This is a genomic window from Streptacidiphilus sp. MAP12-20, assembly GCF_041262525.1.
GTDB lineage: Bacteria > Actinomycetota > Actinomycetes > Streptomycetales > Streptomycetaceae > Streptacidiphilus.
Map to the genome: position 1 here is coordinate 114,470 of NZ_JBGCCK010000017.1, position 41,152 is coordinate 155,621.

Below are 41,152 nucleotides of genomic sequence, written 5' to 3' on the forward strand. Positions count from 1 at the left end.
CCCGACAAGCTCTGGCGGTCGGAGGGGGCCCCGTCCACGCCGCCCCCTCCGGGCAAGCCGTCCCGGCGCAGCTGGCTGAGCATGGTGCTCACCGCCCTGATCGTGTTCCTGCTCGTGGACATGCTGCTGAACCTCCTCGGCGGCGGGAAGCAGATCAAGGTCCCCTACACCGAGTTCACCAAGCAGCTGAGCGCGGGTCAGGTCTCCGAGATCTACGCCAAGGGCGACACGATCCAGGGCAAGCTCAAGGCCGCCCAGCCGCAGCCGGACGACGGCAGCAAGACCTACACGCAGTTCACCACCCAGCGCCCGGTCTTCGCCGAGGACCCTCTCTGGACCACGCTGACCCAGCAGAACGTGAAGGTCGACGCCGAGCCGGTGGTCAAGGAGCGCAGCTTCCTCGCCAACCTGCTGATCTCGCTGGCGCCGATGCTGCTGCTGGTCGTGCTCTGGGTAGTGATCGCCAAGCGGATGAGCGGGGGCGGCATGGGCGGGCTGGCCAAGAAGGCCCCGCCCAAGCCGATCGAGACGCCGCCGGGCGGCAAGCGCACCACCTTCGAGGACGTCGCGGGTATCGACGAGGTCAAGGCGGAGCTGGCCGAGGTCGTGGACTTCCTGCGGCGACCTGACGACTACCGGAAGCTGGGCGCGAAGATGCCGCGTGGCGTCCTGCTCGCGGGCCCGCCCGGCACCGGCAAGACGCTGCTCGCGCGGGCCGTCGCGGGTGAGGCGAATGTGCCGTTCTTCTCCGCGTCGGCGTCCGAGTTCATCGAGATGATCGTCGGCGTGGGGGCCTCGCGGGTGCGTGAGCTCTTCGCGGAGGCACGCAAGGTCGCGCCCGCGATCATCTTCATCGACGAGATCGACACCATCGGCCGCGCCCGTGGCGGCGGTAACGCGATGGGCGGACACGACGAGCGCGAGCAGACCCTCAACCAGATCCTCACCGAGATGGACGGCTTCTCCGGCTCCGAGGGCGTGGTCGTCCTCGCCGCGACGAACAGGTCCGACGTCCTGGACCCGGCGCTGCTGCGGCCGGGCCGCTTCGACCGCACGGTCATGGTCAGCCCGCCGGACCGGACCGGCCGTGAGGCGATCCTCAAGATCCACACGCGGGACAAGCCGCTGGCGGCCGACGTCGACCTGGAGCAGGTGGCGAAGACGACGCCGGGTATGACCGGCGCGGAACTGGCCAACCTCGCCAACGAGGCCGCGCTGCTCGCGGTCAAGCGCAAGGACGACGAGGTCTCCGGCCGCGACTTCTCCGACGCCCTGGAGAAGGTCCAGCTGGGCGCGGTCCGCGCACTGGTCATGCCGGACGCGGACCGGCTCAGGACGGCGTACCACGAATCCGGCCACGCGCTGCTGGGCATGCTGCAGCCGGGCGCGGACCCGGTGCGCAAGATCACCATTGTCCCGCGCGGCCGCGCGCTGGGCGTGACGCTCTCCACGCCGGAGGCGGACCGCTACTCCTACACCGAGGAGTACCTGCGCGGACGCATCATCGGCGCACTCGGCGGGATGGCGGCGGAGCAGGTGGTCTACGGCGTGATCACGACGGGCGCGGAGAGCGACCTCGAGCAGGTGACGAACATCGCCCGCGGCATGGCGGGCCGCTGGGGCATGAGCGAGAAGGTCGGCCGCCTGACGGCGATCCCGAACGACTCCCAGGGTGCGTACGGCCTGTCGGCTGCGCCGAGCACGCTCGACGCGGTGGACGGCGAGGCGCGGCGGATCGTCGCCGAGTGCTACGAGGAAGCCTGCCGCAAGCTCACCGACCACCGCGACCAGCTGAACGCCTTGGCCGAGGCCCTGATGGAACACGAAACCCTGGACGAGCCCCACGCCTACCGCGTCGCGGGCATCCCACGGACTCTCAAAGACGGCGAGTGACCCGGCAGGACGCCAGGGGCGCGGGGAACTGCGCGAGAAACCACTGACGAGCGGATGGCCCTGCGCGTTCGGTGCTCTACCTGCGCGGGTGGCTTGTCGCGCAGTTCCCCGCGCCCCTGGCGGAGTGCAACTGAGCCCGTTGCCTATCGAACCCTCTCGGCCAGCACGTAGCGGAAGACGTTCTCCATCCGGACCGAGCCGTCCGTCCGGACCCACGGGTACAGCGTCTCGGTGATCTCCTTCGCGACCTGCCGTTCGCCGGAGAACTCCACCGCCGGGTCGAACACGCCCGTCGACATCACGCCGCGCAGCGCCGTGTCCAGGTCCGGGTAGGCGTAAGGGCAGCAGACGCGGCCGCCGCCCGCCGGTCGGAGGCCCGCGCTGTCGATCAGGGATTCCAGCGCGCCCGGCGCGCTCAGCGCGAACGGCGCGTACGGGGCCGACCGTCGCGGATCCGCCAGTCGCCGTGCGACATCCAGCACCGCCGCGCTCTCGCAGCGTTCCTCCGGGCCCCAGGTCGCGAGAGCGACATGCCCGCCCCGCGTGGTGAGCCGCGCCGCGTCACGGACCAAGGCCGGGGGGTCCGCCGTGCAGGAGAGGTGCTCGAACGCCGTCACCAGCGTGTGCGCCGCCCCTCGCGGGGGAGCGATCTCGCGGTAGACGTCCGACAGGACGCGGAGGGAGCGGTCCTGGGCCAGCTCCCGCAGCTCCGCCTCCGGCTCCAGGCCGGCCACCTCCGCGCCGCGCGCCGCCGCGAGCAGGAGGGCAAGGCCCGACCTGCAACCGAGGCCCAGCACCGATGTGGCGGGCCCCACCTCCAGCCGGTCGTAGACCGCCTCGTACAGAGGGACCAGCATCCGTTCCTGGATCTCCGCCCAGTCGCGTGCCCGCTGCCGCGCCCGTGTGCGCTCCCCGCGCTCCCCCCGCTGAGTCAACTGCGCAGAAACCATGATGACGGCTCCTCACCTCGGCCGGGTCCGGGATCCTGCCTCCAGCCAAGCGCGCGAGCCGCCCCGCGTCCATAGTCGAGGCGGACCCTTCGGGGCGGACGTTCCCGCGCGCCCCCCGCAGGCCCCGCGAGAACGGATTGGAGCCGAGCCCGGCCTGCCCCGTACCATTCGCCCCATGGCAAAGGCTCCCGTTCTCACCCCCCAGGCGGATGATTTCCCGCGCTGGTACCAGGATCTGATCAACAAGGCCGAGCTGGCCGACAACGGTCCGGTGCGCGGCACCATGGTCATCCGACCGTACGGCTACGGCCTGTGGGAGCGGATGCAGCAGGAGATGGACGCGCGGATCAAGAAGGCAGGCGCGCAGAACGCCTACTTCCCGATGTTCATCCCGCAGTCCTACCTCACCCGTGAGGCCGAGCACGTCGAGGGCTTCGCGCCCGAGCTCGCGGTGGTCACCCACGGCGGCGGCAAGGAGCTCGAAGAGCCGATCGTCGTCCGGCCGACCTCCGAGACGATCATCAACGAGTACTTCTCGAAGTGGGTCCAGAGCCACCGCGACCTGCCCCTGCTGATCAACCAGTGGGCCAACGTCGTCCGCTGGGAGCTGCGTCCCCGCGTCTTCCTGCGCACCACCGAGTTCCTCTGGCAGGAGGGCCACACGGCCCACGCCACCTACGAGGACGCGCACGCCTACGCGTCGATGATCCACACCGACGTCTACGGCGACTTCATGACCAACGTCCTCGCCATCGACACCGTCCTCGGCCGCAAGACGGCCAAGGAGCGCTTCGCCGGCGCGATCAACACGCTCACGCTCGAAAGCATGATGGTCGACGGTAAGGCGCTGCAGATGGGCACCAGCCACGAGCTGGGCCAGAACTTCGCCAAGGCGTTCAACACCACCTACCTCAAGGGCGAGGGCGAGCGCGAGCACGTCTGGCAGACCTCCTGGGGTACCTCCACCCGCATGGTCGGCGGCCTGATCATGTCGCACGGCGACGACAACGGCCTGCGTGTCCCGCCGCGCCTCGCCGCGGTCCAGGCCGTCGTGCTGGCGATCAAGGGCGACGACGCCGTGCTGGCCAAGGTCCGCGAGATCGGCGCCGCGCTGGAGGCCGCCGGGGTCCGCGTCGTCGTCGACGACAAGACGGACACCCCCTTCGGTCGCCGCGCGGTGGACTGGGAGCTCAAGGGCGTTCCGGTCCGCATCGAGGTCGGCCCGCGCGACCTCGAGAACGGCACGGCCATGCTGGTCCGCCGCATCGCGGGGGGCAAGGAGCCGGTGGCGGTCGACGCGCTGGCGCAGCTGGTGCCCGCCGTGCTGGAGGAGGACCAGGCGCTGCTGCTGCGTCAGTCCCGCGAGCGCCGCGAGTCCCGCACGGTCGATGTCAGCACGATCGACGAGGCCGCCGAGGCCGCCGCGACCGGCTGGGGCCGGATCTCCTGGGCCGAGCTCGGCCCGGAGGGCGAGGCCAAGCTGGCCGAGCAGGGCGTCTCGGTCCGCTGCATCGTGGCCGAGGACGGCTCGGTGCCGGAGACGGACGACCAGGCGGGCAACATCGCGATCGTGGCCCGCGCCTACTGAGCCTCGTCTCAGTGGTTGAGACCATGCTCAGCCGATTGTCGTAGGACGGCCGGTCCTGCCCCCTCGCACGGGGGGCCGGGGCCGGCCGTCTCGTTCTGGTCAACTGCCCTGTCCAGAACGGCAGATGAATATCGCAGGCGGTGCCGCCCGGGGTGAACGGGGCAATGTGGCGCAGGTCACGGAAAAATAAAGCCTTCAACAATTCTCGAATCTGCGGAACATCGTGGAACCCTGCCTCGTTGGCGTTGCGTGAGCACGACACAACCTCTGGTCCTCGCCGCCGAGCTGGCCGTCGCCTGGGGCGACATCCAGCGCTTCCACTCCGACCTGCCGAACCTCGCGGCCCCGGAATCGCTGATCGGGGAGTCCTCCTCGGCCTGCGGTACCGAGCTGGGCTTCGAGCGGCTGCTGCACGAGGCCGCCCACGGCCTCGCCGCCGCGCGCGGCATCCGGGACACGTCCCGGGCCGGGCGCTACCACAACCGGCGCTTCCTGACCCTGGCCGACGAGCTCGGCCTCGATCACAACGCCGACCCTCACCCCAGCTCCGGCTTCTCCCTGGTCACCATGCGACCGGAAACCCGTGAGCGCTTTGCTGAAACGATTGACCGCCTGCAGCGCGCGCTGGGCGACCACGCTGCCGCGACCAGCAGCACGGGCGACCGGTCGCGCACCTTCCGCGGTCCGGCCACCCGGCACGGCTCCTCGGGTGGCGGCGTCCGTGTCAAGGCGGTCTGCGGCTGCGGGCGCAACGTCCGCGTCGTGCCCTCGGTGCTGGCCCAGGCGCCCATCGTCTGCGGCAACTGCGGCGAGGTCTTCCAGATCGCCGAGCCGCGCACCCGCCGCTGAACGACCGACCGCCGTCGGGCCTGCCAGGGCTTGTCCAGAGCCTGTCCAGGGCCCGGCGGTCAAGCGTCACGCGCCGATATGGCAGAATGGACAGCTGAGTACTCGGCAGCCGAGCAGGGCCCTCTCTCCTTCCGGCTGACGTGTCCGTAGAGCAGCCAGCAGCCGCAACCCCACGTGGAACGCGCGGCTGCTCACCCACGTCAAAACCAGGAGAACCACTCCCGTGGCAGTCAAGATCAAGCTGAAGCGTCTCGGCAAGATTCGCTCCCCGCACTACCGCATCGTCGTCGCCGACGCCCGCACCAAGCGTGACGGTCGCGCGATCGAGGAGATCGGCATCTACCAGCCGACCTACGACCCCTCGATCATCAAGGTCGACAGCGACCGCGCCCAGTACTGGCTCGGTGTCGGCGCCCAGCCGACCGAGGCCGTGCTCGCCATCCTGAAGCTCACCGGTGACTGGCAGAAGTTCAAGGGCCTCGAGGCCCCGGCGCCGCTCAAGGTCGCCGAGCCCAAGGTCACGGACTTCTCGCACCTGTTCGCGAAGGCCGTCGCCGGCTTCGAGAGCGAGACCACCGGTGTGGCCATCACTCCGAAGGCCAAGAAGACGGAGAAGAAGGACGAGGCCGCGGCCGAGTCCGACGCTTCCGCCGAGGCGTGATCATGCTGGAGGAAGCCCTCGAGCACCTGGTGAAGGGCATCGTCGAGAACCCGGACGAGGTCCAGGTCAGCTCGCGTGAGCTCCGCCGGGGCCGGATCCTCGAGGTGCGCGTGCACCCGGAGGATCTCGGTAAGGTCATCGGCCGCGGCGGGCGCACTGCGCGTGCGCTGCGCACCGTGGTCACCGCGCTCGGTGGTCGCAGCGTCCGGGTCGACCTCGTCGACGTGGACAGCGTGCGCTGACCAGGCCACGCCGCCAAAGGCTTGGCTGAGAGGCACCTCTCGGGGCTGACTGGGATCCTGGATCCCAGTCAGCCCTTTTTGACTTAAGGAGACGCGGAACAGTGCAGCTCATCGTCGGCCGGATCGGCCGCGCCCACGGGATCAAGGGTGACGTCACCGTGGAGGTGCGCACCGACGAGCCAGAGCTGCGGCTCGGCCCCGGCGCGGTGCTGATGACCGACCCCGCCACGGCCGGCCCGCTCACCATCGCCACCGGCAAGGTGCACAGCGGTCGGCTGCTGCTGCGCTTCGAGGGCGTCAACGACCGCAACGCCGCCGAGGCGCTGCGCGGCACGCTGCTGATCGCCGAGATCGACCCCGAGGACCGTCCGGAGGACCCGGAGGAGTTCTACGACCACCAGCTGATCGGGATCGACGTCTTCCTGGCCGACGGCACCTTGGTCGGTGAGCTGACCGAGGTCGTCCACCTGCCCTACCAGGACCTGCTCACCGTGCTCCGCGCGGACGGCAGTGAGGTGCTGATCCCGTTCGTCACCGAGATGGTGCCGGAGATCGACCTGGAGGAGCAGCGGGCCGTGATCACCCCGCCGCCGGGCCTGCTCGACCCGGAGGAGGCCGTGGTGGTCAGCACCCGCGACGACGAGAAGCACGAGCCCCGGCCGGTCGCCAAGGGCGAGGACGCTGCCCCGACCGACGAGAGCGGTGCCGACGCCTGATGCGGATCGACGTCGTCACGATCTTTCCCGAGTACCTCGCCCCGCTGGACCTCTCCCTGGTCGGCAAGGCTCGCGCCCGCGGTCAGCTGGACGTCCGGCTGCACGAGCTGCGCGAGTTCACCCACGACGTGCACCGCACCGTGGACGACTCGCCGTACGGGGGCGGTCCCGGCATGGTGATGAAGCCCGAGCCCTGGGCGGAGGCACTGGACGCCGTCGTCGCTTCCGGCTCCGCCGAGGGGGTTGGCGAGGGTGCCGTGCCCACGCTGGTCGTGCCGACCCCCAGTGGACGTCCGTTCACCCAGGAGCTGGCCCAGCAGCTCGCCGCCGAGCCCTGGCTCGCCTTCGCGCCCGCCCGCTACGAGGGCATCGACCGCCGCGTCATCGAGGACGCGGCCGCGCGCATGCCCGTCGTCGAGGTCTCCATCGGGGACTACGTGCTGGCCGGTGGCGAGGTCGCGGTGCTGGTGATCGTCGAGGCGGTGGCCCGGCTGCTGCCCGGCGTGCTCGGCAACGCCGAGTCGCACCAGGACGACTCCTTCGCGCCGGGCCGGATGGCCGACCTGCTGGAAGGTCCCGTCTACACCAAGCCCGCCGAGTGGCGCGGCCGGGCCGTGCCCGAGGTGTTGCTCAGCGGCAACCACGCCAAGATCGCCCGCTGGCGTCGCGACGAGGCCTTCGCACGGACCCTCGCCAACCGCCCCGACCTGGTCGCCCGCTGGGAGCGCGGCGCGATGGACAAGCACGACCTCAAGGCGCTGGCCGGCATGGGCGTCTGGTGGGACGAGGCGAGCGGCCGATTTCTTCAGGGCGCAGAAGACGTGCAAGAATAGCTCCTTGCTGCCTGTCCACGGCCGACGCCGCTGCGAAAGCACGGTGCAGGACCGCCGCCTCTGCCACAGGGGAGACGACGGAAACCGGCGGACACACAGCGAATCATCAATCACGAATTCCGCGGGTGGCCTGTGGCGCCTGTGATGGAGAAATCATGAGCAACCTGCTCAGCGAGATCGACAGCGCGTCGGTCCGCGCCGACATTCCGGCCTTCCGCCCCGGCGACACCGTGAACGTCCACGTTCGCGTCATCGAGGGCAACCGCTCCCGTATCCAGCAGTTCAAGGGCGTCGTCATCCGTCGCCAGGGTGCGGGCGTGCGCGAGACCTTCACGGTCCGCAAGGTCAGCTTCAACGTCGGCGTCGAGCGCACCTTCCCGGTGCACACCCCGATCGTCGAGAAGATCGAGGTCGTGACCCGCGGTGCGGTCCGTCGCGCCAAGCTGTACTACCTCCGTGACCTGCGCGGCAAGGCCGCGAAGATCAAGGAGAAGCGCGACAGCTGAGCTGTCACGTCTGCCTCCTGCCGCAGCGGCTCAGCCTGATGGCTTAGGCTGCTGCGGCAATGGAAACGCAGCAGCTTCCCGGGGACCGCGACAGCGCCCAGCCACCCGTCGACGACGAGGTGGCGGCGGCGCCGTCGCGGTCCTCCGGCGTTTCGTGGCTTGCCTCCCGGTCGGGCGGCGCTCGACTCAAGGAGATCGCGCTCCTCGTCGTGGTCTGCGCCGTCGCGATCGTGCTGCTGAACCGTTTCGTCGCTCAGCCGTTCACGATCCCGTCCGGCTCCATGGAGAACACGCTCGCCGTCGGGGACCGGGTGCTGGTCAACAAGGTCTCCTACGCCTTCGGCGGCGCCCCGCACCGCGGCGATGTCGTCGTCTTCGACGGCCGCGGGTCCTTCATCGACACCGAGACCCAGGACGCCGGCGACGGTTCCGGCAACGACTTCGTGAAGCGCGTCATCGGCGTCGCCGGCGACACGGTCAAGTGCTGCGACGCTCAGGGCCGCATCACCGTGGACGGCGTCCCGCTCGACGAGAGCTCCTACCTTTTTCCCGGCGCCAAGCCGTCCGCCTACCCCTTCGTCGTGGTGGTTCCGGCGGGCAAGCTCTTCGTGCTCGGCGACAACCGCGCCGTCTCCGCGGATTCAAGAGACCACCTGGGCGACCCCGGCGGCGGCTTCGTGCCGGTCGGCCGGGTCATCGGACGCGCGGAGTGGGTGATCCTGCCCGTCGGCCACTGGCGTTCCCTGGACCGCCCGCAGGTGTTCGCGGAGCTGGACCGCGCGATCGCGGCCGCCGGAGCGGGAGGCGGGGCCCGTGGGCACCAGGGGTAGATCGCGTTCCGTGCCGTCGCGATCCCGGTTCGAGTCCGACGCCGCCGAGTCCGCCGAGTCCGCCGAGGTGGGGGACGAGGAGCTGTCGGGCGGCAGCGGGCGGGCCGAACGAGGCCGTGCTGAGAGGCGGCGCAGTGCCAAGCGGGCCAAGCGGCGCAGGCAGCGTTCGCTGGCCAGGGAGATCCCGCTGGTGATCGGCGTCGCCCTGGTCATCACCCTGCTGCTGCAGACCTTTCTGGTGCAGGTCTTCTCGATCCCTTCCGGCTCGATGCAGAACACCATCGCCATCGGCGACCGGGTCGCGGTCGACAAGCTGTCGCCCTGGCTCGGCTGGCAGCCCGAGCGGGGCGACGTCGTGGTCTTCAACGACCCGAGCGACTGGCTCAGGAACGATCCGGTGCCCAAGTCGGGTCCGCTGCTCGGTGCGATCAAGAGCACCTTCAACTTCCTCGGACTGCTGCCCTCGGACCGCGATCTGATCAAGCGTGTGATCGGCCTGCCCGGCGACACCGTGGCGTGCTGCGACAGCCACGGCCGGATCCTCGTCAACGGCAAGCCGATCGAGGAGCCCTATCTCTTCGCCGGCAACCCGCCGTCCCGGATCCCCTTCAAGGTCACTGTCCCGGCCGGCGAGTTGTGGGTGATGGGTGATCATCGCGACATCTCGGCGGACTCCCGCTACCACATGACCGAGCCGGGGGGCGGCTTCGTGCCGGAGAAGGACGTGGTCGGCCGCGCTGTCGCGGTGGTCTGGCCGATGTCGCGCTGGCAGACTCTGCCGGGCGGCCAGCAAAGTGTTCGTCAAGTTTCTTCGTCCGCGCCCCTGGGACCGGTTCCCGGGGAACTCCCGCTCGTTATGGGTGTGGTCGCGGCTGTGCCCGGGGCGGGACGCGCAAGGCGTCGCCGTCGCGGGTGACACGTCGCGGGTGGGCCTGGTGGTACGTGTGTGCGCGGACGGACGCCGTCCGCGGTTCAGCTGAGGAGGCGACGTGGGGGACTTGGTGGTCGGTGCACGCTCTGGTGTCGGCGAGCCCGAGGACTCCAGCGGTCGTACCGTAGGGTCCGTGGACGACAAGGGACGCGGGGAAGCCGCCCAGGAGAAGAGCGAGGCATCGGAGATGGGCGAGCAGACGGAGAGCCCGGTGGAGGATCTCACCGAGGGCTCCGACGTCGTCGTGGGCAACGGTGGCGACACCGACGGCTCCGAGTCCACCAAGTCGAAGGGGAAGAAGCAGCGTTCCTTCTGGAAGGAGCTGCCGATCCTGATCGGCGTCGCGCTGGTGCTGGCGCTGCTGATCAAGACCTTCCTGGTGCAGGCATTCTCGATCCCCTCCGGATCGATGGAGAACACGCTGCGGATCGGGGACCGGGTCCTGGTCGACAAGTTGACGCCGAGCTTCGGCTCGAAGCCGTCGCGCGGCGAGGTCGTCGTCTTCCACGACCCGAGCAACTGGCTGGCCGGCGAGCCCGGGCAGCAGCCCAGCAGCAACGGCTTCGTTCGCGGCGTCCAGGACGTGCTCTCGTGGATCGGCCTGATGCCGTCCGCCAACGAGAAGGACCTGATCAAGCGGGTCATCGCGGTCGGCGGCGACACCATCAGCTGCTCGGGCACCGGCCCGGTCTACGTCAATGGCAAGGCGCTGAACGAGCCCTACCTCTACCCGGGCAACACGCCGTGCGGCGACAAGAACATCACCAAGTTCAAGGTCCCGGCCAACTCGATCTTCGTCATGGGCGACCACCGCCAGGACTCGGCGGACTCCCGGTACCACGTCGACGAGCCCGGTGGCGGCTCGGTGCCGGACAGCGACGTGATCGGCCGCGCGATCGTGGTGGCCTGGCCGCCGTCGAACTGGAAGACGCTGCCGATCCCGGACACCTTCTCGCAGCCGGGCATCAGCAACCAGGCCGCCGCCTTCGTCGACGGCAACCCGGCCGTGGTGGCCCTGGTCGGCGCCGTGCCGATCACGCTGCTCAACCGGCGCAGGAAGCTCCGGCGGAAGTAGCGGGGAAGTAGCCCGGAAGAAGTCGCTCTGCTCTTGCGAGGGCCGTGGTACCGACGAGTAATCTGCTCGGACGTACCACGGCCCTCTGCTGTGGCACGCGGACTGGCGCCCGACGGGCGCGGACGAGTGCGGGGAGCGACGGGCATGGCGGGACGTAAGCCCACGGCGGGCGGAGTGCTCCAGGCACTGGGAATCGGGATCGGGCTGCTGGCCATGGTCGGCGGCTTCGTGCTGCTCGCCGTCCAGTACCGCCCCTACACGGTGCCCACCGGCTCCATGGAGCCGACCGTGAAGTCCGGAGAGACGGTGCTCGCCGAGCAGGTTTCCGGTTCCGCGATCGGCCGCGGCGACATCGTCGTCTTCAAGGACGCGGACTGGGGCAACAGCGCGATGGTCAAGCGGGTCGTCGGCGTCGGCGGCGACGTCGTGAAGTGCTGCGACGCCCAGGGTCGGGTGACCGTCAACGGTGTCCCGCTCAGCGAGAGCTACCTGGACACCTCCCCACGCTCCCCGGGAAGCGGTGGCAGTGCCGGTGCGGCGCTGGGCGCGGGCCCGGCCACGCAGCAGTTCAGCACCACCGTCCCGGCCGGCCGGCTCTGGCTGATGGGCGACAGCCGGGCTGTCTCCGAGGACTCCCGGGTCCACATCGACCAGCTGGGCGGCAGCGTTCCGGCCTCCGCGGTGATAGGCCGGGTGGAGGGTGTGGCCTGGCCGCTGGGGGCCGCCCGCACGATCGACCGCACGAGCGTCTTCGACGCCCTGCCGGGCGCGCGGGCGACGGACCACGGGCCGCTGGGCCTGGCCACCCTCGCCACGCTCGGTGGAGCCGCGCTGGTGTTGATCACCGCTGCGGCGGGTACGGTCGCAGGCATGGCAGGTCGGAAGCGCTCGCGTCCGGCACCCGCGCAGGAACGTACGAGGAGCACCACCGGATGACACCGAAGCGGCGCCGCGCGGCGCGCGTGCTGCTGCTCGACCCGGAGGACCGGATCCTGCTGCTGCACGGCTTCGATCCGCAGCAGCAGGGCCGGGAGTGGTGGTTCACCCCCGGCGGCGGCGTCGAGGAGGGTGAGGGCCTCGCGGAGGCGGCGCACCGCGAGATCGCCGAGGAGACCGGCATCCGCGACGCCCGGCTGGGCCCGTTGCTGGCGACGCGGGCGACGGAGTTCGAGTTCGACGGCCGCAGCTACGCCCAGGACGAGTGGTACTACCTGGCCCGTACGGAGACCGTCGAGACGGACACCTCCGGGCAGACCGAGCTGGAGCTGCGCACCACCGACGCGCTGCGCTGGTGGACCCTTCAGGAGCTGAGGGAGACCGAGGAGACCATCTATCCGAACGCGCTGGCGAAGCTGCTGGCGCAGGTTCTGCGGGAAGGCCCACCTGCCCGCCCGGTCAGGCTCTCCGGGCCGCGCCTGTGGTCCACAATGGTTGGACGTACGCACAGCTGAGGGGAACGTGGGGATGAGTGCCGAGGACCTCGAAAAGTACGAGACCGAGATGGAGCTCAAGCTCTACCGGGAGTATCGAGACGTCGTCGGGCTGTTCAAGTTCGTGATCGAGACCGAGCGGCGCTTTTACCTGACGAACGACTACGAGCTCAAGGTGCAGTCACTGCAGGGCGAGGTGTTCTTCGAGGTCACGATGGCCGACGCGTGGGTCTGGGACATGTACCGTCCGGCCCGCTTCGTGCGTCAGGTCCGGGTGCTGACCTTCAAGGACGTGAACGTGGAGGAGCTCGCCAAGAGCGATCTGGAGCTGCCGCAGGACGAGCCTGGCTTCGGACGCTGAGGGCGCCGCTGGGGTACCGCAGCGGCGCCGCCGGGCGCGACGTGGGGCGGCACCGCCCCGCGCGTGCCCGGCGAATGCTTTCGCGCGTGCCCGGCGTGCAGCGGGTGCGTGCGTGCTTCGGGTTCACCCTGGCGGGTGGCCCGGTTTTCCACACCCCTGAGTTGTCCACAGGCCGGCGCAAGCCGCTGGCCCCACACCTCCGCCACCGGGAGATTTCTCGGCGGAGGTGATTCCGATGACCGCACGCACCCAGGCCCTCGGCCGTTACGGGGAGCAGGCCGCCGCACGCCATCTCGAGGCGGCCGGGCTGCGCGTCCTCGCCAGGAACTGGCGCTGCCGCGCCGGCGAGCTCGACATCGTCGCACTCGATCCGCTGCTGCCCGGTGGCCCGGCCCTCGCGGTCTGCGAAGTCAAGACGCGCACCGAACACGGCCTGCAGAGCCCGGCCGAGGCGGTCGGCGAGGTCAAGGCGGAACGGCTGCTCGGCCTGGCCGAACGCTGGCTGGCCGAGTGCTGGTCAGGGCCTCCGCCGCCGGGTGGCGTCCGTGTCGATCTGATCTGCGTGGTCCACGGCCGCCGGGGCGCGGCCCGGATCACCCACCTTCGCGGGGCGGTGGGCTGAGATGGTCTTCGCCCGCACCGGTTCGGTCGCGCTGATCGGGGTGGACGGAGTGGTGGTCGAGGTTCAGGCCGATCTGGAGCCCGGCCTCGCCGCCTTCACGATCGTGGGGCTGCCTGACAAGGCGATCAACGAATCGCGCGACCGCGTTCGCGCGGCGGTGGTGAACAGCGGCGAGCGGTGGCCGTTGAAGAAGCTGACCGTGGGCCTCTCTCCGGCCTCGGTGCCCAAGAGCGGTTCCGGCTTCGACCTGGCCATCGCCTGCGCGGTCCTCGCGGCGGCGGAGCGGCTGCGGCCGGAGTCGATCGAGCGGCTGCTGCTGGTCGGCGAGCTCAGCCTGGACGGCCGCGCCCGGCCGGTGCGCGGCGTGCTGCCCGCCGTCCTCGCCGCGGCCGATGCCGGCTACGCGAAGGTCGCCGTCCCGCAGGCGACGGCGGCGGAGGCCGCGCTGGTGCCGGGCGTCGAGGTGCTGGCGGTGCGCTCGCTGCGGCAGCTGATCGCTCTGCTGGGCGGCGAGCCGGAGCCGGAGGAGCCCCCGGATCCACTGTTCGGGTCGGGGCCCGATCCGGCCCTCGCCGGTCTATCCCTGCCGGGCATCGGCGTGCGGCACAGCGGCGAGGACGGCGACTGGAAGAAGGATCTCGCCGACGTGGCCGGCCAGTTCGAAGCCCGCCGCGCACTGGAACTGGCGGCAGCCGGCGGGCACCACCTCTTCCTGAAGGGGCCGCCAGGAGCCGGCAAAACCATGCTGGCCGAGCGACTCCCCGGCATCCTGCCCCCGCTGCTCCCGCGCGAGGCGCTGGAGGTCACCGCGATCCACTCGATCGCGGGCCTGCTCCCGGCCGGCCGGCCGCTCGTCCGCAACGCGCCGTACTGTGCCCCGCACCATTCGACGACGATGCCCGCCATCGTCGGCGGCGGCAGCGGTCTGCCCCGCCCGGGCGCGGCCTCGCTGGCCCATCGCGGGGTGCTGTTCCTGGACGAGGCTCCGGAGTTCTCGGTGCGGGTTCTCGACGCCCTGCGCCAGCCGCTGGAGTCGGGCGAGGTGCTCGTCGCCCGCTCGGCGGGCTCGATGCGACTGCCGGCCCGCTTCCTGCTGCTGCTCGCAGCGAACCCCTGCCCGTGCGGCCGGTGGTCGCGGCGCGGGGAGTCCTGCGAGTGCACGCCGACGATGGTCAGCCGCTACCAGGCTCGCCTGAGCGGACCGCTGCTCGACCGGGTGGATCTCCGCGTCCAGGTCGACGCGGTCAGCCGGGCCCAGCTGCTCCAGCGCGAGTCCCCGGCGGAGTCCACGGCGGTGGTCGCGGCCCGGGTCCTCACCGCCCGCGAACGCGCGGCGGCCCGCTACGCGGGCACACCATGGCGTGTGAACGGCGAGGTCCCCGGCCACGAACTGCGCACCCGCTATCCGCTCGGCCCCGAGGCGCTGCGCGACGCGGAGCGCGAGATGGAACGCGGCTTCCTCACCGCCCGCGGCCTCGACCGCGTCCTCCGCGTCTCCTGGACCGTCGCCGACCTCTCCGGCTCCGACCGCCCCAACCGCACCCACGTCCGCACCGCCCTCGCCCTCCGCGGCGCCCATATCCGCGACGCCCCACCCCCGGAACCCTGCTTCTAGCCCGCCTCATTGCGGGCCCAGAGCGGTCCCGTGCCAGGTCTCGTCCAGAAGCGAGCCCCTGGCACGGGGCCAGGTCCCTTCATGCATCTGCACCCCCGTACGTCAGGAGCGGCCATGACCACCCCCGCCGAGGACCTCGTCACCTCCGAGCGTGTCGCGTGCGCCGCGTTGACGCGGATCGTTGAGCCGGGGGACGAGCGGGCCGGGGCGGTGATCGAGGAGTACGGGCCCGAGCGGGCGCTCGAGCGGCTTGTACGCGCCCTGCCGGCAGGCGTCGCCGCGCCGGACGGGGAGCGGGAGTTGGCACACGGCGCGCTGATCGGGGCGCGGCTCATCTGTCCCGGGGAGCCGGGATGGCCGACGCAGTTGGACGATCTGGGCGTCGCGCGCCCTGTCGCGCTGTGGGCGCGTGGCGCTGGCGGGCTGCGCGTGCTCGCCGTGCGGTCCGTCGCCGTGGTCGGGGCCCGCGCGTGTACGGGGTACGGCCAGCGGATGGCCGCGGACTTCGCCGCCGGCCTCACCGAGCGCGGCTGGACGGTCTTCTCCGGAGCTGCCTTCGGCGTCGACGCCGCCGCGCACCGTGGCGCCCTCGCCGTCGGCGGGCCGACGGTCGGCGTCCTCGCCTGCGGGGTCGACCAGGTCTATCCGCGCTCCAACGACCAACTGCTGCGGCGCATCGCCGAACGCGGCCTGCTGCTCAGCGAGCTGCCGCTCGGCGCGCACCCCAACCGCCCGCGATTCCTCCAGCGCAACCGCGTGATCGCCGCGCTCACCCGTGGCACCGTCGTGGTCGAGGCCGCCCGCCGCAGCGGTTCGCTCAACACCGCCCGGTGGGCCGGGGACCTCGGCCGTCACGTCATGGCCGTGCCAGGACCGGTTACCAGCTCGCTCTCGGCCGGGACGCACGAGCTGATCCGCCGGGGCGCCCTGCTGGTCGGGGACGCGCCCGAGGTCATCGAGCAGGTCGGCGCGATCGGCGCCGACCTCGCCGCCACCCCGGAGGGGCGCGAACGCCTGCGGGACGCGCTCGCCCCCGAGACTCTGCGCGTGCTCGAATCGCTCCCCGCCGCGGCGCGCGGAACCACCGTGGAATCCCTGGTCCAGCGCTCACTGCTGGGCCCCGACGTGGTGCTGTCCCGCCTCTACGAGCTCGCCTCGCTCGGCCTGGTCGAACGGCTGGGGGCGCACTGGAGGCTGAATCCGGCGTGCAAGGCCTCGTGATAGCGCTCGGAAACCACTTCGTCACGCTACGCTCACAACCGTTCCGTTGAATGGCCCAATGGATCGGTAGAACGGCTCAAGCGACGCATGTCCAGGTACGCCAGCTCCCCGGCAGGGGAGCCCCGAAGTATCCCCGGCCCCCGCAGCGCGCGGGTGCGCACGGTGGACGAGCTCTGGCGCGCCTACAAGCAGACCGGCGACCCCCGCCTGCGAGAGCAGCTGATCCTGCACTACTCGCCGCTGGTGAAGTACGTGGCCGGTCGCGTGGGCGTCGGCCTGCCCGCCAACGTCGAGCAGGCGGACTTCGTCTCCTCGGGCGTCTTCGGGCTGATCGACGCCATCGAGAAGTTCGACCCGGACCGGGCGATCAAGTTCGAGACGTACGCCATCAGCAGGATCCGCGGCGCGATCATCGACGAGCTCCGCGCACTGGACTGGATCCCACGCTCGATCCGGCAGAAGGCACGCGCCGTGGAACGCGCCTACGCCACGCTCGAAGTCAGCCTGCGCCGCACGCCGGGGGACTCCGAGGTTGCCGCCGAGATGGGCATCCAGATCGAGGAACTGCACGGCATCTTCAGCCAGCTCTCCCTCGCGAACGTGGTCGCCCTCGACGAGCTCCTGCACGCCTCGGGCGACAGCGGGGAGCACCGCGGCAGCCTCGTCGACACGCTGGTCGACCAGGCGGCGGACGACCCCGAGGAGGTCGCCGAGAGCCGCGAGGTGCGACGCCTGCTGGCGCGGGCGATCAACACGCTCCCGGACCGGGAGAAGACGGTGGTCAGCCTCTACTACTACGAGGGCCTGACCCTGGCGGAGATCGGCCAGGTGCTCGGGGTCACGGAGAGCCGGGTCAGCCAGATCCACACCAAGGCCGTGCTGCAGCTGCGCGCGAAGCTCTCCGACGCGCGCTGACGGGCTCGCCGGAGTCGCCGCTAACCTGGAGGGGTGCCGAAGATCCGAGCTGCCACTCTCGTCGAACACCGTCGGCTGCAGCGCGACGCCCTCCTCGCCGCAGCGCGGGAGCTTCTCGCCGCCGGGGGCATGGAGGCGCTGACCTTCCCCCAGCTGGCCGCGCGCACCGGCTTGGCCCGGTCGTCGGTCTACGAGTACTTCAAGTCCCGCGCCGCGGTCGTCGAGGAGCTCTGCGCCGTCGACTTCCCGGCCTGGGCCGCCGAGGTGGCCGACGCCGTGGCCGCGGAGCCGACGCCCGCCGCGCGCGTCGAGGCCTACGTCCGGGCGCAGCTCGCCCTGGCGGGCGACCCCCGCCACCGGGCCGTCGCCGCGATCTCCGCGATGGAGCTCGACGACGCCGCGCGCGGCCGTATCCGCGCGGCGCACGGACAGCTGGTCGGGCCGATCGTCGACGCGCTCGCGGAGCTCGGGCACCCGCAGCCGGCGCTCGCCGCCGTGCTGCTCCAGGGAACCGTCGAGGCCGCCGCCAAGCGGTTGGAGTTCGGGGACGCCGCCGAGCGGCCCGAGGTGATCACCGACGCCGCCGTGGCTCTCGTGCTGGAGGGCGTCAGCGGGAGCAGCCGCGCCTGACCGGGGCCCACCAGGGCCAGCGGATCGAGGTAATGGTGACCCCGGAGCAGTCCCCAGTGCAGGCAGCTGACCGGGCAGTGGCCGCCCCGCGCCGCGATCGTGCCGATGACCTGCCCGGCCGCCACCGCCTGGCCGACCGCCACCTTCGCCTCCACCGGCTCGAAGGTCGTCCGCAGCGGAGGCGAGCCGGAACCCGCAAGCTCCACCGAGACCACCGGCTTGCCCGCGATCTCGCCGACGTAGGAGACCACACCGGGTCGCACCGACCGCACCGCCGCCCCCACCGGCGCGGCCAGATCCACCCCGCGGTGCCCGGCGGCCCATCGCACCGGCGGCGGATCGAAGCGCCGCAGCACATCCGCGAGCGTGCCGCCCGTCGGCAGCGGCCGCACCAGCTGCGCGCCCCAACCCGCTGCGCCCAGGCCAGGGCTCACCCCCGCGTGCGCCCTCCCCGGCGGGCCGAGCAGAGCCATGGCCAGCCAGATCAGCAGCCCGAGCGCCAGCAGCACCCGCCGCCCGCCCGGCAGGGGAGGCAGCGGTGGAACAGGGGAAGCAGGGGCAAAAGCTGAATCGGTGCGCGTCATGGCCCGCACTCTGCTCCTCCCGGCCGGTAACCCCCGCCCACCGCAGCCCACTTGTGGACAACCAGGCCCTGTGGAAAACTCCGCCACTCGGACGAGTGAGCCCCGGCGCCCGCCGCGAGTCGCTAGCCGTCCGTTGCTTCCCGTACACTTCTTTCGCGACCCGGCGTGCCGGGTCGACTTCGCACGCCCGGCGTCGGCCTCCGACGCAGTGCCGCTCGGTCCTTCGGCCCCCGATCTGATTTCGATCCGATCGGAGCGCCCGCAGGAGCCGGCACACAACAAGGGCGTCAGGCGCCACGGCCACCGGCCGCGGCGGACAACCGAGCAATCTCAAGGAGTACGGCCATGGCCGTCGTCACGATGCGGGAGCTGCTGGAAAGCGGCGTCCACTTCGGTCACCAGACCCGTCGTTGGAACCCGAAGATGAAGCGCTTCATCTTCACGGAGCGCAACGGCATCTACATCATCGACCTGCTGCAGTCGCTGAACTACATCGACCGCGCCTACGAGTTCGTCAAGGAGACGGTCGCCCACGGCGGCTCCGTCCTCTTCGTCGGCACCAAGAAGCAGGCCCAGGAGGCCATCGCCGAGCAGGCCACCCGCGTGGGCATGCCCTACGTGAACCAGCGCTGGCTCGGCGGCATGCTGACCAACTTCTCCACCGTCTACAAGCGTCTGCAGCGCCTCAAGGAGCTCGGCGAGATCGACTTCACGGATGTGCCCGGTTCCGGGCTCACCAAGAAGGAGCTCCTCGTGCTCCAGCGTGAGTACGAGAAGCTGGAGAAGACCCTCGGCGGTATCCGCGACATGCAGCGCGTGCCGTCCGCCGTGTGGATCGTCGACACCAAGAAGGAGCACATCGCCGTCGGCGAGGCTCGCAAGCTGAACATCCCGGTCGTCGCGATCCTGGACACCAACTGCGACCCCGACGAGGTCGACTACAAGATCCCGGGCAACGACGACGCCATCCGCTCGGTCACCCTGCTGACCCGCGTGGTCGCCGACGCCGTCGCCGAGGGCCTGATGGCCCGCTCCGGCGCTGCCAAGGGCGACGTCAAGCCGGCCGACGCCGCTGCGGCCGAGCCGCTGGCCGAGTGGGAGCTCGAGCAGCTCGCCGGTGCCGAGAAGAAGGCCGACGAGGCTGAGGTCCAGACCTCCGCCGAGACCGAGAAGGTCGCCGACGCCGAGGCCGCCGAGGCCCCCGCCGCCGAGGCCGAGGCCGCTGCTGAGGTCACCGCCGAGGTCACCGAGGCCGAGCAGGCCTGAACCGCTTGACCTGGGAGGGGTACGGCGGCAAGCGCCGGCGTACCCCTCCCGTGTGTCGAACGGTCGCGAATTTTCGCTTCCTTCCAAAGACAACGCGAGAAGAGATTCAGGAACCATGGCGAACTTCACCGCCGCGGACGTCAAGAAGCTCCGTGAGCTCACCGGCGCCGGGATGATGGACTGCAAGAAGGCGATCGAGGAGGCCGAGGGCGACGTCGAGAAGGCCGTCGAGCTGCTCCGCATCAAGGGCCAGAAGGGTGTGGCCAAGCGTGAGGGCCGCGACGCCTCCAACGGCGCCGTCGTCTCCCTGATCGAGGGCACCTCCGGCGTCCTGGTCGAGCTGAACTGCGAGACCGACTTCGTCGCCAAGGGTGACAAGTTCGTGGCCGTCGCCAACGAGCTGGCCGCCTTCGTCGCCCGCACCTCCCCGGCCGACATCGACGCCGCCCTGGCCGCCGAGATCCAGCCCGGCAAGACCGTCCAGCAGTTCGTGGACGAGGCCAACGCCAGCCTGGGCGAGAAGATCGTCTTCCGTCGCTTCGCCCAGTTCACCGGCGGCGCGTACGTGAACGTCTACATGCACCGCACCGACCCGGACCTCCCCCCGGCCATCGGCGTCCTGGTCGAGCTGGACGGCGAGAACGAGGAGGTGGCCAAGGGCGTCGCGCAGCACATCGCCGCCTTCGGCCCGACCTACCTGTCCCGCGAGGACATCCCGGCCGAGGTGCTCGACAACGAGCGCCGCATCGCCGAGGCCACCGCGCGTGAGGAGGGCAAGCCCGAGGCTGCCCTGGCGAAGATCGTCGAGGGTCGCGTGACCGGCTTCGTCAAGGAGAACGCGGTCCTGGACCAGGCCTACGCCAAGGACAACAAGAAGACCGTCCAGAAGGTCCTGGACGAGGCCGGCGTCAAGCTGGTCCGCTTCGCCCGCTTCCGCGTCGGCGCCTGATCCTTCGGATCGAGCGACGGGGCCGGCCCCGGCCAGCCCCTACGATGTGAGTCGTGAGAACGACAAGGAGGCCACTGCCGTGCAGGTAACCGAACCGGTGCCGACGGCAGTGGCCTCTTCTTGTGTACCCGAGCTTCACAAGCTTCACAGTGCTTCAAGGAGGAGCCGATGCAGATGACCGCTGACGAGGGCACCACGCGTCGCCGCGTACTGCTCAAGCTTTCCGGCGAGGCATTCGCCGGCGGCGGCGGCCTCGGGGTCGACCCCGACGTCGTCCACGCGATCGCGCGCGAGATCGCGACGGTGGTGCGCGGCGGCACCGAGGTCGCGGTGGTCATCGGCGGAGGCAACTTCTTCCGCGGTGCCGAGCTGCAGCAGCGCGGCATGGACCGGGCCCGCTCGGACTACATGGGCATGCTCGGCACCGTGATGAACAGCCTGGCGCTGCAGGACTTCCTCAACAAGGAGGGCATCGAGACGCGGGTCCAGACTGCGATCACGATGGGCCAGGTCGCCGAGCCGTACCTGCCGCTGCGCGCCGTGCGACACCTGGAGAAGGGCCGCGTCGTGATCTTCGGCGCCGGTATGGGCATGCCCTACTTCTCCACCGACACGACGGCCGTCCAGCGTGCGCTGGAGATCCACGCCGAGGTCCTGCTCATGGGCAAGAACGGCGTCGACGGGGTCTACGACTCCGACCCGCGCAGCAACCCGGACGCAGTCAAGTTCGACTCCCTGGAATACTCCGAGGTGATCGCCAGGGACCTCAAGGTCGCCGACCTGACCGCGATCACGCTCTGCAAGGACAACAACCTGCCGATCCGCGTCTTCGAGCTGCTCAAGGAGGGCAATATCGCCCGGGCCGTGCGCAGTGAGAAGATCGGTACGTTGATCAGCGCGGACGCGCCCTCCGCCTGACGCGCGTGGCGCGCGTCAGCGCGGGGGATGGACAACCGGGCGGTCCTCGGCAAACGTGCCCGGTAGTAGCGAAGCAGTTCCAGCAGTTCGAGACCGGGTCGCCCCGGACAGGAGCAGATTGTGATCGAAGAGACCCTCCTCGAGGCCGAGGAGAAGATGGAGAAGGCCGTCAGCGTGGCCAAGGACGACTTCGCCGCGATCCGCACCGGCCGTGCGCACCCCGCGATGTTCGCCAAGATCGTGGCCGAGTACTACGGCGCGATGACCCCGATCAACCAGCTGGCCTCGTTCTCGGTGCCGGAGCCGCGGATGGCGGTCGTCTCGCCGTTCGACAAGACCTCGCTCCGGGTGATCGAGGAGGCGATCCGCAACTCCGACCTCGGCGTCAACCCGAGCAACGACGGTTCCATCATCCGCGTGAACTTCCCGCAGCTGACGGAGGAGCGCCGCAAGGAGTACATCAAGGTCGCGCGCAACAAGGCCGAGGACGCGAAGATCTCGATCCGCAACGTCCGCCGCAAGGCCAAGGACACGCTCGACAAGATGGTCAAGGACGGTGAGGCGGGCGAGGACGAGGTGCGCCGCGCCGAGAAGGAGCTCGACGACGTCACCGGCCGCTACGTCGCCCAGGTGGACGAGCTGCTCAAGCACAAGGAAGCCGAGCTGCTCGAGGTCTGATGAACGACGATTCCTTCTGGGGGCCCACTCTTGGAGACAAGGGTGCCGGGGCCCGCGCACAGGGCCACGGAACGCCGCCGGAGGGATCGGCGCCGCTCGGCGACGATCAGGCCACCACGCTGATGCCGCCGGTGGTCGACCACCCGCACCAGGTCGGCCACCCGCAGCCGTATCAGCAGGCTTACGGGCAGCCCTACGAGCAGCACCCGCAGCAGCACCCGCAGCCGTACGGGCAGCAGCACGAGCAGCAGTTCGATCTGCGGGGCGGCGAGGCCATGGCGCACACTCAGTACATGCCTCCCGCCCCCGAGCCGCAGCCCGCGCAGCAGCCTGACCAGCAGCCCGGCGCAGCTCCCGCTCCGGCGGCAGCCGCCAAGGCGACGCCCAAGGCCGGTCGCGATCTCCGTGCTGCGGTCGGGGTGGGCCTCGGCCTCGGCGTGGTCATCGTGGCGTCGCTCTTCGTGGTCAAGTGGCTGTTCGTCGGCGTCGTCGTCGCGGCCATCTGCGTCGGTATGTGGGAGCTCACCAGCAGGCTGACGGAGGCCAAGGGCATCCGCGTTCCGCTGATCCCGTTGCTGGTCGGCGGTGCGGCGATGGAGGTGGCCGCCTATCTCGGCGGCCCGCAGGCCGCTGTGGTGGCGCTGGCGCTGACCTCGCTGGCGGTGCTGGTCTGGCGGATGACCGAGCCGCCGGAGAACTACCTGCGGGACGTCACGGCGGGCATCTTCACCGCCTTCTATGTGCCGTTCCTGGCCACCTTCGTGATGCTGATGCTGGCCGCGCACGACGGCCCGCAGCGGGTCGCCATGTTCCTCGTGCTGACCGTCTGCAGCGACACCGGCGCCTACGCGGCGGGCTCGCGCTTCGGCAAGCACAAGCTGGCCCCGCGCATCAGCCCCGGCAAGACCCGCGAGGGCCTGGTCGGCGGCGTGCTGCTCTGCATGGCCGCAGGCGCGGTCGGGATGCAGCTGTTCATCACGAACGGCTCCTGGTGGCAGGGCCTGGTGCTGGGCGCGTGCGTCGCGATCAGCGCCACTCTCGGTGACCTGGGCGAGTCGATGATCAAGCGCGACCTCGGCATCAAGGACATGGGCACGCTGCTGCCGGGCCACGGCGGAATCATGGACCGGCTGGACTCGCTGCTGCCGACGGCACCAGTGGTCTGGCTCGTTCTGGTGGGATTTGTCGGGGCGGGTTGAGGAACAGCGCGCAAACTGTCTTGACCTGACTCTTCACGGACCCATACCTTCTGCGCTGCTCGAACAAAAGTGCGCAGCGGCTCCCGAGGGAGCCCATGAAGGGAAGTCCCGTGAACTGGTACCTGGCGGTCATCAAGAACTACGTCGGATTCAGCGGTAGAGCACGCCGCCAGGAATTCTGGATGTACGCCCTGATCAACTTTGTCATCGCGGCCGTGCTCTACGGCATCGGCGCGGCGATCGGCACGCAGATCATCTACGGGATCTACGGTCTGGCGGTGCTCCTTCCGGGGCTCGCGGTCGCCATCCGCCGTCTGCACGACACTGGCCGCTCCGGCTGGTGGCTGCTCATCGCCCTCACCTGTGTCGGCGTCATCGCGCTGATTGTCTTCTATGCCACCGAGGGTGAGGCCGCCGAGAACAAGTACGGCCCGAACCCCAAGCTCGAGCCGGCCCCGGCGGTCTGATCGTCGGTCCGCAGGCCCCGCCGCACCGCGGCGGGGCCTGCGGCATTCTCGCGCTACGAACCCTTGCCCTGGACCACGCCGAGGATGTTCCCCTCGCTGTCCTTGAACCAGGCACCGCGCATGCCACCGGTGTCCGCCACGCCGTCGACCGTCTTGAGGCCGGGCAGGTCGTACTCCTCGAACGTGACACCGCGACCGCGAAGGTCGGTCATTTCCGCGTCGAGGTCCGCCACCTGCCAGCCGGCCACCGTATGTCCGGCCTTGCCGCCGCTGGGCGTCGGGTAGACCGTGAACATGGCATCGCCGCTCTGGAAGTAGAGCGCTCCCTCCAGCTCCTCGACCAGCTTGAGGCCGAGGGTGTCGCGGTAGAACCGCTTGGCACGCTCCAGATCGGTCGCCGGAATGACGGCCCTCAGTGCTGTCTGTGCCAACATCTCCACCACCTCCACCTTCCAGCCTAGGCAGCAGCTTCGAGCGTGTCGCAGCAGCCGGAGAACGGTGCCCTCCGGGCGGTCCGTTCCGATCTGCGACACTGGAGGAACTATGCCTAAGCCCGGTGAACTCACCTTCGTCGCTCCTCGTGGTGCCAAGCCGCCGCGTCACCTTGCCGACCTCAGCGCCGCCGAGCGGCGCGAGGCGATCGCCGAGCTCGGCGAGAAGCCGTTCCGTGCGGACCAGCTCTCGCGTCAGTACTTCGGCCGCCTCGCCGCGCGCGCGGACGAGTGGACGGACATCCCGGCCGCGTCGCGCGAGAAGCTTGCCGAGGCGCTGCTGCCCGAGCTGATGACCGAGGTGCGGCACGTCTCCTGCGACGACGACTCCACTCGCAAGACGCTCTGGAAGCTCTTCGACGGCGTGCTCGTCGAGTCCGTGCTGATGCGCTACCCGGACCGGGTCACCATGTGCATCAGTTCTCAGGCGGGGTGCGGGATGAACTGCCCGTTCTGCGCCACGGGCCAGGCCGGGCTGACCCGCAACCTGTCCACGGCGGAGATCGTCGAGCAGATCGCCGCGGGCATGCGGGCGATCAGGGACGGTGAGTTCGGTGGCGCGAAGGCGGGCGAGGACGGCGAGGCGCGCGCGGTGCGGCTCTCCAACGTGGTCTTCATGGGCATGGGCGAACCCCTGGCCAACTACAAGCGTGTCATCGCCGCGATCCACCGGCTGACCGATCCGGCCCCGTCCGGCTTCGGGCTGTCCCAGCGCGGCATCACCGTCTCCACGGTGGGCCTGGTCCCGGCGATCAACCGGATGTCGGAGGAGGGGCTGAGCGTTCGCCTCGCCGTCTCGCTCCACGCGCCGGACGACGAGCTGCGGAATGAGCTGGTCCCGGTCAACACCCGCTGGAACGTCGAGGAGGTGCTGGACGCCGCCTGGGACTACGCCGACAAGTCCGGTCGCCGGATCTCGATCGAGTACGCGCTGATCAAGGACATCAACGACCAGGCGTGGCGGGCCGACCTGCTGGGCCGGCTGCTGAAGAACCACCGCGCCCACGTGAACCTGATCCCGCTGAACCCCACGCCGGGCTCTAAGTGGACCGCCTCCCGCCCGGAGGACGAGCGCGAGTTCGTCCGCAGGCTCCAGTCCCACGGCGTCCCGGTCACCGTCCGCGACACCCGCGGCCAGGAGATCGACGGCGCCTGCGGCCAGTTGGCTGCCGCCGGCTGAGTCCTCGCCCGAACGACAGCAGGCCCAGAGCGCGTCGACGCGCTCCGGGCCTGTCGTCTCTCATCACCTCACTGCGGCCGCACGCCCGTGACGACCGTGGTGGCGGACAGCAGGAAAGCGTCGGACCGCCGCAGGATGCCCTCCGGCGCGTCCAGGTCGAGCAGGACGTCAAGCGTCTTGACGTCGTCGGCGGCCAGGGTTTCCCGCATGGACTCCCTGGCCCGGCTCAGGTGGCCGTGCAGGAAGGCGCGGGCCGTCTCGTCCAGCGGGGCCGGCAGGTCGAGCAGGAGAGTGAAGCTCTGGACCTCGGCGAGCCCGGCGCGACGGAGCATCGCGGGCCAGTCCTCGACGACGGGCTTGCTGTCGGGCAGCTCGGCCCGCATGACTGCGAACAACTCCTCCAGGACGGCGTCGATCCTGGCCTGGAGACCCGGGCGGCCCAGCCCGATGTCGCGGGGGAGGAAGCGCATTGGCAGTCCGCCCTCCGCCACGGCGAGCACCCCGCCGGGCCGAAGCAGGCCGGTGAGCGCGTCCAGCACGGACTGCTGATCGCCGATGTGGTGCACGGCCTTGCTGCTCCAGATCAGATCGGCCTCGCCGAGGTCGGCCAGGCCTTCCGGCAGCTCGCTGTGGAGGACGGACACCCGGCCGCCGAGGCCGAGCCGCTCGGCACGCGCCAGGGTGCGCTCCAGCAGCGCGGGGGTGCCGTCCACGGCGACGGCCTCGGCGTCCGCGAAGGCCTCGGCGAGGACACAGGTCATCACGCCGGGCCCGCTGCCGATGTCGAGGACGCGGCGCACCTGGTGCTCCGGCGCGAACTGCTCCCTGAGTCGGGCCGCCGTCCCGTGCAGGACGGGAAGCTGGAGTTCGCCGCTGGTCTCCAGCTGGGTGGCCATCACCTCCCAGTCGATCTCGCTGCTCTGGTGGGCATGGCCGTGGCCGTTCCCGTTCCCGTGGCCGCTGCCGTGACCGTGTCGTTGGGGGCCGTGTGCGTGTCCGGAGTCCTGGTGTGCGCTCATGCCCTGGAGCGTGCACCCGCCGGGTCGGACGCGGCAACTCCTGTTGCCAATTCCGGGACGGCGGGATGAAATGCCCGCATGGACGAACCGTCGCCGTACCAGACCGTCCTCGACGAGGTCGCGCCCCGGCTCCGGCAGCTGCGCGCCAAGCGCGGGCTCACGCTGGCCGCGCTGTCCGAGGAGACAGGCATCTCCAAGAGCACTCTGTCCCGGCTCGAATCCGGACAGCGACGCCCAAGCCTGGAGCTTCTGCTGCCGCTCGCCGCCGCGTACCGGGTGCCGCTGGACGACCTGGTCGGCGCCCCGGAGGTGGGCGACCCGCGGGTGCGGCTCACGCCCCGGGCCATGCCGAACGGCGGCACCGTCATCCCGCTGACGCGCGGTCCAGGACCGCTCCAGGCGTACAAGATGATCATCAATGACCGGGGCGTCGATCCGGATCTCCGGACCCACGAGGGCTACGAGTGGCTCTACGTGCTGGACGGCCGCCTGCGGCTGGTCCTCGCCGACCACGACCTGACCCTCGGCCCCGGGGAGGCCGCCGAGTTCGACACCCGGCTGCCGCACTGGTTCAGCAGCGCGGACGGCCGTCCGGTCGAGGTGCTCAGCCTCTTCGGCCGCCAGGGCGAGCGCATGCACGTCCGCGCCAAGCCCAGCAGCGGGAACCCGGCCGCAAGCTGAGTCTGGGTCAGACGCTCAGCGCCGCCGCCGCGAGCAGGCCCGCGCCGGCGCCTGCGGCGAGCACGACCAGACCCGCCGCGCCGGTGCGCAGCGCGACGGACGCCTGCAGCATCGAGGTCGGCGCGCCCATGCGTCGGAGCGGCGCGTACGCCGCGCGGTGCGCGCCGGCGAGTTCGGCCAGCCGGGTGAGCAGCGCGCCGAGGACGCAGAGGGCGACCAGCCCCGCCTCGATCACCGGCAGCGGGCCCACCGGCCGGTGCGTGGAGGAGGCGTACCGCATCGCGGCGACGACGCCCACCGCGCCGGCGACCGCGAGCACCGCGAGCGGGGTGCCCAGCCGCCAGGCCTGCGCCTGCAGGCCGCGGCCCGCCATCAGCCTGGCCGCGCGCGGCCGGCCCCACGCCAGCGCCTGGCCCGCGCCGTAGAGCAGCACCGGAACCGCGACCGCGATGCCGACGACCGCGATGACCCAGCCCACCGCCGCCGCCTCCGCGCCGTTCACCCGGACGGCGGTCACCACGATGAGCGTTCCCGCGGCCGGCAGCGCCGCCGCCATCGCGATGCGCAGCAGCGTCGGCCGTCGCTGCGGTTCGTCCGAGCCGTCGACCGGGACGACGTCCGACGGCCGGACTGCCGCCGCGGCGGCCACGCCGCCCAGCAGCGGCACCACGGCCAGCAGAGTGATCGTTCCTGCGACCGGCAGCGAGCCGCGCACGCCCAGCGCCGCGTTCAGCTTTCCGTCGGGCAGCAGTTCCAGGACGTGGCCGCGGAGCAGCAGGAAGCCGCCCAGCGCCAGCAGCGCGCCGAACGCGCAGGCCAGCGCTATCTCACCGGCCAGCAGCAGCCGTAGCCGTACCGGCCCGACGCCGGCCGCGACCAGCCCGGCGACCCGTTCCGGCTGCTGCAGCGGCAGGGCCCGCGCCCAGGCCGCCGCCAGATAGGTGACCGCCGCCAGCGCGGGCAGACACCAGAGCAGCCGCTCCAGTGCCGGCGCGGCGGGGGAGGGCACGCCTGCGGAGAGCGCACGGCCGAGCGCGCGCAGCAACAGTGCCGCGACAGCGGCGGAAGCGGTGGCGGTCAGCGTCCAGCGCAGCAGGTCGAGCGCGCGGTAGCCGCGCGCTACACGGAGGTAGAACACGTGCGGGCGTCCTCTTCGAGCTCACTCAGCGCGACGGCGTCCCGGGCGTCGACAGGGGTGGCGAGCCGTCCGTCCGCCATCACTGCCACCCGGTTGGCGTATCTGGCCACGCTCGCGTCGTGTGTCGCCAGAATAAGCGTGATCTTGTGGGACCGCGACGCGGCGAGGAGTATCCGCATGACCTGGTCCTGCGACTCGCGGTGCAGCGGGGCCGTCGGCTCGTCGGCGAAGACCACGGCCGGGGTCGAGGCCAGTGCCCGCGCGACCGCGATCCGCTGGCGCTGATCCTGCAGCAGCTCGGCCGGGCGCCGCTTGGCGCAGTCCGCGACGTCCAGCCGCTCCAGCCATTCGCTCGCCGTGGCGGCGGCAGCCTTGCGCGGCAGGCCGGCCAGCAACATCGGCAGGGCGACGTTCTCGCGGCCGTTGAGCTCGGGCACCAGCTGCGGCTCGGGGCCGACGTAGCCGAAGCGCTCGCGGCGCAACCGCTCCCGGCCCGCTCGGCCGAGCGTGTGAACGGGAGAGCTGTTGAACCAGATCTCGCCCTCGTCGGCGGGCAGCATCCCGCTGAGCACGTCGAGCAGCGTCGACTTGCCGCAGCCACGCGGTCCGGCGACGGCCAGCACCTCGCCCTCGCGCACGCCCAGGGAGACGCCGCGCAGCGCCGGGGTGCCGTGGTGCGATTTGACCAGCGCGCGTGCCCACAGCACGTCGTTGTCCGGTGGGGCGACGCTCACGACTTCCTCCGCTTACTGCGAGATGGTGGCTCACAGACTAGAACGAGGGAGGCACGTGCCGGTTGCGTGGCGTTTTTGGCGTCGTGTCGCGTTTATCACTCGTTCGAGTGTCCGATTGTGGCCCAAATGCGGGGCCGGCTGTGCCCGGCCGGCCCCACCTGTGCCTGCCCGCGACCGGAAACACCGCCTGCGACCGGAAACACCACAGGGCGGCCCCGACCGAAGTGGTCAGGACCGCCCTGCGGCGGAGGGTGGTGACAAAAAGTCTCCGGGGGAAGCCTTACAGCTTCGTCCACGCCTCGGTGAGCACGCCGCGGAGGATCTGCTCGATCTCGTCGAAGGTCGACTGGTCGGCGGTCAGCGGCGGCGAGAGCTGGATGACCGGGTCGCCACGGTCGTCGGCGCGGCAGTACAGGCCGGCGTCGAAGAGCGCCTTCGACAGGAAGCCGTAGAGCACGCGCTCGCACTGCTCGTCCGAGAACGACGCCTTGGTGGCCTTGTCGGTCACCAGCTCGATGCCGTAGAAGAAGCCGTTGCCGCGGACGTCGCCGACGATCGGCAGGTCGTGCAGCTTCTGCAGCGTCGAGAGGAACGCGCCCTCGTTCTCCAGGACGTGCTTGTTCAGGCCCTCGCGCTCGAAGATGTCGAGGTTGGCCAGCGCCACCGCGGAGGAGACCGGGTGGCCGCCGAAGGTGTAGCCGTGCAGGAAGGTGTTGTCCTGCTTGTAGAACGGCTCCGCCAGACGGTCGGAGATGATCGCCGCACCGATGGGGGAGTAACCCGAGGTCATGCCCTTGGCGCAGGTGATGATGTCGGGGATGTAGTCGAACTTGTCGCAGGCGAACATCGTGCCGAGACGGCCGAAGGCGCAGATCGTCTCGTCCGAGACCAGCAGCACGTTGTACTGGTCGCAGATCTCGCGCACGCGCTGGAAGTATCCGGGCGGCGGCGGGAAGCAGCCACCGGCGTTCTGCACCGGCTCCAGGAAGACGGCGGCGACCGTCTCCGGGCCCTCGAACAGGATCTCCTGCTCGATCTGGTCGGCGCACCAGCGGCCGTAGGCCACCGGGTCGTGGCCGAACAGCGGGGCGCGGTAGATGTTGGTGTTGGGGACCTTGTGGGCGCCCGGGACCAGCGGCTCGAAGGGGGCCTTCAGAGCCGGCAGGCCGGTGATGGACAGGGCGCCCTGCGGGGTGCCGTGGTAGGCCACCGCGCGGGAGATCACCTTGTACTTGGTGGGCTCGCCGGTCAGCTTGAAGTACTGCTTGGCCAGCTTCCACGCGGTCTCGACGGCCTCGCCGCCACCGGTGGTGAAGAAGACCTTGTTCAGGTCGCCGGGGGCGTAGCTCGCCAGACGCTCGGCCAGCTCGATGGCGGACGGGTGGGCGTAGCTCCAGATGGGGAAGAAGGCCAGCTGCTCGGCCTGCTTCCGCGCGACCTCGGCCAGCTCCTTGCGACCGTGACCGGCCTGAACCACGAACAGACCGGCGAGGCCGTCCAGGTACTTGCGGCCGTTGGAGTCGAAGATGTACTCGCCCTCGCCGCGCACGATGGTCGGCACAGGGTTGTTCTCGTACGACGACATGCGGGTGAAGTGCATCCACAGGTGGTCGTAGGCGGTCTTGGAAAGGTCCTTGGCGACCGTCTCGGCGCTCATCTGGTACCCCAGGTGTAGGTCTGTTTCCGGAGTTTCAGATAAACGAAACTCTCGGTTCTCCGCACGCCGGGCAGCGCGCGGATGCGCTTGTTGATCAGTTCGAGGAGGTGTTCGTCGTCCTCGCAGATCAGTTCGGCCATCAGGTCGAACGAGCCTGCGGTGACCACGACGTAGTCCACCTCGTCCATCTGGGCCAACGCGTCGGCGACCGGCTCGATATCACCTTCTACGGTGATGCCGACCATCGCCTGTCGGGAGAACCCGACGGTGAGCGGATCCGTCACCGCCACGATCTGCATGACACCCTGGTCGAGCAGCTTCTGGACGCGCTGTCGCACGGCGGCTTCGGACAGGCCCACGGCCTTGCCGATGCTCGCGTACGGGCGTCGCCCGTCCTCCTGAAGCTGTTCGATGATCGCCTTGGAGACGGAATCGAGTGGAACGCTGGCGTTCCGGTCGCGGTTGGCCACGAAGCTCACCATGCCCGATCGATCGCGCGTTCGCAAGTGAATCCGTCGCGATTGCTTGAAATCAGTACTGAATCCATCGTTGTCTCCGGTCGGGTCTGTCGATTACCGCAGTACAGAGCTACGCTGGGCGCGACGACAACGACGTCGCCCGAGCATGAAGTCGAGGAGAGGTCCGAAGTGAGCGAGCTCCTGAAGCTGCGCAACTACATCAACGGCGCGTTCACGGATGCGGCGGACGGTCGCACCACCGAGGTCATCGATCCGACGACGGGTGAGGTCTACGCCACCGCGCCGCTGTCGGGGGAGGCGGACGTGAACGCGGCCATGGCCGCGGCGGCGGCGGCGTTCGAGGCGTGGCGGGACACCACCCCCTCGCAGCGTCAGCTGGCCCTGCTGAAGATCGCGGACGCGGTCGAGGCGCGGGCCGAGGAGCTGGTGGCGACCGAGTCGAAGAACACCGGCAAGCCGCTGGGGCTGACCGCGTCGGAGGAGATCCCGCCGATGGTGGACCAGATCCGCTTCTTCGCGGGTGCGGCGCGGATGCTGGAGGGCAAGTCGGCGGCGGAGTACATGGACGGGATGACCTCGATCATCCGCCGTGAGCCGGTCGGGGTGTGTGCGCAGGTCGCGCCGTGGAACTACCCGATGATGATGGCGGTGTGGAAGTTCGCGCCGGCGATCGCGGCGGGCAACGCGGTGGTGCTCAAGCCGTCCGACACGACCCCGGCGTCCACGGTGCTGCTCGCCGAGATCATCGGGGCTGTGTTTGATGAGATGGGCCTGCCGCCCGGTGTGTTCAACGTGGTGTGCGGTGACCGGGAGACCGGGCGTCTGATGGTGGAGCACGAGACTCCGGCGATGGCGTCGATCACGGGTTCGGTGCGGGCCGGTATGCAGGTGGCGGCGTCGGCGGCCAAGGACGTCAAGCGGGTGCACCTGGAGCTGGGCGGCAAGGCCCCGGTCGTGGTCTTCGAGGACGCGGACATCGCCTCGGCGGTCGAGGGCATCTCCGTCGCCGGTTACTTCAACGCCGGCCAGGACTGCACCGCCGCGACCCGCGTACTGGTGCACGAGTCGATCCACGACGAGTTCGTCGCGCAGCTGGCGAAGGCCGCGTCCGAGACCAAGACCGGCCTGCCGGACGACGAGGACGTGCTCTACGGCCCGCTGAACAACGCCAACCAGCTCGCCCAGGTGACCGGCTTCATCGACCGGCTCCCGGCTCACGCCAAGGTCGAGGCCGGTGGCCACCGGGTCGGCGAGAAGGGCTACTTCTACGCCCCGACGGTCGTCTCCGGCCTGAACCAGGACGACGAGATCATCCAGAACGAGGTCTTCGGCCCGGTCATCACCGTGCAGAAGTTCTCCGACGAGGCCGAGGCCGTCCGCAACGCCAACGGCGTCGAGTTCGCGCTGGCGTCCTCGGTGTGGACGAAGGACCACGGGCGTGCGATGCGCATGGCCAAGCGCCTCGACTTCGGCGCGGTGTGGATCAACACCCACATCCCGCTGGTCGCGGAGATGCCGCACGGCGGCTTCAAGAAGTCCGGCTACGGCAAGGACCTCTCCTCCTACGGCTTCGAGGACTACACCCGCATCAAGCACGTCATGACCTCCCTCGAAAGCTGACCTGCGGTAGCACCATCAGGGGCGCGAGGCTCTGCTTGATCAACTGCACGCGCGAGCAACCACCCACTGCGGATGGCCCTGCTCGTTCAGCGACACACCACACACGGTGGCCTGTCGCGCAGTTCCTCGCGCCCCTGGGTGTTGGTTGCCGTTATCCCAGATCCCAGCCGAAGCGGTGGGTGTGGATCCCGAAGTACGGGAAGTTGTCCACCGCCGCGACACCGTCGATCGGCCGGACCACGTCGTTGATGAAATCCAGCAGCGCACGCGGTTCCCGACAGACCACCTCGACGAACAGGTCGTACTGACCCGAGGTCAGCACCGAGTAGACGACCTCTTCGCGCTGACCGAGCGCGTCCGCCACCGTCCGCGCGTCGCCGTCCACGCGGACGCCCAGGAGGGCCATCGCCTGGCCGCCCATCGCCATCGGGTCGGTGACGCCGACGACCTGCACCACCTTGCTGTCGATCAGCCGCTGCAGCCGCTGCCGCGCAGCGGAGGGCGAGAGGCCCACTTTCGGCCCCAGCTCGGCATAGGGAATGCGGCCGTCGCTCTGCAGTTCGCGCAGGATGGCCCGGTCGATGTCGTCCACGGGACCAGCCTGCCAGATCCGCTCAGCGCCGCACTGCGTCCAGCGCCAGCAGCGCCACGTGCAGCGACAGACACGACTCCACCTGGTCCAGGTCCACCCCGAGCACCCGCTCCACCTTGTGCAGGCGGTCGTAGAACGACGGGCGTGACAGATGCGCCGCGTCCGCCGCCGCGGACTTGTTCCGGCCCTGCTCCAGGTAGACCCTGAGCATCGCGATCAACTGGCTGTTGTGCTCTGCGTCGTACGCCAGCAGCGGACCCAACTCCCGCTCCACGTACGTCTGCAGCCGCGCGTCGTCGCGCAGCAGGTGCAGCAGGCCGCGAAGTCGCACGTCCGGCAGTCGGTAGTACGACGCCGAGCGGCCGCCCGCCCCGCCGGGGGTGTCGTGCAGGGCCGCGTCCGCGACCTGGGTCGCCTCGACCAGCGTGCGCCGCGCGTCGCGGACTGAGCCCACCGAGGAGCCCACCGCGATGACCGGCTCCGGGCCGTCCTCCTGCTCCTTGACCAGGCGTCGCAGCGCGCCGGCGAAGCCGTCCAGCGCTCCGTGCTCGTCGTCCTTCGGGCCGAGCGAGACCAGCACGCCGACCGCCTCGTCGTCCAGCGCGCCGACCAGCGCCGTCAGCCGTCGCTCGCGGACGGCGGCCGCCGCGGTCTCGGTGAAGTCGCGCAGCCGCGCCTGCGCCTCCAGCGCGGCGGGCAGCGGACCGCGGCGCTGCCGCAGCACGACGCCGACCAGCCGCCGACCCTCCAGCGGAACGCCGAGCGCGGAGGCTCGGAGCGCGACATCGGAGACCGTCAGTGCGTGGGTGAGGATGCCGGAGAGCAGGGTCCGGTGCGTCTGGCGCTCAAGCGTCTCCCGGTCGCGGACCATCAGCCGGTTCAGTGCCAGCGTCGCCGCCGCACGCTCGACCAGCATCGTGTGCCGGTGCGAGGCGGCGGCCGGGACCGCGTCCTCCTGGGCGGAACCGGGCTGGCCGATGAGGATCAGCCGACCCCAGTCGTGGCCGCGCGCGCCGACCGAGGTGACCAGCCAGCCGGTGCGCGGATCGTGTCCGGTGCGCCCGCCGGCCCGCATACCGCGCGAGCGCGACTCCCAGCCGGCCAGCACGACCTGCGCGTTCTGCCCCGCCGTGTCGTAGGCGAGCACCTGGTGCGACAGGTTCTCCAGCACGACCGGGGCGCCCGCCATGCGGGCGACCTCGCGGACCACCTCGACCGGCTCGGCGCCCTCGACGGCCAGTTCGTTGAAGGTCTGGTGGATCTCCTCCGAGGAGCGCAGTTCCTCCAGCTGGGCGTTGACCACCAGGGCGTGCACGGCCTCGGTCACCGCCACGAAGCGCAGCTCGCGTCGGAGCACGATCAGCGGCAGTCCGCGCTGCTCCGCCGCGTGGACCAGCGCGCGCGGCAGGTTGTCGAAGTAGCGGCGGCCGAACTCGACGACCAGGCCGGCCGCGCCGATGTCCGCCAGCTCGCGGACGTAGCGGGCCAGACCCTCCCGGTCCTCGGGGAGCGCGATGCCGGTGGTCAGGATCAGCTCGCCGCCCTGCAGCACACCAGCCACGTCGGCCAGCTCGGAGACGTGGACCCAGCGCACCGGCCGTTCCAGGTGCTGCGCACCGGCCACGACCTCGGGCAGGCCGCGGCTGACCACGTCCAGTTCGAGGACGCGGGCGACGGTGGGGAACATGGGTCATCCTTCGGACGGAACCTACGGGGGAGTGCCTTCATAGTGTCAGGCCAGGACGACATTCCGGCAACGAGGTGTCGCCATGGTCCACGTTGTCACCATGTCATGCTGGTGGCGATCCACTTTGCAGACTGTCGCTTGCCCGCTCCCCCGGGGACGGGGCATCGTCGCAGGATGGGCAGGCAGCCCATCGCATTGCTCCCGAGGAGAGATACCCATGGACCGGACCATCGTCGGCGATCGCTTCGACGCCGGAGCCCAGTACATCGACGGTGCCCTTCGCAAGGGCACCTCGGGAGAGACCTTCGATGTCACCAGCCCCGCGGACGGCACGCTGGTGCAGCGGGTGGACCTGGCCTCGACGGCCGACGTCGACGTCGCCGTGGCCGCTGCCAAGCGCGCCTTCCCGGCCTGGTCCGGGGCGACGCCGGCCTTCCGCAGTGAGGCGCTGACGCGGCTCGCCGCGATCCTGGCCGAGCGCGCCGAGGACTTCGCCCGGGTCGAGTCCGCGCAGTCGGGCAAGCCGATCAAGCTGACCACCGAGTTCGACGTACCAGGCACGATCGACAACACCGCCTTCTTCGCCGGCGCCGCCCGCAACCTGGAGGGCAAGGCCAGCGGCGAGTGGTCCGGCACCCACACCTCGTCGATCCGCCGTGAGGCGATCGGTGTGGTCGGCTCCATCGCGCCGTGGAACTACCCGCTGCAGATGGCCGCCTGGAAGATCCTCCCGGCTATCGCCGCGGGCAACACCATCGTGCTGAAGCCGGCCGAGCTCACCCCGTTGACCTCGCTGATGTTCGCCCAGGCCTGCACCGACGCGGGCATCCCCGACGGTGTCGTGAACGTGATCACCGGCAAGGGCCGCAGCGTCGGCGAGTACCTGATCGGCCATCCCGACGTCTCGATGGTCTCCTTCACCGGCTCCACCGGCGTCGGCACCCGGGTGGGCGAGGTCGCGGTCCAGAGCGTCAAGCGCACCCACCTGGAGCTCGGCGGCAAGGCACCGTTCGTAGTCTTCGACGACGCCGATCTGGAGGCCGCGGCCAACGGCGCGGCCGCCGGCTCGCTGATCAACACCGGCCAGGACTGCACCGCCGCCACCCGCGCCTACGTGCAGCGCCCGCTCTACGACGCCTTCGTGGCCCGCGCCGCGGAGCTCTTCGACTCGGTCCGCCTCGGTGACCCGTTCAACCCGCAGACCGACCTCGGCCCGCTGGTCTCCGAGCGCCAGCGCGACTCGGTGGCCGGCTTCGTCGAGCGCGCCCGCGGGTACGGAGCGACCATCGCGGCCGGCGGCTTCGTCCCCGAGAAGGGCCACGACGGCACCGACCTCACCCAGGGCGCCTACTACCGCCCGACCCTGGTGACCGACATCGCCCAGGACTCCGAGATCGTCCAGCAGGAGCTCTTCGGCCCGGTGCTCGTGGTGCTGCCCTTCGACACCGACGACGAGGGCATCGAGCTCGCCAACGACACCCCCTACGGGCTTGCCGCCTCCGCGTGGACCACCAACACCTTCCGGGCGCTGCGCGCGACCCGCGAGATCCAGGCCGGCTGTGTCTGGGTCAACGACCACATTCCCATCATCAGCGAGATGCCCCACGGCGGCTACAAGGCCTCCGGCTACGGCAAGGACATGTCGCAGTACTCGCTCGACGAGTACACGCAGGTCAAGCACGTGATGCAGGACATCACCGCGATCGCCCGCAAGGACTGGCACCGCACCATCTTCGGTGACCGTTAGTCAGTTCGCTCAGTTCGCTCAGTCTGCTCAGTTCGGCTCAGTTCGGCTCTGAGAAAGCACCGATACCCTCTACGCCCCCGCGGCTGAGCGCTGCCGGGGCACCGGAAAGCAGTGAGAACATGGATCCGGCCCATTCGCTCGCCGACGTCCAGTACACCTCCTTCTGGCTCGCGGACCCCGCGAAGCCCGAGCCCGAGCCGTCCCTGGTCGGCGACACCCACTGCGACCTGCTGGTCGTGGGCGGTGGCTACACCGGCTTGTGGACCGCGCTCATCGCGAAGGAGCGCGACCCCTCCCTGGACGTCGTCCTGCTGGAGGGCAAGGAGGTCGGCTGGGCCGCCTCCGGCCGCAACGGCGGCTTCTGCGCCGCCAGCCTGACCCACGGCTTCTTCAACGGCCTGGAGCGCTGGCCGAACGAGCTGCGCACGCTGGAGCGCCTCGGCCTGGAGAACCTGCAGGCCATCGAGGACGCGGTCAAGCGCTACGACATCGACTGCGACTGGGAACGCACCGGCGAGCTGGACGTGGCCACCGAGCCGCACCAGGTCGAGGAGCTGCGCGAGGGCGTGGAGGCGATGCGCGAGTACGGCGTGCAGGCCGACTTCCTGGACGCGGACGCGGTCCGCGCCGAGGTGAACTCGCCGACCTTCCTCGCCGGGCTCTGGAACCGCGACAGCGTCGCCATGGTCCACCCCGCCAAGCTGGCCTGGGGCCTGAAGCGCGCCTGCGAGCAGCTCGGGGTCCGGATCTTCGAGCACACCTCCGCCGACGACCTCGCCCCGCAGGGTGAGGGCATGGCCGTGCGCACGCCCTACGGCCGGGTCTTCGCACGCCACGTCGCGCTGGGCACGAACATCTTCCCCAACCTGGTCAAGCGGGTGCGGCCGTTCCTCGCGCCGGTCTACGACTACGCGCTGATGACCGAGCCGCTGACGGACGAGCAGCTGGCCTCGATCGGCTGGAGGAACCGTCAGGGCCTGGGCGACTGCAACAACCAGTTCCACTACTTCCGGATCTCGGCCGACAACCGCATTCTCTGGGGCGGCTACGACGCGGTCTACCACTACGGCAGCAAGGTGCGGGACGAGTACGACCATCGCCCCGAGACCTACCGCAAGCTGGCACAGCACTTCTTCACCGCCTTCCCGCAGCTCGAAGGCGTGAAGTTCAGCCACGCCTGGGGCGGGGCGATCGACACCTGCAGCCGCTTCTCCGCCTTCTTCGGCACGGCGCACAAGGGCCGCGTCTCCTATGCCGTCGGCTACACCGGCCTCGGCGTCGGCGCGACCCGCTTCGGCGCCGAGGTCATGCTCGACCTGCTCGCCGGCACGCCGACCGAGCGCACCGAGCTCGAGATGGTCAAGAGCAAGCCGCTTCCGTTCCCACCCGAACCGGTGAAGTGGATCGGCATCGAGATGACCAAGTGGTCACTCGATCGCGCCGATCGGAATGCGGGCAAGCGCAACCTGTGGCTGAAGACCATGGACGCGCTCGGCCTCGGCTTCGACAGCTGACGGGCGGCAGCTGACGAGCAGGGAGCTCGAAGAGCAGAGAGCTCGAAGAGCAAGGCGGCGCACACCCATAGCGGGTGTGCGCCGCTTTCGCTTCCTTACGCTCCTTCTCGCCCCTGTGACACAGGTCGCACCGAGGATTGTGCGAGACCGCTGTAAGAGTCGGACAGCGAGCCGCTCTCTCATGTTGACCCCGGGGTCGGCTCCCCTCGAGCCACGCCCGGGCGCCGGCCGGCGGACGTGGAGGGCGAGAGCTATGGGAAGTCTGGAAGCGAGAGGCGCGGTCGAATGGCTGGCCGCGGCCGCACCGGATCCGGAGGCCTGTCGATGGGAATGGGAACGCAGCGCGATGGGCATCGCGCTGCTTCCCGCCGGTCGGCTCTGGGACGTACTGATTGTTCCTGGCGAGCTGGGCCGGCTCACCGTGGACGTACTACTGCGCCTGGACAACGAGCCAGGACCGGTCCTGGTCGACTTCGGCGACTACCGCTTCGGCTTCTTCGTGCCCCCCGGTACAGCGGCCCGCTGGGTCGGCACCGGCGTCCGCACGGCGGGCCCCGGCACCTGGCTGGCCGTCCCACACCCCTCGCGGGCAGGTCGCGGCCTGCGCTGGCTGGTGCCGCCGGACGGCAGCGGTCTGCTCAACGATCCGGTGATGCTGGAGCTGGCCATGCACGAGGCCGCCGCCCTGCTCACCGGGGAGGGGAACGGGCTGGGCGGCGGCCCGGCCGACGGGGTGTAAGGCGGTTCCGGAATCGCCCGACAACCTGACGATTGAGAGCGCCGGCCCGCCGAAACAGAATGTAGAGAGCGCGGCACCTGCACTGCACGGAATCAGACTTCTGCGTGCCCCGCCTGGACTCGGAGGCAGACCCTTGAGCAAGCACATCACCCACTGGATCGGCGGCGCGGCCGTTGCCACCGCCGGTGCCGCCCCGCGCCGCGGTGACATCTACGATCCCGCGACCGGCAAGGTCTCCGGCCAGGTCGACTTCGCCACGATCACCGAGGTGGACGCGGCCGTGAGCGCCGCCGTCACGGCGTTCGCCGACTGGCGCCACGCCTCGCTGGCCAAGCGCACCACCGTGCTCTTCAAGTTCCGCGAGCTGCTGAACGAGCGCAAGGACGAGCTGGCCACGATCATCGTGTCCGAGCACGGCAAGGTGCACTCGGACGCGCTGGGCGAGATCGCCCGCGGTCTTGAGGTCGTCGAGTACGCGTGCGGCATCCCGCAGCTGCTCAAGGGCGGCTTCACAGAGCAGGCGTCGACCGGCATCGACGTGTACTCGATCCGTCAGCCGCTGGGCCCGGTCGCGATCATCTCGCCGTTCAACTTCCCGGCGATGGTCCCGATGTGGTTCTTCCCGATCGCGATCGCGGCGGGCAACTCGGTCATTCTCAAGCCCTCGGAGAAGGACCCGTCCGCCGCGCAGTTCATCGCGGACCTGTGGGCCGAGGCCGGCCTGCCGGCCGGCGTCTTCAACGTCGTCCACGGCGACAAGGTCGCGGTCGACCGCCTGCTCGAGCACCCGGACGTCAAGTCCGTGTCGTTTGTCGGCTCCACCCCGATCGCCCGCTACGTCTACGAGACGGGCACCCGCTACGGCAAGCGCGTGCAGGCGCTCGGCGGTGCCAAGAACCACATGCTGGTCCTGCCGGACTCGGACCTGGACCTGGCGGCCGACGCCGCGATCAACGCCGGCTTCGGCGCGGCGGGCGAGCGCTGCATGGCGATCTCCGTCCTGGTCGCGGTCGAGCCGATCGCGGACGAACTGATCGAGAAGATCAAGTCCCGCATGGCCACCCTCAAGGTCGGTCCGGGCTGCAACGGCGACTCCGACATGGGCCCGCTGGTCACCGGCGTGCACCGCGACAAGGTCACCTCTTACCTGGAGTCCGGCGTCGCCGACGGTGCCGACCTGGTGGTCGACGGCCGCAAGCACCCGATTTCGGGTGACGACACCACCGACGGCTTCTGGCTCGGCCCGACGCTGTTCGACAACGTCAAGCCCGGCATGTCCGTCTACAACGACGAGATCTTCGGCCCGGTGCTGTCGGTCGTGCGCGTGGACTCCTACGAGGAGGGGCTGCAGCTGATCAACAGCAACCCCTACGGCAACGGCGTCGCGATCTTCACCAACGACGGCGGCGCGGCCCGGCGCTTCCAGAACGAGGTCGAGGTCGGCATGGTCGGCATCAATGTGCCGATCCCGGTCCCGGTGGCCTACTACTCCTTCGGCGGCTGGAAGGCGTCCCTCTTCGGCGACACCCACGCCTACGGCGCGGACGGCGTCCAGTTCTTCACCCGCGGCAAGGCTGTGACCTCGCGCTGGCTCGACCCGAGCCACGGCGGGATCAACCTGGGCTTCCCGACCAACGCCTGATCCTCACGGGCACCCTGTGGGGCCCGGTGGGCGGATTTGACTCCGTCTGCCGGGCCCCGTAACGTTCTCCGAGTTGCCCCGCTGAGCGGAGGCGCAAACCCCCCAGATATTCGGATTAATTCGGTTGACGGGGACTGCGAAATCGGGACCGGAAAGTTCTGATAGAGTAGAAAACGAAGGAAGCGCCCGGAGGGCCCGAAAGGGGCTGAAGGAAGCGTCCGTTCCTTGAGAACTCAACAGCGTGCCAAAAGTCAACGCCAGTTACTTTTGAGAACAGATTTATCAGCGAGGACGCTGTGCGCA

General features: G+C 70.3%; 41 protein-coding genes and 1 pseudogene (1 of these 42 only partly in view). 32 read left to right on the forward strand and 10 right to left on the reverse strand.

All coding sequences use genetic code 11. The annotated features are described in order from the left end of the window. Window positions 1-1,893, forward strand: partial view of an ATP-dependent zinc metalloprotease FtsH gene (gene ftsH, locus ABIA32_RS23080; RefSeq protein WP_370098611.1) — the 3' portion only. 30 nt of this gene lie to the left of the window's left edge; only the last 1,893 of its 1,923 coding nucleotides appear in the window; the start codon falls outside the window, past its left edge; the stop codon is at window positions 1,891-1,893. Between the two features lie 143 nt (window positions 1,894-2,036). On the opposite strand, the gene ABIA32_RS23085 is transcribed toward ftsH, so the two are convergent. Next, a complete protein-coding gene (locus tag ABIA32_RS23085; RefSeq protein ID WP_370098614.1) occupies window positions 2,037-2,843 on the reverse strand; it encodes a class I SAM-dependent methyltransferase in 807 nt (268 codons plus the stop codon). Window positions 2,844-3,018: 175 nt separating this feature from the next. Here ABIA32_RS23085 and proS point away from each other — a divergent pair, with 175 nt between their 5' ends. From proS to ABIA32_RS23175, 18 genes are all read left to right on the forward strand, one after another. Next, window positions 3,019-4,431: a proline--tRNA ligase gene (proS, locus tag ABIA32_RS23090; RefSeq protein ID WP_370098617.1), complete on the forward strand. Its 1,413-nt coding sequence runs from the start codon at window positions 3,019-3,021 to the stop codon at window positions 4,429-4,431. A gap of 249 nt (window positions 4,432-4,680) precedes the next feature. Further along, window positions 4,681-5,280 carry a hypothetical protein gene (locus ABIA32_RS23095; RefSeq protein WP_370098619.1) on the forward strand — a complete coding sequence of 200 codons (600 nt, stop codon included), beginning with the start codon at window positions 4,681-4,683 and terminating at the stop codon, window positions 5,278-5,280. Window positions 5,281-5,503: 223 nt separating this feature from the next. Next, window positions 5,504-5,941, forward strand: coding sequence for a 30S ribosomal protein S16 (rpsP, locus tag ABIA32_RS23100; protein WP_370098621.1), 438 nt, complete (start codon window positions 5,504-5,506; stop codon window positions 5,939-5,941). Between the two features lie 2 nt (window positions 5,942-5,943). After that, complete coding sequence (locus tag ABIA32_RS23105) at window positions 5,944-6,183, forward strand: RNA-binding protein (protein ID WP_370098623.1); 240 nt, start codon at window positions 5,944-5,946, stop codon at window positions 6,181-6,183. Window positions 6,184-6,284: 101 nt separating this feature from the next. Continuing rightward, window positions 6,285-6,899 (forward strand): ribosome maturation factor RimM, encoded by a 615-nt coding sequence (rimM, locus tag ABIA32_RS23110; RefSeq protein ID WP_370098625.1) that lies wholly within the window; start codon window positions 6,285-6,287, stop codon window positions 6,897-6,899. Further along, window positions 6,899-7,732 carry a tRNA (guanosine(37)-N1)-methyltransferase TrmD gene (gene trmD, locus ABIA32_RS23115; protein WP_370098628.1) on the forward strand — a complete coding sequence of 278 codons (834 nt, stop codon included), beginning with the start codon at window positions 6,899-6,901 and terminating at the stop codon, window positions 7,730-7,732. Before rimM ends, trmD begins: the two co-directional genes overlap by 1 nt. A 155-nt stretch (window positions 7,733-7,887) precedes the next feature. Beyond that, window positions 7,888-8,238: a 50S ribosomal protein L19 gene (gene rplS / locus ABIA32_RS23120; RefSeq protein WP_370098631.1), complete on the forward strand. Its 351-nt coding sequence runs from the start codon at window positions 7,888-7,890 to the stop codon at window positions 8,236-8,238. Window positions 8,239-8,297: 59 nt separating this feature from the next. Further along, window positions 8,298-9,068 carry a signal peptidase I gene (gene lepB, locus ABIA32_RS23125; RefSeq protein ID WP_370098633.1) on the forward strand — a complete coding sequence of 257 codons (771 nt, stop codon included), beginning with the start codon at window positions 8,298-8,300 and terminating at the stop codon, window positions 9,066-9,068. A gap of 10 nt (window positions 9,069-9,078) precedes the next feature. Next, on the forward strand, window positions 9,079-9,984 hold the full coding sequence (gene lepB / locus ABIA32_RS23130; protein WP_370098636.1) for a signal peptidase I: 906 nt from the start codon (window positions 9,079-9,081) through the stop codon (window positions 9,982-9,984). 82 nt (window positions 9,985-10,066) lie between these two features. Continuing rightward, on the forward strand, window positions 10,067-11,074 hold the full coding sequence (gene lepB, locus ABIA32_RS23135; protein WP_370098723.1) for a signal peptidase I: 1,008 nt from the start codon (window positions 10,067-10,069) through the stop codon (window positions 11,072-11,074). A gap of 144 nt (window positions 11,075-11,218) precedes the next feature. Continuing rightward, a complete protein-coding gene (gene lepB / locus ABIA32_RS23140) occupies window positions 11,219-12,010 on the forward strand; it encodes a signal peptidase I (RefSeq protein ID WP_370098639.1) in 792 nt (263 codons plus the stop codon). Continuing rightward, window positions 12,007-12,525 carry an NUDIX hydrolase gene (locus ABIA32_RS23145; RefSeq protein WP_370098642.1) on the forward strand — a complete coding sequence of 173 codons (519 nt, stop codon included), beginning with the start codon at window positions 12,007-12,009 and terminating at the stop codon, window positions 12,523-12,525. Before lepB (ABIA32_RS23140) ends, ABIA32_RS23145 begins: the two co-directional genes overlap by 4 nt. Window positions 12,526-12,538: 13 nt before the next feature. Beyond that, window positions 12,539-12,865, forward strand: coding sequence for a DUF2469 domain-containing protein (locus ABIA32_RS23150; RefSeq protein ID WP_037607578.1), 327 nt, complete (start codon window positions 12,539-12,541; stop codon window positions 12,863-12,865). Window positions 12,866-13,100: 235 nt separating this feature from the next. After that, window positions 13,101-13,487 carry a YraN family protein gene (locus ABIA32_RS23155; protein WP_370098645.1) on the forward strand — a complete coding sequence of 129 codons (387 nt, stop codon included), beginning with the start codon at window positions 13,101-13,103 and terminating at the stop codon, window positions 13,485-13,487. Between the two features lies 1 nt (window position 13,488). After that, window positions 13,489-15,102 (forward strand): YifB family Mg chelatase-like AAA ATPase, encoded by a 1,614-nt coding sequence (locus ABIA32_RS23160; RefSeq protein ID WP_370098646.1) that lies wholly within the window; start codon window positions 13,489-13,491, stop codon window positions 15,100-15,102. Window positions 15,103-15,216: 114 nt separating this feature from the next. Further along, entirely contained in the window at window positions 15,217-16,323 is a 1,107-nt protein-coding gene (gene dprA, locus ABIA32_RS23165; protein WP_370098648.1) for a DNA-processing protein DprA, read from the forward strand. A gap of 87 nt (window positions 16,324-16,410) precedes the next feature. Next, window positions 16,411-17,238: an RNA polymerase sigma factor WhiG gene (gene whiG, locus ABIA32_RS23170; RefSeq protein ID WP_370098651.1), complete on the forward strand. Its 828-nt coding sequence runs from the start codon at window positions 16,411-16,413 to the stop codon at window positions 17,236-17,238. A 33-nt stretch (window positions 17,239-17,271) separates the two neighbouring features. Then, on the forward strand, window positions 17,272-17,868 hold the full coding sequence (locus ABIA32_RS23175; protein ID WP_370098654.1) for a TetR/AcrR family transcriptional regulator: 597 nt from the start codon (window positions 17,272-17,274) through the stop codon (window positions 17,866-17,868). An 80-nt stretch (window positions 17,869-17,948) separates the two neighbouring features. Here the strand turns inward: ABIA32_RS23175 and ABIA32_RS23180 are convergent. Then, window positions 17,949-18,452 (reverse strand): annotated as a pseudogene (locus ABIA32_RS23180) (peptidoglycan DD-metalloendopeptidase family protein); the annotation flags it as partial. 345 nt (window positions 18,453-18,797) lie between these two features. On the opposite strand from ABIA32_RS23180, the gene rpsB reads away from it, so the two are divergent. The 6 genes from rpsB (at window position 18,798) to ABIA32_RS23210 (ending at window position 23,929) form a co-directional block, all read left to right on the forward strand. Further along, on the forward strand, window positions 18,798-19,718 hold the full coding sequence (rpsB, locus tag ABIA32_RS23185) for a 30S ribosomal protein S2 (protein WP_370098657.1): 921 nt from the start codon (window positions 18,798-18,800) through the stop codon (window positions 19,716-19,718). Between the two features lie 115 nt (window positions 19,719-19,833). Then, entirely contained in the window at window positions 19,834-20,667 is an 834-nt protein-coding gene (gene tsf / locus ABIA32_RS23190) for a translation elongation factor Ts (protein ID WP_370098660.1), read from the forward strand. A gap of 174 nt (window positions 20,668-20,841) precedes the next feature. Continuing rightward, entirely contained in the window at window positions 20,842-21,585 is a 744-nt protein-coding gene (gene pyrH, locus ABIA32_RS23195) for a UMP kinase (RefSeq protein ID WP_370098663.1), read from the forward strand. Window positions 21,586-21,705: 120 nt separating this feature from the next. Further along, window positions 21,706-22,263 carry a ribosome recycling factor gene (gene frr, locus ABIA32_RS23200; protein ID WP_370098666.1) on the forward strand — a complete coding sequence of 186 codons (558 nt, stop codon included), beginning with the start codon at window positions 21,706-21,708 and terminating at the stop codon, window positions 22,261-22,263. Beyond that, window positions 22,263-23,462 (forward strand): phosphatidate cytidylyltransferase, encoded by a 1,200-nt coding sequence (locus ABIA32_RS23205; RefSeq protein ID WP_370098668.1) that lies wholly within the window; start codon window positions 22,263-22,265, stop codon window positions 23,460-23,462. The genes frr and ABIA32_RS23205 overlap by 1 nt, the downstream gene beginning before the upstream one ends. A 110-nt stretch (window positions 23,463-23,572) precedes the next feature. Continuing rightward, window positions 23,573-23,929, forward strand: coding sequence for a DUF805 domain-containing protein (locus ABIA32_RS23210; protein WP_370098671.1), 357 nt, complete (start codon window positions 23,573-23,575; stop codon window positions 23,927-23,929). A gap of 53 nt (window positions 23,930-23,982) precedes the next feature. Here the strand turns inward: ABIA32_RS23210 and ABIA32_RS23215 are convergent, their stop codons facing one another. Beyond that, complete coding sequence (locus ABIA32_RS23215; protein WP_370098674.1) at window positions 23,983-24,363, reverse strand: VOC family protein; 381 nt, start codon at window positions 24,361-24,363, stop codon at window positions 23,983-23,985. Window positions 24,364-24,472: 109 nt separating this feature from the next. On the opposite strand from ABIA32_RS23215, the gene rlmN reads away from it, so the two are divergent. Beyond that, on the forward strand, window positions 24,473-25,600 hold the full coding sequence (rlmN, locus tag ABIA32_RS23220) for a 23S rRNA (adenine(2503)-C(2))-methyltransferase RlmN (protein WP_370098676.1): 1,128 nt from the start codon (window positions 24,473-24,475) through the stop codon (window positions 25,598-25,600). A 68-nt stretch (window positions 25,601-25,668) separates the two neighbouring features. Here the strand turns inward: rlmN and ABIA32_RS23225 are convergent, their stop codons facing one another. Beyond that, window positions 25,669-26,619: a trans-aconitate 2-methyltransferase gene (locus ABIA32_RS23225; protein ID WP_370098679.1), complete on the reverse strand. Its 951-nt coding sequence runs from the start codon at window positions 26,617-26,619 to the stop codon at window positions 25,669-25,671. A 78-nt stretch (window positions 26,620-26,697) separates the two neighbouring features. On the opposite strand from ABIA32_RS23225, the gene ABIA32_RS23230 reads away from it, so the two are divergent. Then, entirely contained in the window at window positions 26,698-27,300 is a 603-nt protein-coding gene (locus ABIA32_RS23230; protein ID WP_370098682.1) for a helix-turn-helix domain-containing protein, read from the forward strand. 7 nt (window positions 27,301-27,307) lie between these two features. Here the strand turns inward: ABIA32_RS23230 and ABIA32_RS23235 are convergent, their stop codons facing one another. The 4 genes from ABIA32_RS23235 to ABIA32_RS23250 form a co-directional block, all read right to left on the reverse strand. Next, entirely contained in the window at window positions 27,308-28,438 is a 1,131-nt protein-coding gene (locus tag ABIA32_RS23235; RefSeq protein ID WP_370098685.1) for a hypothetical protein, read from the reverse strand. After that, a complete protein-coding gene (locus tag ABIA32_RS23240) occupies window positions 28,420-29,172 on the reverse strand; it encodes an ABC transporter ATP-binding protein (protein ID WP_370098687.1) in 753 nt (250 codons plus the stop codon). The genes ABIA32_RS23235 and ABIA32_RS23240 overlap by 19 nt, the downstream gene beginning before the upstream one ends. A gap of 280 nt (window positions 29,173-29,452) precedes the next feature. Then, window positions 29,453-30,829: an aspartate aminotransferase family protein gene (locus ABIA32_RS23245; protein ID WP_370098690.1), complete on the reverse strand. Its 1,377-nt coding sequence runs from the start codon at window positions 30,827-30,829 to the stop codon at window positions 29,453-29,455. Further along, window positions 30,826-31,311: an Lrp/AsnC family transcriptional regulator gene (locus ABIA32_RS23250; protein WP_370098693.1), complete on the reverse strand. Its 486-nt coding sequence runs from the start codon at window positions 31,309-31,311 to the stop codon at window positions 30,826-30,828. Before ABIA32_RS23250 ends, ABIA32_RS23245 begins: the two co-directional genes overlap by 4 nt. Window positions 31,312-31,476: 165 nt before the next feature. Between ABIA32_RS23250 and ABIA32_RS23255 the strand changes: the two genes are divergently transcribed. Beyond that, entirely contained in the window at window positions 31,477-32,928 is a 1,452-nt protein-coding gene (locus ABIA32_RS23255) for a gamma-aminobutyraldehyde dehydrogenase (RefSeq protein WP_370098696.1), read from the forward strand. 151 nt (window positions 32,929-33,079) lie between these two features. Here ABIA32_RS23255 and ABIA32_RS23260 read toward each other — a convergent pair whose 3' ends face one another. Further along, window positions 33,080-33,520, reverse strand: a complete 441-nt coding sequence (locus ABIA32_RS23260) for an Lrp/AsnC family transcriptional regulator (RefSeq protein WP_370098699.1) — start codon at window positions 33,518-33,520, stop codon at window positions 33,080-33,082. 22 nt (window positions 33,521-33,542) lie between these two features. Next, the gene (locus ABIA32_RS23265; RefSeq protein ID WP_370098701.1) at window positions 33,543-35,207 is read right to left on the reverse strand and encodes a PucR family transcriptional regulator; all 1,665 of its coding nucleotides are present in this window, start codon (window positions 35,205-35,207) and stop codon (window positions 33,543-33,545) included. A 217-nt stretch (window positions 35,208-35,424) separates the two neighbouring features. Here ABIA32_RS23265 and ABIA32_RS23270 point away from each other — a divergent pair, with 217 nt between their 5' ends. From ABIA32_RS23270 to ABIA32_RS23285, 4 genes are all read left to right on the forward strand, one after another. Further along, entirely contained in the window at window positions 35,425-36,954 is a 1,530-nt protein-coding gene (locus ABIA32_RS23270) for a gamma-aminobutyraldehyde dehydrogenase (protein WP_370098702.1), read from the forward strand. A 119-nt stretch (window positions 36,955-37,073) separates the two neighbouring features. After that, the gene (locus ABIA32_RS23275; protein ID WP_370098704.1) at window positions 37,074-38,468 is read left to right on the forward strand and encodes an NAD(P)/FAD-dependent oxidoreductase; all 1,395 of its coding nucleotides are present in this window, start codon (window positions 37,074-37,076) and stop codon (window positions 38,466-38,468) included. Between the two features lie 253 nt (window positions 38,469-38,721). Then, window positions 38,722-39,207, forward strand: a complete 486-nt coding sequence (locus ABIA32_RS23280) for a hypothetical protein (RefSeq protein WP_370098707.1) — start codon at window positions 38,722-38,724, stop codon at window positions 39,205-39,207. 133 nt (window positions 39,208-39,340) lie between these two features. After that, window positions 39,341-40,849 carry a CoA-acylating methylmalonate-semialdehyde dehydrogenase gene (locus ABIA32_RS23285; protein ID WP_370098709.1) on the forward strand — a complete coding sequence of 503 codons (1,509 nt, stop codon included), beginning with the start codon at window positions 39,341-39,343 and terminating at the stop codon, window positions 40,847-40,849. Window positions 40,850-41,152 lie beyond the last annotated feature (303 nt).

Bases quoted from the DNA above. Each gene is read 5' to 3' on its own strand.
- ABIA32_RS23085 (WP_370098614.1), bottom strand. From the start codon at position 2,843: ATGGTTTCTGCGCAGTTGACTCAGCGGGGGGAGCGCGGGGAGCGCACA.
- proS (WP_370098617.1), top strand. From the start codon at position 3,019: ATGGCAAAGGCTCCCGTTCTCACCCCCCAGGCGGATGATTTCCCGCGC.
- ABIA32_RS23105 (WP_370098623.1), top strand. From the start codon at position 5,944: ATGCTGGAGGAAGCCCTCGAGCACCTGGTGAAGGGCATCGTCGAGAAC.
- trmD (WP_370098628.1), top strand. From the start codon at position 6,899: ATGCGGATCGACGTCGTCACGATCTTTCCCGAGTACCTCGCCCCGCTG.
- rplS (WP_370098631.1), top strand. From the start codon at position 7,888: ATGAGCAACCTGCTCAGCGAGATCGACAGCGCGTCGGTCCGCGCCGAC.
- lepB (WP_370098633.1), top strand. From the start codon at position 8,298: ATGGAAACGCAGCAGCTTCCCGGGGACCGCGACAGCGCCCAGCCACCC.
- lepB (WP_370098639.1), top strand. From the start codon at position 11,219: ATGGCGGGACGTAAGCCCACGGCGGGCGGAGTGCTCCAGGCACTGGGA.
- ABIA32_RS23145 (WP_370098642.1), top strand. From the start codon at position 12,007: ATGACACCGAAGCGGCGCCGCGCGGCGCGCGTGCTGCTGCTCGACCCG.
- ABIA32_RS23150 (WP_037607578.1), top strand. From the start codon at position 12,539: ATGAGTGCCGAGGACCTCGAAAAGTACGAGACCGAGATGGAGCTCAAG.
- ABIA32_RS23155 (WP_370098645.1), top strand. From the start codon at position 13,101: ATGACCGCACGCACCCAGGCCCTCGGCCGTTACGGGGAGCAGGCCGCC.
- ABIA32_RS23160 (WP_370098646.1), top strand. From the start codon at position 13,489: ATGGTCTTCGCCCGCACCGGTTCGGTCGCGCTGATCGGGGTGGACGGA.
- dprA (WP_370098648.1), top strand. From the start codon at position 15,217: ATGACCACCCCCGCCGAGGACCTCGTCACCTCCGAGCGTGTCGCGTGC.
- whiG (WP_370098651.1), top strand. From the start codon at position 16,411: ATGTCCAGGTACGCCAGCTCCCCGGCAGGGGAGCCCCGAAGTATCCCC.
- rpsB (WP_370098657.1), top strand. From the start codon at position 18,798: ATGGCCGTCGTCACGATGCGGGAGCTGCTGGAAAGCGGCGTCCACTTC.
- tsf (WP_370098660.1), top strand. From the start codon at position 19,834: ATGGCGAACTTCACCGCCGCGGACGTCAAGAAGCTCCGTGAGCTCACC.
- pyrH (WP_370098663.1), top strand. From the start codon at position 20,842: ATGACCGCTGACGAGGGCACCACGCGTCGCCGCGTACTGCTCAAGCTT.
- ABIA32_RS23205 (WP_370098668.1), top strand. From the start codon at position 22,263: ATGAACGACGATTCCTTCTGGGGGCCCACTCTTGGAGACAAGGGTGCC.
- ABIA32_RS23215 (WP_370098674.1), bottom strand. From the start codon at position 24,363: ATGTTGGCACAGACAGCACTGAGGGCCGTCATTCCGGCGACCGATCTG.
- rlmN (WP_370098676.1), top strand. From the start codon at position 24,473: ATGCCTAAGCCCGGTGAACTCACCTTCGTCGCTCCTCGTGGTGCCAAG.
- ABIA32_RS23225 (WP_370098679.1), bottom strand. From the start codon at position 26,619: ATGAGCGCACACCAGGACTCCGGACACGCACACGGCCCCCAACGACAC.
- ABIA32_RS23230 (WP_370098682.1), top strand. From the start codon at position 26,698: ATGGACGAACCGTCGCCGTACCAGACCGTCCTCGACGAGGTCGCGCCC.
- ABIA32_RS23245 (WP_370098690.1), bottom strand. From the start codon at position 30,829: ATGAGCGCCGAGACGGTCGCCAAGGACCTTTCCAAGACCGCCTACGAC.
- ABIA32_RS23250 (WP_370098693.1), bottom strand. From the start codon at position 31,311: ATGGTGAGCTTCGTGGCCAACCGCGACCGGAACGCCAGCGTTCCACTC.
- ABIA32_RS23265 (WP_370098701.1), bottom strand. From the start codon at position 35,207: ATGTTCCCCACCGTCGCCCGCGTCCTCGAACTGGACGTGGTCAGCCGC.
- ABIA32_RS23270 (WP_370098702.1), top strand. From the start codon at position 35,425: ATGGACCGGACCATCGTCGGCGATCGCTTCGACGCCGGAGCCCAGTAC.
- ABIA32_RS23275 (WP_370098704.1), top strand. From the start codon at position 37,074: ATGGATCCGGCCCATTCGCTCGCCGACGTCCAGTACACCTCCTTCTGG.
- ABIA32_RS23280 (WP_370098707.1), top strand. From the start codon at position 38,722: ATGGGAAGTCTGGAAGCGAGAGGCGCGGTCGAATGGCTGGCCGCGGCC.